At 62.9% G+C, this 54,242-nt stretch carries 62 protein-coding genes (1 of these 62 running past the window's edge); 32 read left to right on the top strand and 30 right to left on the bottom strand.

Going from position 1 to position 54,242, the window contains the following annotated elements; genetic code table 11:
• From mobF to LDB29_RS06025, 4 genes are all read right to left on the bottom strand, one after another.
• Positions 1-2,922, bottom strand: the 5' portion of a protein-coding gene (gene mobF / locus LDB29_RS06040) for a MobF family relaxase (RefSeq protein ID WP_044662185.1). Its footprint begins 24 nt before the window's first position; the window shows 2,922 of its 2,946 coding nt (coding positions 1-2,922); it begins with the start codon at positions 2,920-2,922; its stop codon lies off the left edge, out of view.
• Positions 2,919-4,925 carry a type IV secretion system DNA-binding domain-containing protein gene (locus LDB29_RS06035; protein ID WP_044662184.1) on the bottom strand — a complete coding sequence of 669 codons (2,007 nt, stop codon included), beginning with the start codon at positions 4,923-4,925 and terminating at the stop codon, positions 2,919-2,921. The genes mobF and LDB29_RS06035 overlap by 4 nt, the downstream gene beginning before the upstream one ends.
• Positions 4,922-5,224, bottom strand: a complete 303-nt coding sequence (locus LDB29_RS06030) for a hypothetical protein (protein ID WP_044662183.1) — start codon at positions 5,222-5,224, stop codon at positions 4,922-4,924. The genes LDB29_RS06035 and LDB29_RS06030 overlap by 4 nt, the downstream gene beginning before the upstream one ends.
• 423 nt (positions 5,225-5,647) lie before the next feature.
• On the bottom strand, positions 5,648-5,878 hold the full coding sequence (locus tag LDB29_RS06025) for a hypothetical protein (protein WP_044662182.1): 231 nt from the start codon (positions 5,876-5,878) through the stop codon (positions 5,648-5,650).
• Between the two features lie 382 nt (positions 5,879-6,260).
• On the opposite strand from LDB29_RS06025, the gene LDB29_RS06020 reads away from it, so the two are divergent.
• A complete protein-coding gene (locus tag LDB29_RS06020; protein WP_157009832.1) occupies positions 6,261-6,404 on the top strand; it encodes a hypothetical protein in 144 nt (47 codons plus the stop codon).
• Between the two features lie 155 nt (positions 6,405-6,559).
• Positions 6,560-7,771, top strand: coding sequence for an IS256 family transposase (locus LDB29_RS06015; protein WP_011950834.1), 1,212 nt, complete (start codon positions 6,560-6,562; stop codon positions 7,769-7,771).
• A 401-nt stretch (positions 7,772-8,172) separates the two neighbouring features.
• On the opposite strand, the gene LDB29_RS06010 is transcribed toward LDB29_RS06015, so the two are convergent.
• The 6 genes from LDB29_RS06010 to LDB29_RS05985 all read right to left on the bottom strand — a co-directional run bounded on the left by LDB29_RS06010 (position 8,173) and on the right by LDB29_RS05985 (position 13,142).
• Positions 8,173-9,111: a DUF2493 domain-containing protein gene (locus LDB29_RS06010; RefSeq protein WP_373886319.1), complete on the bottom strand. Its 939-nt coding sequence runs from the start codon at positions 9,109-9,111 to the stop codon at positions 8,173-8,175.
• A gap of 416 nt (positions 9,112-9,527) precedes the next feature.
• Positions 9,528-9,743 (bottom strand): DUF6117 family protein, encoded by a 216-nt coding sequence (locus tag LDB29_RS06005; RefSeq protein ID WP_037543859.1) that lies wholly within the window; start codon positions 9,741-9,743, stop codon positions 9,528-9,530.
• On the bottom strand, positions 9,715-10,767 hold the full coding sequence (locus tag LDB29_RS06000; RefSeq protein WP_044662181.1) for a DUF2493 domain-containing protein: 1,053 nt from the start codon (positions 10,765-10,767) through the stop codon (positions 9,715-9,717). The genes LDB29_RS06005 and LDB29_RS06000 overlap by 29 nt, the downstream gene beginning before the upstream one ends.
• A 95-nt stretch (positions 10,768-10,862) precedes the next feature.
• Positions 10,863-11,324, bottom strand: coding sequence for a DUF736 domain-containing protein (locus LDB29_RS05995; protein WP_037544061.1), 462 nt, complete (start codon positions 11,322-11,324; stop codon positions 10,863-10,865).
• 321 nt (positions 11,325-11,645) lie between these two features.
• The gene (locus tag LDB29_RS05990) at positions 11,646-11,858 is read right to left on the bottom strand and encodes a hypothetical protein (protein WP_044663138.1); all 213 of its coding nucleotides are present in this window, start codon (positions 11,856-11,858) and stop codon (positions 11,646-11,648) included.
• Positions 11,859-11,978: 120 nt separating this feature from the next.
• Complete coding sequence (locus tag LDB29_RS05985; protein WP_044662180.1) at positions 11,979-13,142, bottom strand: winged helix-turn-helix domain-containing protein; 1,164 nt, start codon at positions 13,140-13,142, stop codon at positions 11,979-11,981.
• 100 nt (positions 13,143-13,242) lie between these two features.
• Between LDB29_RS05985 and LDB29_RS05980 the strand changes: the two genes are divergently transcribed.
• From LDB29_RS05980 to LDB29_RS05970, 3 genes are all read left to right on the top strand, one after another.
• A complete protein-coding gene (locus LDB29_RS05980) occupies positions 13,243-13,650 on the top strand; it encodes an HIRAN domain-containing protein (protein ID WP_044662179.1) in 408 nt (135 codons plus the stop codon).
• Positions 13,651-13,741: 91 nt separating this feature from the next.
• Positions 13,742-14,017: an HU family DNA-binding protein gene (locus tag LDB29_RS05975; protein ID WP_044662178.1), complete on the top strand. Its 276-nt coding sequence runs from the start codon at positions 13,742-13,744 to the stop codon at positions 14,015-14,017.
• Positions 14,018-14,137: 120 nt separating this feature from the next.
• Positions 14,138-14,527 (top strand): DUF4186 domain-containing protein, encoded by a 390-nt coding sequence (locus tag LDB29_RS05970; protein ID WP_235600729.1) that lies wholly within the window; start codon positions 14,138-14,140, stop codon positions 14,525-14,527.
• Positions 14,528-14,701: 174 nt separating this feature from the next.
• On the opposite strand, the gene LDB29_RS05965 is transcribed toward LDB29_RS05970, so the two are convergent.
• The 7 genes from LDB29_RS05965 to LDB29_RS05935 all read right to left on the bottom strand — a co-directional run bounded on the left by LDB29_RS05965 (position 14,702) and on the right by LDB29_RS05935 (position 19,458).
• Complete coding sequence (locus LDB29_RS05965) at positions 14,702-15,013, bottom strand: type II toxin-antitoxin system RelE/ParE family toxin (RefSeq protein WP_044662177.1); 312 nt, start codon at positions 15,011-15,013, stop codon at positions 14,702-14,704.
• Entirely contained in the window at positions 15,010-15,264 is a 255-nt protein-coding gene (locus LDB29_RS05960; RefSeq protein WP_044662176.1) for an antitoxin, read from the bottom strand. The genes LDB29_RS05965 and LDB29_RS05960 overlap by 4 nt, the downstream gene beginning before the upstream one ends.
• Positions 15,265-15,324: 60 nt before the next feature.
• Positions 15,325-16,167, bottom strand: coding sequence for a hypothetical protein (locus LDB29_RS05955; RefSeq protein WP_044662175.1), 843 nt, complete (start codon positions 16,165-16,167; stop codon positions 15,325-15,327).
• 21 nt (positions 16,168-16,188) lie between these two features.
• Positions 16,189-16,491: a hypothetical protein gene (locus LDB29_RS05950; protein WP_235600727.1), complete on the bottom strand. Its 303-nt coding sequence runs from the start codon at positions 16,489-16,491 to the stop codon at positions 16,189-16,191.
• Between the two features lie 62 nt (positions 16,492-16,553).
• Positions 16,554-17,138 carry a hypothetical protein gene (locus tag LDB29_RS05945; RefSeq protein WP_044662174.1) on the bottom strand — a complete coding sequence of 195 codons (585 nt, stop codon included), beginning with the start codon at positions 17,136-17,138 and terminating at the stop codon, positions 16,554-16,556.
• 58 nt (positions 17,139-17,196) lie between these two features.
• The gene (locus LDB29_RS05940) at positions 17,197-18,387 is read right to left on the bottom strand and encodes a hypothetical protein (RefSeq protein ID WP_044662173.1); all 1,191 of its coding nucleotides are present in this window, start codon (positions 18,385-18,387) and stop codon (positions 17,197-17,199) included.
• A gap of 108 nt (positions 18,388-18,495) precedes the next feature.
• The gene (locus LDB29_RS05935) at positions 18,496-19,458 is read right to left on the bottom strand and encodes a hypothetical protein (RefSeq protein ID WP_052628231.1); all 963 of its coding nucleotides are present in this window, start codon (positions 19,456-19,458) and stop codon (positions 18,496-18,498) included.
• A 355-nt stretch (positions 19,459-19,813) separates the two neighbouring features.
• Here LDB29_RS05935 and LDB29_RS05930 point away from each other — a divergent pair, with 355 nt between their 5' ends.
• The gene (locus LDB29_RS05930) at positions 19,814-20,077 is read left to right on the top strand and encodes a hypothetical protein (protein ID WP_257556553.1); all 264 of its coding nucleotides are present in this window, start codon (positions 19,814-19,816) and stop codon (positions 20,075-20,077) included.
• Positions 20,078-20,278: 201 nt separating this feature from the next.
• Here the strand turns inward: LDB29_RS05930 and LDB29_RS05925 are convergent, their stop codons facing one another.
• Together LDB29_RS05925 and LDB29_RS05920 are read right to left on the bottom strand one after the other, a co-directional pair.
• A complete protein-coding gene (locus LDB29_RS05925) occupies positions 20,279-20,743 on the bottom strand; it encodes a hypothetical protein (protein ID WP_044662172.1) in 465 nt (154 codons plus the stop codon).
• Between the two features lie 64 nt (positions 20,744-20,807).
• On the bottom strand, positions 20,808-21,122 hold the full coding sequence (locus tag LDB29_RS05920) for a hypothetical protein (RefSeq protein ID WP_197565229.1): 315 nt from the start codon (positions 21,120-21,122) through the stop codon (positions 20,808-20,810).
• Between the two features lie 141 nt (positions 21,123-21,263).
• Here LDB29_RS05920 and istA point away from each other — a divergent pair, with 141 nt between their 5' ends.
• The gene (gene istA, locus LDB29_RS05915; RefSeq protein ID WP_257556547.1) at positions 21,264-22,787 is read left to right on the top strand and encodes an IS21 family transposase; all 1,524 of its coding nucleotides are present in this window, start codon (positions 21,264-21,266) and stop codon (positions 22,785-22,787) included.
• Positions 22,777-23,559 (top strand): IS21-like element helper ATPase IstB, encoded by a 783-nt coding sequence (gene istB / locus LDB29_RS05910; protein WP_257556545.1) that lies wholly within the window; start codon positions 22,777-22,779, stop codon positions 23,557-23,559. Before istA ends, istB begins: the two co-directional genes overlap by 11 nt.
• A 78-nt stretch (positions 23,560-23,637) precedes the next feature.
• On the opposite strand, the gene LDB29_RS05905 is transcribed toward istB, so the two are convergent.
• From LDB29_RS05905 to LDB29_RS05885, 5 genes are all read right to left on the bottom strand, one after another.
• Complete coding sequence (locus LDB29_RS05905; protein ID WP_257556543.1) at positions 23,638-23,901, bottom strand: hypothetical protein; 264 nt, start codon at positions 23,899-23,901, stop codon at positions 23,638-23,640.
• A 65-nt stretch (positions 23,902-23,966) separates the two neighbouring features.
• On the bottom strand, positions 23,967-24,101 hold the full coding sequence (locus LDB29_RS05900) for a benenodin family lasso peptide (protein WP_137709742.1): 135 nt from the start codon (positions 24,099-24,101) through the stop codon (positions 23,967-23,969).
• A 123-nt stretch (positions 24,102-24,224) separates the two neighbouring features.
• The gene (locus tag LDB29_RS05895; RefSeq protein ID WP_044662133.1) at positions 24,225-24,857 is read right to left on the bottom strand and encodes a GntR family transcriptional regulator; all 633 of its coding nucleotides are present in this window, start codon (positions 24,855-24,857) and stop codon (positions 24,225-24,227) included.
• 9 nt (positions 24,858-24,866) lie between these two features.
• Positions 24,867-25,286 (bottom strand): helix-turn-helix domain-containing protein, encoded by a 420-nt coding sequence (locus tag LDB29_RS05890; protein ID WP_044662132.1) that lies wholly within the window; start codon positions 25,284-25,286, stop codon positions 24,867-24,869.
• A gap of 237 nt (positions 25,287-25,523) precedes the next feature.
• Positions 25,524-25,943 (bottom strand): hypothetical protein, encoded by a 420-nt coding sequence (locus tag LDB29_RS05885; RefSeq protein ID WP_044662131.1) that lies wholly within the window; start codon positions 25,941-25,943, stop codon positions 25,524-25,526.
• A 588-nt stretch (positions 25,944-26,531) separates the two neighbouring features.
• Between LDB29_RS05885 and LDB29_RS05880 the strand changes: the two genes are divergently transcribed.
• The 11 genes from LDB29_RS05880 (at position 26,532) to LDB29_RS05830 (ending at position 35,382) form a co-directional block, all read left to right on the top strand.
• On the top strand, positions 26,532-27,314 hold the full coding sequence (locus LDB29_RS05880; RefSeq protein WP_044662129.1) for a DsbC family protein: 783 nt from the start codon (positions 26,532-26,534) through the stop codon (positions 27,312-27,314).
• Between the two features lie 227 nt (positions 27,315-27,541).
• Complete coding sequence (locus tag LDB29_RS05875) at positions 27,542-27,844, top strand: hypothetical protein (RefSeq protein ID WP_373886337.1); 303 nt, start codon at positions 27,542-27,544, stop codon at positions 27,842-27,844.
• Between the two features lie 126 nt (positions 27,845-27,970).
• The gene (locus LDB29_RS05870; RefSeq protein WP_044662127.1) at positions 27,971-28,237 is read left to right on the top strand and encodes a type IV conjugative transfer system protein TraL; all 267 of its coding nucleotides are present in this window, start codon (positions 27,971-27,973) and stop codon (positions 28,235-28,237) included.
• A gap of 8 nt (positions 28,238-28,245) precedes the next feature.
• Positions 28,246-28,881 (top strand): TraE/TraK family type IV conjugative transfer system protein, encoded by a 636-nt coding sequence (locus LDB29_RS05865; protein WP_044662126.1) that lies wholly within the window; start codon positions 28,246-28,248, stop codon positions 28,879-28,881.
• Positions 28,865-29,632, top strand: a complete 768-nt coding sequence (locus LDB29_RS05860) for a type-F conjugative transfer system secretin TraK (protein ID WP_044662125.1) — start codon at positions 28,865-28,867, stop codon at positions 29,630-29,632. The genes LDB29_RS05865 and LDB29_RS05860 overlap by 17 nt, the downstream gene beginning before the upstream one ends.
• A complete protein-coding gene (locus tag LDB29_RS05855) occupies positions 29,629-31,011 on the top strand; it encodes a TraB/VirB10 family protein (RefSeq protein ID WP_373886318.1) in 1,383 nt (460 codons plus the stop codon). The genes LDB29_RS05860 and LDB29_RS05855 overlap by 4 nt, the downstream gene beginning before the upstream one ends.
• Before the next feature lie 32 nt (positions 31,012-31,043).
• Complete coding sequence (locus LDB29_RS05850; protein ID WP_044662123.1) at positions 31,044-31,679, top strand: TraV family lipoprotein; 636 nt, start codon at positions 31,044-31,046, stop codon at positions 31,677-31,679.
• Positions 31,676-34,195, top strand: coding sequence for a TraC family protein (locus LDB29_RS05845; RefSeq protein WP_061934585.1), 2,520 nt, complete (start codon positions 31,676-31,678; stop codon positions 34,193-34,195). Before LDB29_RS05850 ends, LDB29_RS05845 begins: the two co-directional genes overlap by 4 nt.
• Positions 34,195-34,524: a hypothetical protein gene (locus LDB29_RS05840; protein WP_044662121.1), complete on the top strand. Its 330-nt coding sequence runs from the start codon at positions 34,195-34,197 to the stop codon at positions 34,522-34,524. Before LDB29_RS05845 ends, LDB29_RS05840 begins: the two co-directional genes overlap by 1 nt.
• Positions 34,521-34,757, top strand: a complete 237-nt coding sequence (locus tag LDB29_RS05835; protein ID WP_044662120.1) for a hypothetical protein — start codon at positions 34,521-34,523, stop codon at positions 34,755-34,757. Before LDB29_RS05840 ends, LDB29_RS05835 begins: the two co-directional genes overlap by 4 nt.
• Positions 34,747-35,382, top strand: coding sequence for a conjugal transfer protein TraW (locus LDB29_RS05830; protein ID WP_044662119.1), 636 nt, complete (start codon positions 34,747-34,749; stop codon positions 35,380-35,382). Before LDB29_RS05835 ends, LDB29_RS05830 begins: the two co-directional genes overlap by 11 nt.
• A gap of 29 nt (positions 35,383-35,411) precedes the next feature.
• On the opposite strand, the gene LDB29_RS05825 is transcribed toward LDB29_RS05830, so the two are convergent.
• Both LDB29_RS05825 and LDB29_RS05820 read right to left on the bottom strand, forming a co-directional pair.
• The gene (locus tag LDB29_RS05825) at positions 35,412-35,936 is read right to left on the bottom strand and encodes a GNAT family N-acetyltransferase (protein WP_257556535.1); all 525 of its coding nucleotides are present in this window, start codon (positions 35,934-35,936) and stop codon (positions 35,412-35,414) included.
• Between the two features lie 27 nt (positions 35,937-35,963).
• Positions 35,964-36,272 carry a DUF1778 domain-containing protein gene (locus LDB29_RS05820; protein ID WP_044663129.1) on the bottom strand — a complete coding sequence of 103 codons (309 nt, stop codon included), beginning with the start codon at positions 36,270-36,272 and terminating at the stop codon, positions 35,964-35,966.
• Positions 36,273-36,368: 96 nt separating this feature from the next.
• Here LDB29_RS05820 and LDB29_RS05815 point away from each other — a divergent pair, with 96 nt between their 5' ends.
• The 7 genes from LDB29_RS05815 (at position 36,369) to LDB29_RS05785 (ending at position 43,598) form a co-directional block, all read left to right on the top strand.
• Positions 36,369-37,376: a TraU family protein gene (locus tag LDB29_RS05815; protein WP_044663128.1), complete on the top strand. Its 1,008-nt coding sequence runs from the start codon at positions 36,369-36,371 to the stop codon at positions 37,374-37,376.
• A 367-nt stretch (positions 37,377-37,743) separates the two neighbouring features.
• The gene (locus LDB29_RS05810; RefSeq protein ID WP_044662117.1) at positions 37,744-39,675 is read left to right on the top strand and encodes a hypothetical protein; all 1,932 of its coding nucleotides are present in this window, start codon (positions 37,744-37,746) and stop codon (positions 39,673-39,675) included.
• A 59-nt stretch (positions 39,676-39,734) separates the two neighbouring features.
• A complete protein-coding gene (gene traN, locus LDB29_RS05805) occupies positions 39,735-40,769 on the top strand; it encodes a conjugal transfer protein TraN (RefSeq protein ID WP_044663127.1) in 1,035 nt (344 codons plus the stop codon).
• Positions 40,741-41,589, top strand: coding sequence for a type-F conjugative transfer system pilin assembly protein TrbC (locus LDB29_RS05800; RefSeq protein ID WP_235600723.1), 849 nt, complete (start codon positions 40,741-40,743; stop codon positions 41,587-41,589). Before traN ends, LDB29_RS05800 begins: the two co-directional genes overlap by 29 nt.
• Positions 41,561-42,160, top strand: a complete 600-nt coding sequence (locus LDB29_RS05795; protein WP_044662116.1) for a S26 family signal peptidase — start codon at positions 41,561-41,563, stop codon at positions 42,158-42,160. The genes LDB29_RS05800 and LDB29_RS05795 overlap by 29 nt, the downstream gene beginning before the upstream one ends.
• The gene (locus LDB29_RS05790) at positions 42,157-43,005 is read left to right on the top strand and encodes a conjugal transfer protein TraF (protein ID WP_044662115.1); all 849 of its coding nucleotides are present in this window, start codon (positions 42,157-42,159) and stop codon (positions 43,003-43,005) included. Before LDB29_RS05795 ends, LDB29_RS05790 begins: the two co-directional genes overlap by 4 nt.
• Complete coding sequence (locus LDB29_RS05785) at positions 43,002-43,598, top strand: hypothetical protein (RefSeq protein ID WP_044662114.1); 597 nt, start codon at positions 43,002-43,004, stop codon at positions 43,596-43,598. The genes LDB29_RS05790 and LDB29_RS05785 overlap by 4 nt, the downstream gene beginning before the upstream one ends.
• 32 nt (positions 43,599-43,630) lie before the next feature.
• Here the strand turns inward: LDB29_RS05785 and LDB29_RS05780 are convergent, their stop codons facing one another.
• Positions 43,631-44,797 carry an ATP-binding protein gene (locus LDB29_RS05780; protein WP_044662113.1) on the bottom strand — a complete coding sequence of 389 codons (1,167 nt, stop codon included), beginning with the start codon at positions 44,795-44,797 and terminating at the stop codon, positions 43,631-43,633.
• A 127-nt stretch (positions 44,798-44,924) separates the two neighbouring features.
• Here LDB29_RS05780 and LDB29_RS05775 point away from each other — a divergent pair, with 127 nt between their 5' ends.
• Both LDB29_RS05775 and LDB29_RS05770 read left to right on the top strand, forming a co-directional pair.
• Positions 44,925-46,346 (top strand): conjugal transfer protein TraH, encoded by a 1,422-nt coding sequence (locus tag LDB29_RS05775; RefSeq protein WP_044662112.1) that lies wholly within the window; start codon positions 44,925-44,927, stop codon positions 46,344-46,346.
• Positions 46,347-46,359: 13 nt separating this feature from the next.
• Complete coding sequence (locus LDB29_RS05770) at positions 46,360-50,088, top strand: conjugal transfer protein TraG N-terminal domain-containing protein (RefSeq protein WP_044663125.1); 3,729 nt, start codon at positions 46,360-46,362, stop codon at positions 50,086-50,088.
• Here LDB29_RS05770 and LDB29_RS05765 read toward each other — a convergent pair.
• Both LDB29_RS05765 and LDB29_RS05760 read right to left on the bottom strand, forming a co-directional pair.
• A complete protein-coding gene (locus tag LDB29_RS05765) occupies positions 50,072-50,512 on the bottom strand; it encodes a hypothetical protein (RefSeq protein WP_235600722.1) in 441 nt (146 codons plus the stop codon). The genes LDB29_RS05770 and LDB29_RS05765 overlap by 17 nt on opposite strands.
• Before the next feature lie 106 nt (positions 50,513-50,618).
• Entirely contained in the window at positions 50,619-50,795 is a 177-nt protein-coding gene (locus tag LDB29_RS05760; RefSeq protein ID WP_157009830.1) for a hypothetical protein, read from the bottom strand.
• Positions 50,796-50,806: 11 nt separating this feature from the next.
• Here LDB29_RS05760 and LDB29_RS05755 point away from each other — a divergent pair, with 11 nt between their 5' ends.
• From LDB29_RS05755 to LDB29_RS05740, 4 genes are all read left to right on the top strand, one after another.
• Positions 50,807-51,088: an AlpA family transcriptional regulator gene (locus LDB29_RS05755; protein WP_082718616.1), complete on the top strand. Its 282-nt coding sequence runs from the start codon at positions 50,807-50,809 to the stop codon at positions 51,086-51,088.
• Between the two features lie 174 nt (positions 51,089-51,262).
• Positions 51,263-51,571 carry a DUF1778 domain-containing protein gene (locus LDB29_RS05750; RefSeq protein ID WP_044662111.1) on the top strand — a complete coding sequence of 103 codons (309 nt, stop codon included), beginning with the start codon at positions 51,263-51,265 and terminating at the stop codon, positions 51,569-51,571.
• A gap of 177 nt (positions 51,572-51,748) precedes the next feature.
• The gene (locus tag LDB29_RS05745) at positions 51,749-52,054 is read left to right on the top strand and encodes a hypothetical protein (RefSeq protein ID WP_235600721.1); all 306 of its coding nucleotides are present in this window, start codon (positions 51,749-51,751) and stop codon (positions 52,052-52,054) included.
• A 4-nt stretch (positions 52,055-52,058) separates the two neighbouring features.
• Positions 52,059-52,763: a nucleotidyl transferase AbiEii/AbiGii toxin family protein gene (locus LDB29_RS05740; RefSeq protein WP_044662110.1), complete on the top strand. Its 705-nt coding sequence runs from the start codon at positions 52,059-52,061 to the stop codon at positions 52,761-52,763.
• A gap of 40 nt (positions 52,764-52,803) precedes the next feature.
• Here the strand turns inward: LDB29_RS05740 and LDB29_RS05735 are convergent, their stop codons facing one another.
• Positions 52,804-54,189 (bottom strand): integrase arm-type DNA-binding domain-containing protein, encoded by a 1,386-nt coding sequence (locus LDB29_RS05735; RefSeq protein WP_076605735.1) that lies wholly within the window; start codon positions 54,187-54,189, stop codon positions 52,804-52,806.
• Positions 54,190-54,242: the final 53 nt, after the last annotated feature.

The following is a 54,242-nucleotide window of genomic DNA, read 5'->3' as shown; positions in this document are numbered from 1 at the left end:
CTCCTGTCCCCGATCGCCTGCTCGCTGCTCGACCGCGTGGACGGCGTCGGCTCTTTCGCTCTCACGGCCTTTCAAAAAGGATTGCAGATGGCGGTCTAACGCCTCGAACGCCTTTTGCGCTCGATCGGCAAGGCGATCGGCCACACCCCTTTCCCTGAAGCCTTGGGCGCGAAGCTGCCGTTCAAGCTGGCGGTCAGCCCGCAAACGCCTTTCCTGTTCCTGGTCTTCCTTGAGCTGCTGGAGATGGCGCATATGACGAGCGGCTAGGCGATCACGATGGTCCCGTTCCAGGCGCCCGAGCCCTTCGAGGCTCGACGTCTTCTCTCCCGATCGCTGTTCAAGCTTCTCGACCAGTTTCTCGGGATTCTCGGTCCAGAGCTTCACGCCGTATTGGGCGCGGGTAATGGCCGTGTAAAAATTCTGCGCATTCACAAGCGGCGATCCGATCGGCGCAAGGACATAGACCCGGTCATAGGTCTTGGACTGTGCCGAATAGACGGTTTCGCTGTAGCCATGATCCCATGTCTTGTGCTTCGACAGATCGACCGTCTGCACCCGCTTGCCGCGATCCCAGCGGATCGTTGCCAAACTCCCCTCGATTTTCTCGACTGTCCCGCGCTCCGCATTTTTGAGCATGAGCTCTCTCGATGCGAGGCGCCACTGGATGCGGTCGCCTTCGCTCAGGTCCCTTTGCTCGTCCACGAACACATTGACCTGCGAGGATTTGGCCATGCGGGGATCCCAGAGATGGGTGCGTCCCCGCTCGTCCACCAGCCGGACGCGTTGCCGCCCCTGCGTGTCCCGCACCACCCCGACAACGCGATATTCGGCATCCCGCTCGAGGCCCGCCCCTGCCTGATCGCGGCTGAAGGTCACCACCTGGCCGCCCGAATAGAAGCGCGCCAGCCGCTTCTCCTGGTCGCTATGCCCGCCCGGCGTCAGGACCGAAAAACGGGTCTCCTCGGCCGCGACGACGCCTTCGCGCTGGAGAACCTCCCGGATCTTGCTGTTGACGATGAGGCGGGACGCATTGTCGAGAACGAGAATGTTGGTCGCGGCGCGGCTCCTGGGGCTGAGACGTGTCCACTCCGCGACCACGCCCTTGGCGAGGTCGGCGGCATCCTCGCCGCTCACCACCTTGTCGAGCCGACCGATCGAGGCGGCATAATTTTCTGCCCGAGCATGCGCGACAGCTTCCCGCATCGCCTCTGTTTGCTGCCTCCGCGACTCGGTAAGCTCGGCAGTCTGCATCCCTAATTTCTGCATGAGCCAGAAGGCCTTTCCCTGTTCGATCGCGCCCGTCTGCTTATTGTCACCCAGGAGAATGAGGCGCGCGCTGGTGGCCCGGCTGATCTCCAGCACTCGCAAGGCCTGGCGGTTTCCGAGCTGCCCTGCTTCATCGAGTACGAGCACATGGTTGCCGCTGATCCCATATCCACCGCCCGCCAGAAGGCTCGCCACGGTGCGGGACTCAACCTGCGCCTTCTCGCCCAATTCCGCCGCCGCGGAGGATGTCGGCGCCAGGGCGATGAAGGTGGTGCCCGGCAGCGCGGCGTCCTTCAGGGAGCGGATGAGCGTCGACTTGCCCGCTCCCGCGACGCCGTGAAGGCCCGTGACCCGGTCCCTCGATGTCGCCATGTCCACCAGCGCACGTTCCTGCTCCGGGGAAAGCCCCGCCTGTTCCAGCACGGGAAGCAGACGATCGGCGCTCGCCACAGGCCGACCATCCCCAACGGCAAGGGCAAGATGCATGGCAAGCGACTGCTCCAGACGCACCGTCCGGCGGCTCGTCCGGCCCCGCGTCAATATCTCGTCCCCTGTCTGTCCGCGGGTCGCGAGGAGCTTGCGCCTTTCCTCATGGGCCTCGATCAGAGGTCGGAGATCCTGAAACCGAACCTCCCCGACATGGGACGCCAGCCCAGTGGTAAAAAGTCGGCCAAGCGCGTTGACCGCCTCCTTTCCCTCAGACTGCTTGATCCCGAACAAGGCGGCACGCGCGGCATCGACCCGGTCGACCGGGACAGCATGTTCGCCCACTTGTTCGGCGCCTTGCCGCACGGCTTCGAGCGGCTTCTCATGGGGGCCCAGACGTCCACGCCATTGGATCAGCAGTTCGTCGATCCCGATCTTCACCTTCGCGCCGCGAGTGGCATAGAAAGACTGGCGGCGTGCCGCTTGCCCGGAAAGGCCATGCTGCTGGGCATGTTCGTTGATCTGTTGGGATCGCTGCGACATCTCCTCAATGAGGGTCTTGGGGACGCCCCTGATTTCGAAAAGACCCCGGCGCGGATCGAAGTCGATCTCATAGCCAAGCTCCCGCAGACCATGGGCGAGTTCATTGCGGTAGATCTGCCCGTTGGTCATCTGCACGGCATACATGGCCCGGGTCTCGAGGCTTGCCATCGGATCGCCCTCTTGCCCGTTCGTCATGTTGAGGACAACGACATGGGTGTGGAGATGGGGATCGAGTTCGCGGCTCGCATGCTCTGTAAACCGCGCCCAGAGCAGCCGGCCGGTCGTCTCATGGACGATCTTGCCCTCCTCCCGTTTCCTCAGCTGGGCATGCTCCTCAAGATAGGCGAGCGTCACATCGACCGCGCGTTCATGGAGCTGGACGATCCGCTCGTCGCCCATGGCCAGCGCCATCACCGAAACGGATTTGGGCGCGCTGATCGCGAAATCCCAGCCGGGATGATGCTCGATCCCCTCGGCCCGATGGCGGCCAAGCTGCTGGCCCGCGACCTTGCCGGCCAGCAGGGACCGAAAGGTTTCAGGATCGACATCGCCCGAAAGGTCGAGTTCGCCCGCCAGGTTGCCGCCCCAGGAGGAATGCTCGGCCTCGCCCTTCGTATAATAGTCCCCGATGGCATAATAGCGGGCGATATTGCCCGGCGAGCCCTTGAGGCGGCGCGGATGCATCATGCCGGCCTCGCATCGTTGCGGTCACCCGATGCGCGGCCATGCTGCCGGAGGCGAAAGCCGCTCGCCCGTCCCAGCAGCTTGGGAAGTCCACTGTCCACGTTTCCAGCGTCACCCTCCACAGGATCGGAAGATGGACCTTGCGGGCCGACCTCGTCCTGCGCGGGCGAGCCACTATCGTCCACTTCAAGAGGGAGTTCGGGCGCTTCCATTTTCTTCGGTCGGCGTCGCTTGGATGGCGATTCAGAAGGCTTGGACGCGGCCTCCCCTTCAGTTTCCGGGTCCAATCGAACGGGCGGCGCAAGCCGCTCGACGAACGCAGCCTGCGGACTGGGCAGAGCGTTGTAGCGATCGGTGAACCGCACCACGGGGAGGTTCCGTCCGAACCGTAGGTAGCCCGCAAGATTGGGAAGATTGGTGACCTCGGTATGCATCACCAGCGGACGGGTCACCTGCATTCGGGAGAGATTGACCCCATCCCGCATGTCGTTGACGCCATAGGACATGCCCTCATTGGCTTCGACCTGCTCGACCTGTCCGAGATTTTCCGAGACATGCTTGGCCGTGGGGGTGTCATTGGCCCTGAGCGCCACCCATGTCGAGCAATAGCCGGTGATCGCAGCGGCATCCTGAATGCCATAGGTTGCCTCGAGTTGCGGGTAGGACTGGAACCCCAAAATTCCACAGCCGCCATATTTGCGCGCGCGGGCGAGGAAGTCGCTCAAAGACGGCAGTTTCTGAAGGGTCGGGAGTTCGTCGATGACGCAATAGAGACGCCGCTTGCGGTCGGGCGGCAGGCTCATGATGGCGCTGATCGCAATGTCGAGCCAGACGGTAACAAGGGGCCGGAGGGAGGGAAGCTGGTCCGCCTTCACGGTGATGAAGAGCCAGCTGTCATCCTCCTCATTGGCGACCCAGTCCCGGATCGAAAAGCCGTCAGCGGTATCATCGAGATAGGAGAAGCTGCGCATGACTGAGGCCAGTTCAGCCCGAATCCCGGCCGACGTCCGGTCGCCTTCCATCGAAATGAAGGCGGCGGCGTCCGTCCCCTCGGCAAAGCTCGCCAGTGTCTTCAAGGGGCTGCGCAACACCGTTTCGAGCAACGCCGACACGAGCGTCCTTTCATACCGGGCAAGCTTGCGCAGGACCGCGACCAGCGTTCCACGCGCGGCTTTCGCCCAGAAGGGATCGCCGCCCTTTTCGGGGATCGTCGATTCCGCGATCTGGTCATAATGATAGTCGCGCGGGACATCGACCCAGGGCGACCAGCAGTCGGCGCGCTCGTCCAGCGGATTGAGCAGAATGTCGTGACCCGGCCGGTAGAATTTCTCGACAAAGGTGCCGGCCGTATCATAGACGATCGCCCGCTTGCCCTGCTTGCGCATGCCATCCAGCATCTTGACGATGATGTTGGTCTTGCCGGTTCCGGGGGCACCGCAGATCAGGATATGTTCGGGCTCGAAGGCATCGGGAACGGGCACGCCGCCGATCGCAAAGCTTCCCTTCCGGCTCCGCCATAACAGCCTCTGTAACTGCCGGGCCGTGCCGAAACGGGCGCCACGGAGGAACTGGTTAGAACCGAGGCCCTTCCCCGTCCGGGTGAAATAGAACCAGGCCCAGGCGAGCATCAGCAGGGCGAAGGCGCCCGCCAGAGCGGCGCCGTAAACCAGATGATGCTCCATCGCCTGCAGGGTCTTCTTGGCGATGCGGGAGCCAAGCAAAGCATCGGACGTCGTCCAATATTGCCGACCCGACGGCGTCCGAAACAGGACCGGCGCACCGCCGGGTACGTCGCTTTTGAGCGTCGCCTCGACGATCTTGACCGCCACAAACCGCTGATAGTCGGTGGACTTCTCCAGCACATACCAGATGGTTCCGCCGACCCAGATGGCGATGCCCGCCAGCAAGGTCTGGAAGAAAACCTGCGTCGTCATGCGGACATTGTGGACGATGGCCTGCCCGCCCCTCGTCCATGAACCGAGCGTGTCGTTCCGGAAGATGCTCATGATTGCATCTCCTCGGGATCGAGAAGGCCCCGTTCCAGGAGCAGGGCGCGGGCATCTTCCATCCCCTTCTCGAGGATATCGGGCCGACGCGCGCCGACGGATGCGGCGAGGATCGCGAAGACCTGGATGAGGGTCGCCTGCACCTCGTCGAAGCGGCCATGATAGCCCGCCGCGTCCATGCCTTCATAGCGGTTGAGGATGTCCCGGACATAGTCGGGGATGGTCGAGCCGGCCGCCTGAGCGCCGAAGACAAGGCGCCCGAAGAGCGCGTCCTTGAACCTTATGGTAATCCTGGGCAAGCGCCAAACTCCTGTTCGTCGCCTGGCCAATCGTGATGAAGCACGGCCCTTATATTCGAATTTCAGCCTGTTCTCAATTGATTACATGTAAGCAGGGCGGCAGCCACACGGTGCCATGGAAGATCAAGCACTTAGCCGAGCGCCCACGCCAAACGGCAGCCAAAGCGCGCCGGGCGGCGTCAATCAGTGCCATCAGGCGACGACGCGTATTCGCCCGGAAAACCGCGCAAATGCTGGCGATTCGCGCCCGCAGCACCCGTGCGTACGGTGCATTACAAAACGGCCTAGTGCCGTGCGTCCTGCCTTCGCTGCGGCTTGCCGCTGCGCCAGCCTCGACCGGGTACGGGCGTGGCTTCCCCGCAAGGGGATTTTCTACCCGGCCGCAAAAGCCGCGACCAGGAAAAAAAAGGGGGGCAAGCCCCCTCAGAACGGTGTCCAGCTCTCGCGTTCGACCAAGGTCTCGAGGCGGTTCTCGAGTTCCCACAGTTCCGTATGTATCTCGAAGCTATACTCCCATCGGTCCCATTCCCGTTCCTGCAGCGTCATCGCGCTCCAGTCGATCATCTCGGCATACATGTCGCGTCTGGCGAGGATCATTTCGAGATGCGAGCAGCGGCGCTCCATTTCCTGGATGGTCATATCGACGATGTTCATCTTGCGGCTCCTTCTTGCAATGAAGGCGCGCGCGGGTGGGCGAAGCAGAGAGGGTCAAGGATCGCGCAGCGACCGCGCAGCGGGCGACGGGGGTGCCGATTTTGTCGACGCCCAAGCGCAGCGCCGGGATCGGCAAAATTGGGGGAACCGTCGATCCTTGAGGCTCTCTGCTTCGTCCGCCATGCTGGGACTCATAAGAGAGAGTTTCCATATCGCGGCAGCAGCCTTCGGGCGCCCTCGATGGGCGCCAGGAGGCTTCCTATGACCGTGCCCCCAAGCGCTGCGCTACGAGATAGAAGCGATCATGGCCCTTGCCTTCCCAGCGTCTTTCGTCGATCATCCTGCCTGGCGGGCAGACCTTCCGAATAGTGAAGGATGACGCATGCCCAAAATGAATGAGCGTGAACGCCTTGCCGATCTCGAAGCAAGGGAACGCAAACTCGCGCAAGAAGTTCTGGATGCCCGCCGCGCTCTGCGCGGCAGATATGCCTCGATGATCGAAGATGTCCCCGTCGAGCAGCGTTAGCGTCCGCGCTCGTGGTGTAATTTCTGGTGTAGATTGAGATGATCGCATGGGGTGGGGCATGCCCCACCCCATGCGATTTCGATCTCGGTGGCCACCGGGCTCATCGGTAAGGTGGAGTTACCACACTTCACACGCCCACCGAGGAGTTGATCCCGATGACCGACGACAGACTACCGCTTGCCGAGCTGATGGCGAAGACTGGAGATGGAGATTTCCTGCGCACGATCGCCGAGAGCGTATTACAGATCATCATGGAGGCCGACGTCGATGGCCTGGTCGGCGCTAGCCGACACGAGCGCTCCGGCGACCGGACGACCTGGCGGAACGGCTACCGCGACCGCAGCCTCGATACCCGGCTCGGCACGCTCAACCTGAGGATTCCCAAGCTACGGACCGGCGCCTACTTCCCTGGCTTCCTGGAACCCAGGAAGACCGTCGAGAAGGCGCTGGTCGCGGTGATCCAGGAGGCGTGGATCGCCGGCGTCAGCACCCGGCGTGTCGACGAGCTGGTGCAGGCCATGGGCATGACCGGCATCTCCAAATCCTCGGTGTCCAAGCTGTGCAAGGATATCGACGAACGTGTCCATGCCTTCCTTAAGCGGCCGCTCACCGGCGACTGGCCCTACCTCTGGCTCGATGCTACCTACCTCAAGGTGCGCGAGGGCGGGCGGATCGTCAGTGTCGCCGCGATAATAGCCGTTGCCGTCAACACCGAGGGCAAGCGCGAAATCGTTGGCCTTCACATTGGACCCTCCGAAGCCGAGCCATTCTGGTCGAGCTTCCTCAAGGACCTCGCACGCCGCGGACTGACCGGCGTGAAGCTGGTCATCTCCGATGCCCACGAGGGCCTCAAGGCAGCGATCACTCGCGTGCTCAGCGCCACCTGGCAGCGGTGCCGCGTCCACTTCATGCGCAATGCCCTGGCCTACGTGCCCAAGGGCCAGAACACCGTCGTCGCCGCTGCCATCCGCCAGGTCTTCCTCCAGCCCGACCATGCCGCCGCGACACAGGTCTGGCGCCAGGTCGCCGACCAGTTGCGTACCCGCTGGCCAAAGCTCGGCGCCTGCATGGACGATGCCGAGCACGACGTGCTGGCCTACATGACCTTCCCCGAGCAGCACCGCGTCAAATTACATTCCACCAATCCACTGGAACGCCTGAACAAGGAAGTGAAGCGCCGCGCCGATGTCGTCGGCATCTTCCCGAACGAGGATAGCATCATCCGCCTCGTCGGCGCCGTCCTGCTGGAGCAGAATGACGAATACCAGCTCCAGCACCGCTACATGCAGATCGAGGGCATGGCCGCCCTTGCTACACCAATGATCGAGGAGGCACAGCCGCTACAGATTACACCCAAGGCCGCCTGAAAATGCAGCCCGCTGGCCACACCCAATTCTACACCACATTGACGGACGCGACCCGAGCAGCTGAGCGAGCGCGCCTTTCGCGATATTTTAGGTCACGCGATTCGCATCGGCGGCGACCGTGCGATGGAAGCCTTGCGCGCGATCGATGCGACCGAACCCGGCAATAAACCCACCGTAAAACCAACCCAAAGGGTTGTCCCGGCAGCGAGCACGGCGGAGCCGCGCGCAGCTGGCCAGGGTCAGCCTGGCTGACCCTGCATCGTTGCGCGACGGGCGCGGACGGAGGTCGCTTGCGGCCTTCGTCCGGGTCCCTGAGCGCGACGACCTTTCCCCCACTCGACAAAAAAAGAGGCGGCGGAGTCGCGCGCTCCACCGCCTCTTTTTCCTTTGCGCGACCTCTCCTATCGGGTTGCGCGATTTTGGTGCTGATCTGCGAGGGCGAAGAAATGCGCCGGAACCCCGAGCCTGCGCACCTCGCGTGCAAGATGGCTCTGCAGCCCCGACCCCTGGCACACTACCGCCTCTACCGGACGGAGCCGGAGCAGCTGTTCGTTCCGCGCGAACCCCGCCCGATTTCCGAGTTTCCGGTCGAGGCTGAAGGGGATGAGATGACACGCGTTACGCGCCGCCCAAGCCGCCGCGATCGCGTCGCACCCCTTATCCTGCCCTGTTGTCGCGAGAACCATCGTTGGCACCCGCTCCTTGATGCTATCGAGCGCCGCATATAGAAGCCGGTGATCCTCCCAGACCTGTCCGCCGGAGAAGATCACGACCGGCCCCTTGGGCGCGCGCGCATCAATGTGCCGCTTGCGTCGCGCCGCCAGGAAGTCGGTCGCCGCCAGCACCGATGCCGTCCGCTTGGAGGAGACCAGCGAAGCGCGCGGGGCTGACCAGGGCCGTCCGGTCTCGGCATGATAGGTCGCGGCGGCATAATCCCGCATGCACGCCAGCGCGTCCTGGGTCTCGTCGAGTGACTGGCAGAGCATCTGTGCCTCTTCCAGCTCGACGCTGCCAATCTCGCTCCCGTCATTCTGTTCGATGAGCCGACGGACGACCATCGCCGCCTTGTCCGCTTCCCCCTCGATCTGGCCAGCGACCTTGTGAAAGCTGTGCACGATCCCCCACGCGATCCGGTCCGCCATGGCTTCCAGCCGGGTATCGCGCAGGACGTCGAACAGGGTCGTGACCAGCAACTCGGTGGCGCGGGCGACCAGTTCGGCGTCGGGCATCGGCGCGCTCGTCACATCGTCCCCGGGCGTGATGCGGTAACCGTCGGTCGTTTCGATAAAGGTGTCGGCGAAGCGATCCAGCGCAGCGTCGCGGTCGGTCATGTCAGTCATCGGAACCTCCTTCATTCGCTCTTCAAGAGGTTTCCTCTTCGACACGGGCTCGCCTCGGCGGGGTCAAGGATCGTGGCGCAGCCACGACCGCGAAGCGGCGATGGGGGTCACGATTTTTTCTTGCGCGCGAGAAGGTGGCACGGGCGTACCGACGCCCGCCCGCGAGAAAAAATGGTGGGGCCCCGTCGTCCTTGAGGCCGCCGGGGTTTCCCGTGTAAACTCATCCCGCTTGTTGAGAGAAGAAGAGAGGCAGCCTCCATGGGGGCTCGATGCCCCCATGGAGGCTGGGTCCAGGCGCAGCATTCGCCCAACAGACCCGTAGCGGGCGGGATGCCCTCTCCCATTGGATAAAAAAAGGGACCGACAGTTGGGGTGCTGCCGATCCCCTGGAGGATATTCGTTTCGACCCGGCCGCGTCAGATCGGCGGGACATAGGCGTCATAAGGATCGCCTTCGGCCAGATGACCGAAGGGGGTCATCACATACTCGGGACCATCCCGGCCGACGGCACAGATAACGAAACGCGGTTCACCCGTTTGCGCATCCTGACATTCCATGAGGGCGAGATTGCCGTCCCCCGCCGCGCGCAGGAGGGTCTGGAAATTAGTGCGCAGATAGTCGGGAATAGCCATGTGCCGCCTCCCCTCGATTGCTCGCCTGACCGCGTTGCCGCGCCAGCACGGGGGTGTCGACAGCTTGGTCCGCGCGGTGGAAGGCGTGGATCGGAACATCAGCCTCCCGCAGCAACTGGTAGAGGTTCGCCTGCACGCCCGATCCTTCGCAAAGCAGCGCCTCGACGGGATTCAGTTCGAGAATTTTCCGGTTCCGTTTGAAAGCCGTTTTCCGCCCCGAGCCATACAGGCCGTAGACCACGACCGGGACGCCTATTTCCGTTCGCGCTGCCCAGGCTGCCGCGATCTGGTCGACACCCCGCCTTTGCCCGGTGGTGATGAGGGTCATGTGCGGGATGCGCGCCTTGATGAGGTCGAGCCGGTCCCAGATGAGTTTCCAGTCGTGCCAGTCGGCAGGGCCGGTCACGACGACGATCGGTCCCTGCGGCATATGCTTCTCGCGCGTGGCGAGGGTCCGTGCACGCAGGAAATCGAGCGCCGCGATCTGGCTCGCGCTTGATGCGGTCGACGCCCTGGTGCCGCGCGCGGGCGACCATGGCCATCCCGACAGGGCACGATACATTTCGGCGGCATAGTCGCGCATGCACTCGATCGCATGGCGCTGTTCCGCGACGGACTGGCAGAGAAGTTGCTTTTCCTCCAGAGAGGTCGTGTACACCTCGCTGACGTCCGGCTGACGGGCCAGGTCACCCACCTCCTCGGCAAGCCGGTCCTCCTGCCGTTCGAGCTTCCCGGCGACGAAGTGGAAGCTGTTGACGATGCCCCAGGCAATTTCCGGGGCAAGCGTCTCGAGCCGGGTATCGCAGAACAGGTCGAAGATGGCGGCGACAATCCCGCCGCATTCGGCCTGCACGGCGATGGGTTCGGGCATCTCATATTCGGCCGGTTCTTCACCCGGCGAGACAATCGAGAGACCAAGCGGGTCGCCAAAGGCTGCCTGGAATTCAGGGGTCGCGGTCATCTGGGCATAGAGGGTCGGCAGATCGGCAAAGCGATCGATGCTGCTGCGCGGGGCACTGGCCATGGCGCTGTCCTTTCACGGTTGAGAGACGGAAACTGGACGCAAAAAAGGCCGGGAAAGCGGATGCTCTCCCGGCCCATATTGGCTTCGCTGGATTCTCAGTAGGGAACCTCGTCGTCGAGATCATTCCTACCCATGAGCGAGCCATCGGCGCCGGCGGTGCTGTCGCCAAAGCCGCCGGACATCCCGCCGCCACTCATTTCGCGACGCGGGCTGCGCTGGCTGCCACCGAAGTCGTCGCGGTTCTCCCGCCGGCGCCAGGCGACCCGATAGCCTTCCTGATCCGAACCGAACAGGGCGATCGGCAGCGGTTCGGGGAGGCTCGGATCGTCCAGCGAACCCTGGAGGAAGCTCTCCCCGCTCACATTGGCGGTCGCTTCCCAAAGGGCGCCGATCTGGACCCAGCGCCCGCCCACATTGCGCGCGACGACTTCGAAGACGGGCGCACGCTCATTGGTGCTCTGGACGGGACGCAATCCCAACTTCGGCAAGTCCAGCAGACGGGTCGCGATATGTCCTTCCAGGCGGCCGTTCACGGGCTTGATTTCACCGATATTCATGACTTCAACTCCTTGGATAATGCCGCTCTCGACCATTCGAAAGCGACACCCTCCAAAATCCTCCTCCCCTCTGGTCCCTGCCTGCGCCCCAAGCCCTGCCCTCGCATGAGGGCACGACCTCACCGACGCCGCTCCCTCCCTCACCCCGCGCCTGTACGTGAGGGACGCGCGCCAGGGGCAAACATTTATGAAAGATCTGGAGCAGAAGGCGCGACGCCATGTGGCGCAAAGGCCAACGATTACCGGCGCCGCGTTTTTCAAAGCGCAAGCCAGTCATGGACCGAGCCAGGCGACATCAGCCCGGCAGAGGATATGCGTCCGTCAGTCCGGTCTACCGGTAAGGGCAATATGCGCAGAGCGCATATAGTGATGGAGTTCGACGCCGCCGGGCATCAGGTCGTCCGCCAGAGCCTTCATGTCGGAAAGATCCGACTCGGCCTTGAACGGTCCGTCCTCCTGGCTCTCGATCGTGAGAATACCGATGCACAGGGCCTTCTTGACCAGGTGCAGGTCGCGTCCTTGAAATTCGGCCATCGAGCGCTCCTCTGCCTCAACCGCACCCCACCTCATAAGGCTTTTCACGCCAACTTTCGACGATTTTCAGGCAGCCGCGAACCATCAGTGTGGAGCCGAAAACACGCCTGAAATGCGGGGTCAGATTTCCGGCAAGACGGGCTCCAGTTTGAGCCACTGCGCGAGAAACCGAAGTTCCGCGGCCAGTTCCTCATGCGTCTCTGCCGGGGCACCCAGTTCGAGATGGACGGACTGCACGAGCAGCCTTCCCGTCTTCCTGTCCGCCTTGAGATCGGTCCGCGCCACGATCCGGTCACCGAGCAGAAAAGCGAGATCATAATAGCCATGGGACCGCTTGTGCGCGGGGGTGTAGATGCCGATCCGATAATGGAAATCGAACAGTTTCTCAGTTCGGGATCGCTCCCAGATCAGGGGATCGAAGGGCGAGAGGAGCGCCCGCGCAGCTATCCGGCGTGGTGCCTGGGCATCGCGATGCAGGAACACCGCCTGCGAGATACCGTCCACCAACACAGGAATGAGCGTTCCTTCGTCCTTCAGATCCTGGATGGCATCGCGGGCCTCATCGGGCTTCAGCCGGAAATAGTCCCGCAGGTCGCCGGCGGTGGCGATACCGAGCGCGCGGGCGGATCGCTCGATGAGCGCCCGCTGGGCGTCGCGAGGCTCCGGTGTCGGGATGCCTAGGATGTCTGGCGGAATGACCCGCTCGGTCAGATCATAGACGCGCTCGAAGCTGCCGCGGCGGGTCGCCGTGGTGATGTGTCCGGCCCAGAAGAGCCATTCGAGCATCTGCTTGGCTTCGCCCCATTCCCACCATCCCGATCGATTGCGCGAACCCTCAAAGTCGGAAGCTGCCAGTGGACCGTCGCTCCAGAACCGGGCGAGCAGCGCTTCGGCTTCAATCCGACGTTCGCCGGCAAACAGGCGCAGGCCCTTCCATCCCGTCTCCCCCCGATCGGCGCGCGTCATCCGCCAGCGAAGCAAGGGGTGATAGTCCATCGGGAGAAGCGAAGCTTCATGCGCCCAATATTCAAACAGCCGACGGTCGCGGGCTTTCCCCCAGGCGGCCTGGTCAAGCCAGCCTGGATCATAACCGCCCAGGCGCGAATAGGCCGGCATATAGTGGGCCCGCGCCAAAACATTGACGCTGTCGATCTGGTGGAGCCCAAGGCGTTCGGTCGTCCGCCGCAAATGCGCCTTACCGACGTTCGTGGGCCGGGATCGGCCGAAACCCTGGGCGGCAAGGGCAATGCGCCGGGCCTCGCGAAGCGAAATGCTGTTCGTCATGTTGTCCGTTGCTAAACCAACGATGGAGACAATGACATCAGCGATCGGCAAGGTTGGACAGTGCTTGGCGGGAGGAGATCATCGACCTATCGAAGCTCGCATGAGTCGTCCCGACATGAGCCTCGCCGTCGTCGGCGCCATCCATGAGAATAAGGACCGCAGCAACCGGCTGTTCGAGATCAGGCTCTGTGTGCCGGGCGAAGCTGTCGATCTCGTACCCGAGCCAAAGAACCCGTTCGATCCGTCAGCCATCGCGGTCTGGAGCATGCGCGGCGTTCAGATTGGCTATCTGTCGGCCGAGCGCTGCGGCTGGATTGGGTCGCGCATGGCCCAGGGCGAGGAGATTCGCGCTATCTTCCAGGAAGCGACCAAAGGCGGCGCCATCATCCGCATCAGCTTCTCAGGGATTGATCCGGTCCTGCCCCCTGCGCGCCCGCGCGAACCAGAGCCGTGTCCCCATGATGATGAGACCGGCTTCTACCCAGACTATATCCCGCCTGACGATTAGCGCGCTGGCTGCAGGAATAACCATGAAAATGGTTGTTCCAGCGCTTTTTCCGCCGCTATTGCGGGCGCCTCACTTCTGAGAGGGATATCCAATGAACAATAGCGATCTGGCTGAAGCACTGGCCGCCGAGCATGACGTCACCAAGGCCGATGCCCGCAAGCTGGTCGACGCGGTCTTCGCGAATATCGCCGGCGCAGCAGCGAAGGGCGAAGAGATTTCACTGAACGGTTTCGGCAAGTTCAAAGTCAAGGATCAGCCCGCCCGCGAAGGCCGCAATCCCTCGACCGGCGCAACGATCCAGATTGCGGCGTCGAAGAAGCTTGCCTTCACGCCCGCCAAGGCGGTCAAGGATCAGTTGAACGGCTGATCGATCCGGCGCTCCGCGCGTGAAGCGCGGGGCGCCTCCTCGACGAGAGCGCCTTCGCCACCGCCAACGGCACCATGTCCAGTGCCAGCAAGAAATAGCAGCCCACTGCAGCGAGGAGCGATGCAAGATCGTGGCGGCGCCCTATATGCCATCGGCATGGACGACCTCACTCCGCTCTTCGCTCGCCTTGGCCGATCGGCATTCCGATCGCGTTTCCGGTTGAACGCGAAGGAACAGGCCTATCTAGCCGAGCGGGGCCTCGATACGATCCTCACCCATGCGGAAGAGTTCATCGCCCAGCGGCTGGCTCCCGAGCTACCGCTCAATGACGGCAAACAGACACCGATGCGCGGGCATCCGGTATTCGTCGCCCAGCATGCAACGGCGACCTGCTGCCGAACCTGCCTCTCCAAATGGCATGGTATCGCTGCCGACCAGAGGCTTAGTGCCCAGGACCAGCGCTATATCGTGGCGGTTATCAGGCACTGGCTGAGCGATCGCTATCAGTGACAGAAAAATGGCCCGATCATCGCTGGGATGATCGGGCCAGAAAGAAGCCTCGGTGGCCAGAGCCACGAGCCTTCGGGTCGCAGACATACGATAGGCTCAGGCGCAATCGCTGTCATACCCTGTTGGGGTGATCGCATTGGCAGACCGTCGCGGGAACTCCGCCTCGCAAGCCGCCTAAACCAGCCTGTTTTCCAGCTGCACCATCAAATCCATGCGCTCATGGAAAATGGCGACGATGAGCGCCGGCTCATCTCCCCGGGGCAAGCAGAAGACATAATGATGTTCGCAATGGGACATGCGAAGACCCGGATGGAGATCGCTCATATCCCTGGACGCGCCCTGGCCCGTTGCAAGACGCACGATACCGCGTTCCAGCTTGGTCATATAGGAGCGCACCTGTCCGTCGCCCCATTGCTTTTTTGTGTAACGGACGATCGCGCGCAAATCGTCCGCCGCGGCCGCGGTCAGGACATAGGGAGCGGTCAAGCGTGGCTGGCCTTGCCGAGTTCCTCGTCAACAATCGAACCGAAATCCTTGTCGGATATGCCGCCCGCCAGCCCTTGCGCGATTCGCTCGCCCAGGAGCGCCTTGAGCGCTTGCCAGGGTTCTTCATCACCTGCATCGACAGGGAAGAGGCGCTCGATCGCATATTGCTTGATCGTTTTGCCCTGCAACGCCGCCAGCGCCTTCAGGCTCTGATGCTGCTGCTCGGTAATATCTATCGTCAGGCGACTCATGGGGACCTCGCAATTTTCACCACAAACCCAGATTAGCACAAATGTGGGTTTGTGGTTACCTCACTCTCCGAGATTGGTCAGGCGCACCATATAATGCGGCGAGGGTCCCTGGCCGGGACCGAGGTACGACCGGCAAGCATCGACGATCCGTTCCCAGATGGGCGCGGGCATGTCCGAGTCGCTCCCTTCCCCGCTGAGGCTCGGATCGACCATGACGATCACATCCGACCATTCATCCGGCTCGCCGCCGCGATACCATGTGAATTTGGGCTGGGAGTTGCCGAGCCAGTCCTTGAACGCCGGGTCGCGGAAATATTCCGGCGCATTGATAAGCAGGCTCCGGCCGACCAGCGGCCGATCCGCTGGATCGGCCGCAGGCAGAGCTGCCGGCAAACCTGTCCTGCCGATCGGGCGCTCCAGCGCCACCTTTAAGGCCTCGCCGGTGGACTGGATATCGATCCTGTCGACAAAGATGACGCAGCGGCCGCCGCCGAATTCACCCGGCCGCGCCTGCGAGCAGGTGACCGCCCATTCAAAGCAGATCGGCGCCTTCGCGAGCGAGACCGGGCAGCATCGCCGGACAAGCTCGGCGATGGGCCAGGGCTGGAAATCGACCGTTCCCGATATCATGGGGGTCGAGACGGTCGGCTCCTCGAAACTATTTCCTCCGGTGAGCTCAGCCCCCAGGATCGGAAATTTCGGATCGTCGAATATGCCGAGGAGGCCGCTCCATGGGTCACTGCTCTGCGTCGACGGGAAGGCTTCGAGAAATTCCTTGCTCGGCGCGGGCGGCTCCAGTTCACAGTTCAGATCTTCGGCCGCGTTGAAAGCCTCCTCCAGCAACGCCATTTCGGCGTTGGTGCAGCAGAAGGTGAAGCAGGCGGAAAAATAGGTCTCAGCCATGGCATCTGCCTTTCTTGAGGGTCAGAAATGGGAAGGAGCGGCCGCAGCGCCGATCAAATAGCGCAGCTTCGCCCATGCGGCCTCCTCGCCTGCCCGGACGCCCCGGTTGAGGCCGCGGGCATAGAGGCGGAAGGCGATGGCGGCCATTTCAGGCGACGCCTCGGCCGGGATGAATTCGAGAAAATTCTCCGCGTCATCCCGAAGCTCCAGCATGCCGGTGTGTCCAGCGATGCGCGTGAGGGCCACGCGAGCGGAGGAATTGAGCTGCACGAGCCGCGCATTGAAGCGTTCGACGAGCGGATCGTCGGGAATGGTGATGGTCATGGGATCGCTCCTCATGAAAGTGGGAACGGGCATTGTCCAAGATGGCCAGTCGACCGGCGACATTATCGCGGAGCGCTGTGGTCGGAGGACAGCCATGCGACGGCTGCATCCTCGACCGAATGGGTCAGGAACAGCCCGAAGCAAAATTGCTGGAAGGTCCCATCGCTTCGCAATTCGGGCGTATCGAGTTTGGCGGCGAGGTCGATTTCGAACTGCTCGGGCGGCGTGACCTGTTCGGCTGGAACCCAGGTCGCGAGGTCGTCGCTCTCGGCGCCACAGAGATCGCAGGTGGTGCAATCAAAGATGCTCGTCACCTCCCATTGCTGGCTTTCGATTTCCCAGCGGACCGCGGCGTCCCGAACGATCGAATCCGATCCGCAGTGGGCGCAGACCGGCTTCAGCCGGCCCGCGCGCGGCGCCGGGTCGGGATCGTCCGGGTCGGGCGCGATATATTCGACGGTGAAGCTGAGCTCGGGAATCCGCACATCATGATAGGTGCTGGCCTGCGCGGCGGCATGGACCACAGCCGAGACATCGGCGCCGTCGGGCACTTCGACGTCGATGGTCTCGGTGGCATAGCATTCACCGGCGCTGAAATATTGGATGCGCACCGCAAAAAGGCGCGCGGAAACGGGCGTGGTCGCCATGATCATTCTCCGGAAAAAAATGTGAAAGGGTCCGGCACGGACGTCCGGCCAGACGAGGTCAGCAGGCGCGTTCCATCAGCTTGCGCGCCTTGGATTCGAGGTCGAGGCGGCCATCCTGATGCGGACGGCTGCGGGCGACCGCCGTGATGCCCTGCACAAAATCATAGACGGAAGCCGGAGGATGCCCCTCTTCGGCAAGGACGGTCGCGATGATCTTCCCGGTTTCGGCCTTCGAGAAACCCTCCTTGCGCAGGAAGGTCTCACGGTCCTCATCCTTGCGGGCGACGATCTTCGTGCGAGCGGCCGCGATGCCGTCGATGAAGGAGCGGGGCGAACTCTGGGCGAAATGTTCGAGCGCCGGGGCTGCTTCATGCGCGAAGCGATTGGCCGCGAATTTGGAGTGGCGGATGTTGATTTCCTGGAAATTTTCCACGCCCCAGAGGTTTCGATTCTGACACACGGCGCGAAGATAGAAAGTCGCTATTCCCAATGACTTGGAGCCAACTTCCGAGTTCCAGGTGTAAAATCCGCGAAAGTAGAGATCGGACTCTCCATTGGGCAATCGACCCGCTTCGATGGGGTGGAGATCGTCGACGAGAAAGAGGAAGACGTCACGATCCGATGCGTAGAGGGTCGTCGTGTCATGGGTGATGTCGACCATGGGGTTATAGGTCATCGCGCTCCAATCGAGGACGCCGGGTACCTTCCAGCGCGTGTCGCCCGTGCCGTTGCCCGCGATCTTCATCACCGCCGCGACGAGTTCGTGATCCCAGATCCGACCATAGTCGGGGCCGGTTACCGCGCGCAGTTCGCTGCGGCCATCGCTGGTCTGGAGCAGCTTCACATGTTCGCCCGAATGCGAGATCAGGCCATGCTGCAAATTGATGCCGGCGAGCGCGGCCGGGAGTTGGCGGAGATAGGCTGCCGGCGCGCCGACGAGGCTGCAAAGTTGGCCAAAGGACCAGTTGGTTGGCGCGATGGGCGCGTCATCGCCCGGCATCATCAGCGACAGGCGCTCGGGTTCATCGCTGCGCGCTTCGACCCGGACATTGCGGCTTTCCACGATGCGGGTGGTGGCGCGGTCGGCTCGGGTCCGAACGCTGTGGTACAGATCGCCGAGCGAGAGATAGCGCTCGTCCTGCGGGCGGCTGAACCATTCGGATGAGACGCGGGAGACATTCGTTCCGCGCGAGATATCCACCCGATACGGGCGCACACCCGCACGATCGGTTGCGGTGATGGCAGTCATGGGAACCTCCAGGGCTGGGGGGATGGGCAACACGCGCCGAGCTTCTGCCCTCGCCTATCGCCACTCCTCCCTTCCCCCTTCCCTCCTGACCGCCGTACGAAGCGCGGATCAGCGTTCGTTCGTTTCCACGGCGGGAATGTCGCTGATTTCGATCCTGGTCGGGTCAGCGCCCAGATATATGGTGATCATCCTGCCCTGCGGCACCAGCCACCGCAGATGTTTGGAGACAACCGTGCCGCAGCGGGTGATCAGCGCTTCATCCGCGTCGAGGAGCTGCTCGATGGCCAGTTGCCGCGCGTCGAGCAGAAATTGATCGTGTTGGGTGTCCCAGCTGTCGGCGTCGCCATCCCGATGGGCCTCGAAGCAGATGGCTTCCAGCAGGTCGGTCAGGACATCGACATCGATCGTGCAAGCCCGCATCAGAAAAATCGCGGCGTCCTCGATCTCGAAGTCGAGGCAGCTGTCATAGGAGATGAACAGATCGGCGGCCAAGCGGACGGTCTTTTTCGCGTCATCAGCGGTCGTGATATGCAACAGCGCCGTAATGCTATCCGCGCGTCCAGATTTGAGATCAGGCCGATCATCGGTCTCGTCGAACAGATGCTCCTTGCCATCCTGAACGATCAGGAATTCGCAATCTTCGATTTTTGGCAGGGCGTCATACCAGGCATAGCCTGCGAACCCCGGTTCCGGTTCAACGAGCGGCGTGGAAAATTCGGGGTTGGCTTCAAGCGCGCGCGACAGACACTGGGCAAAGTTGGGACTATGGCAGGGCGTGACGAGCGCGCCCTTCGCGTCAATCAGTCGGGCGGTCCCGGACCGCGTACATTCGCCGGTCATCGGAGACCATTGCCGAAGCCGAGGCCGGGCTTCGGGCAATAGGACGCCGCGCTCCTTCGCCTGCAACCAGTCCTTATGCGAAAGGCAATGGCCGTCGCGTTTCGAGATGGCCTTGAAGATCGCCGTCATGGCGGCGGAGCGCAATGCCTCCAGCCCTGCATTCTCGATGATTTCCTTGCGGGCCGGGAGCACCAGCTGGAGCTGCGGGGCATCAATGATGTCGATCCCCACCGACCATTGGTCCTCGCGCTGACATTCGATCAGGCTGGGCAGCCGGCAGGGGACAGTGACCCCATGGAAGTTGATCCGAGGGACTTGGTCGGAAGCTGTCCTTCCGCGGAACACGCCGATGCGGCACCCAAGGGCAGTTTCGATATGCTCGGCCTCCGCCAGCCAGTCCGTCCGATCGATGGCCTGGCCGGTAATGGCGGGCGGCAGCGGCGACCGAATAGGACAAGGCCTTTTCCCAGGCGGGGCATAGCTCGACGCGTATCTCGGTCCCCGAAGCGATGGCACTGGTGCCCACGGCAATCGGCGCGCTGGCTTCCCAGTCATCGGGGCCGATCACCATCGTCCAGCCGGTGGCATGGCGCGGCGACCAGGATCGGATCTCGACATATCGGCCCGCCAGGCTGAACATGCCCATGCCGGCGGGGTCTTCCCGGCGGGCGACATCGTCGTCCCAGCCGGACTGGCCCAGCGTGATCAAATGGGCCGGATCATCGATTCCGGTGCCGTCATCGGCAACGCACAGGAGCGTCCGGCCGCCCTCCGTCATGGTGCTGATGGAAATCTGCGTGGCCGCTCCGCGTCGTCCGTTCTGGAACAGCTCGTTCAGAACATCGAGTAGCGTCCCATTGAATAGCCTGGTGATCCTGGTGATCGCACCCTGCGAAACGGAAGTGGAAACGGTGGTTGAAAGGGTCATGATGGGTCTCCCAAAGAGCACAGCGATCCATGGCTGCGCTCATCCCCTTCCCCCTCCTCTTCCTGTCACCCGATCACGGTCCCGGCAGGAGCGGTCCGGCGGGCGGCCGTGATATCCATTCCATCACCCCTTCTCGGCGGGAGGCGTGGGATCGATGGTCAGCGGCGGCACGATTCGGTTGGCAAAGACATAATGCGCTTCGATCGCGTCGAGCGATCCCAGCCGCTGAATCTCCTCCATTGAGAAGAGGATCTCGTTATCGTCCGTCGCGAGGAAATGTCTCGGTTCGCTCGTGCCGTCGTAAACGACCCGCTCCGGTCCAAAACTGCTTCGGCAGCTGCCAGACCAGCGGGCGAATGGCAGACCATGAACCCGGCAGAATGTTTCGAGCGCATCGAACATGCCCCAGGCGATTTCATGCCCGCAAAGGAAGAGCACCTCGCCCCCGACGATGTCCTCATCGAGAAACGGGCCGCTGTCCCAGTCGCGGCCCGCTCCGTCGTGCCTGATCGCGGCGAACAATTCGCCGATGAGAAAGGATGGAAGGACGCCACCGATCGATATCGTGACGCTGGCTCGGTCAGCCATGGCAAAGCTCCTGTTGCAAAGGAATGGAAGAGGCCCCGACTGACGCGAGATCACTGCACGATCATCAGGCGGCGGCTGCCCCGATCAGGAACCGTAGCTTCGCCCAGGCAGCGTCTGCGCCAGCTTGGACGCCGGAGGTCACACCCCGGCCGTAGAGGCAATAGGCCAGGGCCACCATCTCGGACGAAACCGCGAGAGGCAGCTCGGTGATGAAACGCCCCTCGTCGGCGATCAGGGCCAGGATTTGCGGGCATCCCCCCTCGCTCGCGACCTTGGCGTCTTCAAGAGCAAAGAGGGCGACATGCGCCGTGCATCCCCGTTCGGCGAGGTCGCGGTTGAACTGGGCGATGGTCGTTTCATCGTTCAGGGGGTCGGTCATGAGGCATCTTTCAAAAAGGCGCCGATGATTGTTGATTACCGTTGAGAAGTGACCCGGGAAGGGCCCAAATTTCCACTGAGAAGTGACCCATGTTGAACTCACCCCTGGCTTTGACGAGCGAGGGGTCATGGAGTGTTGGACATGGCGTTATTGAGCGTTATCCGGCGCTGGCATTTCCGCGATCATCTTTCGATCCGCGAGATTGCGCGGCGTACCGGGCTGTCACGTAATACGATCCGTAAATATCTACGTTCGGACACGATCGAGCCGCGGTTCAAGGTGCCCGATCGGCCGAGCAAACTGGACCCGTTCGCGGAGCGGCTGTCAGCCTGGCTGAGACGGGAGATGGGTCGGACCCGCAAGCAGAAGCGGACGATGAAGCAGTTGCATGCTGATCTGGTCAGCCTGGGCTATGATGGCTCCTACAATCGGGTGGCGGCCTTTGCCCGGGACTGGCGCGATGATTATCGTCGTGAGCAACAGATGAGCGGGCGCGGGACATTCGTGCCGCTGTCCTTCGCACCGGGGGAAGCATTCCAGTTCGATTGGAGCGAGGATTGGGCGATCATCGGCGGCGTGCGCACCAAGCTGCAGGTCGCCCACTTCAAGCTCAGCTACAGCCGCGCCTTTCTCGTGCGGGCCTATTTGCTCCAGACCCACGAGATGCTGTTCGATGCCCATAATCATGCGTTCCGCGTGCTGGGTGGTGTTCCGCGCCGGGGCATCTATGACAATATGCGCACCGCCGTCGATAAGGTCGGGCGCGGCAAGGAGCGCAACGTCAACAACCGCTTCCTCACCATGGTCAGTCATTATCTGTTCGAGGCCGAGTTCTGTAATCCGGCAGCAGGCTGGGAAAAGGGCCAGATCGAGAAGAACGTCCAGGATGCCCGGCATCGGCTATGGCAACCCACGCCGCAGGCGGAAAGCCTGGATGCTCTCAACCTATGGCTGGAGGAGCGCTGCAAGGAGCTGTGGCAGGGTATCCCGCACGGGATTGAACCGGGTTCGGTCGCCGATGCCTGGGCCGATGAAGTGGAAAGCCTGATGCCGGTGGGCAGACCGTTCGATGGCTTTGTCGAATATGGGAAGCGGGTCTCGCCAACCTGCCTGATCCACCTGGAACGCAACCGTTACAGCGTGCCGGCGTCGTTCGCCAATCGGCCCGTCAGCCTGCGGGTCTATCCCGATCGCTTCCTGGTCGTCGCCGAAGGACAGGTGATATGCGAGCATCAGCGCATCATCGACCGATCCCATGATGGGCCGGGGCACACCGTCTATGACTGGCGTCATTATCTGGCGGTGGTTCAGCGAAAGCCCGGCGCCCTGCGCAACGGCGCGCCGTTCCTCGAACTGCCCGAGGCCTTCCAGCGGCTGCAACGGCATCTGCTGCGCAATCCCGGCGGCGACAGGGAAATGGTCGAGATCCTCGCCCTGGTTTTGCACCATGACGAAGAGGCGGTGCTGACCGCTGTCGCCCTGGCGCTGGACGCGGGCGTGCCAACCAAGACCCATATCCTCAACCTGTTGCACAGGCTGCTCGATGGAAAACCGCTCTCGACGCCGCCGGTAACGGCGCCACAGGCGCTGAGGCTGGTCAGCGAGCCAATGGCCAATGTCGAGCGCTACGATGCCCTGCGCCGGGAGAACCGTCATGCGTCATGATCCCGCCACCGGCGCCCTCGTCGTGATGCTGCGCGGCCTGAAAATGCCCGGCATGGCTCAGGCCGTGACCGATCTCATGCAGCAGGGATCGCCCGCCTTCGAGGCGGCCGTGCCGATCCTCTCCCAGTTGCTGAAAGCCGAGACGGCCGAACGCGAGGTGCGATCCGTTGCCTATCAGCTCAAGGTTGCGCGGTTCCCCGCCTATCGCGATCTCGCCGGCTTCGACTTTGCCAGCAGCGAGGTCAACGAAGCGCTGGTGCGCCAGTTGCACCGCTGCGACTTCATCGATGTGGCCGACAATGTGGTACTCGTTGGAGGTCCGGGCACCGGGAAGACCCATCTCGCAACGGCGCTGGGCGTTCAGGCGATCGAGCATCATCGAAAGCGGGTCCGCTTCTTCTCTACGGTCGAACTGGTCAATGCCCTGGAACAGGAAAAGGCCCAGGGGCGCGCCGGGCAGATCGCCAACCGGCTCGTCCACTCAGACCTCGTCGTGTTGGACGAACTGGGTTATCTGCCGTTCAGTGCCTCCGGCGGCGCGCTGCTGTTCCACCTGCTGAGCAAATTATACGAGCGCACCAGCGTCATCATCACCACCAACCTGAGCTTCAGCGAGTGGGCCACCGTGTTCGGCGACGCGAAGATGACCACAGCGCTCCTCGATCGGCTCACCCATCACTGCCACATCCTGGAGACCGGCAACGACAGCTTCCGGTTCAAGAACAGCTCAGCCCAGCAAGCCAGACCCAGAAAGGAGAAACCCGCACCTTGACCCGCATATGACATCCGAAACATAACCATCAGGCGGGTCACTTCTCGGTGGAAATCCCGGGTCACTTCTCAACGGTAATCAACAATCAAGCGGCACTTCGCGCGACGCGCAGGGAATGGAAACCGGCTGCGGCGGCCAGTCGATTTCCTCGTCTTCAACGAGAATGGCAGAAGCGACCAGATGGCCGAGGTCGGACCCCGGCGCCTCGCCCATGACAAGCCGCCGGAACGCCAGATCCCATTGCGGCTGCAGGCCAAAATAGCGGTCGGCCGCGACATCGAGGAAGATCGCGCGCTGCCCTGTCACGCAGAAGGACAGGCCATTTCTCAACCTGTATCCCATTTCGGCTCTCCGACGCTTGCGGCCATCATGAAAAAGACGCGCGCCCTCCGGCGCGCGCCCCTTGGTCAGTCGTCGGCGATACCGAGCTGGCGGACCTGGCCGCCGATATTGTCGGAATCGTCGAGCGCTGCGCCCTTCGTTTCGACCGATGCGACGCCGAGATCGACGACGCTGTCTTCATGCTCGTTGATGTTGTTCATCTTCATCTCCATCAGTTCACCGCAGTCTTGCGGCAGGACTGATGCTATTGAAGGAAAGCCATATATCCGATCTTATAAGGTGCCATTTTGACAGCTTATAAGCTTGCAAATGGATGGAGAATTTCAGTCCGCAATTGACGCCAGAAGCACAGCGCTCACGATTTGGTCTACACGCGCCAGGCGACGTTTATGATAGTGGGAGATTGCATTTCGGATCGCGCGTCTGTTTCCTTCGCAGACGATGGTCCATAATTCCCGCAATTCCTGAGCCTGCCTGTTCACCACGCTTTCGCACAGCCTCAATGTGTGAAGACGTTCGCCAACGATGCTGACCGCATCAAGATGTTCGTCATTGGGCGAACAGGCGCATATCTGCGTGAAAAGATCGGCGCTGGCAGCGGCAATGCGTACGGGATCGGCTATCTCATCGTCAAGAAAGGCTGGCGGCTGTTCGATTCGTTCGAATTTCACCATGACCTTGAGCGCCGCTTCGACAATGTCTCGGTGCCAACTGTAGAGATTATAGGCTCGCTGCCGGGTCAGGGGCGGCATGGCGAAGCCGCCTCCGCCCTGCATCGCGACCAGTCGCTCACCGACGAGACGATGGAGCGCGTCGCGAACCGGCGCGATGCTGGTCCCGAAGCGCTCCGCGAGGGCCAGCACCACAAGCGGCGCTGCCGGTGGCTGGTCACCGCGCAGAATCAGCAGCTTGAGTTCGCGATAGACGCGATCGGCGATGACGGTTTCCGGCGCCATGCGGACTGCCTATGCCGATGAGCCGGTGCCGGTCGGACCGCGCCCGCCGTCGGCCGGCTTGAGGAAAGTCCGCAGGTTCAGACCGGAGATGAATTCGATACAGAGCTGTTCGAGGTCGCGCATGTCATCGAGAAAGAAATGGCGGGGAAAGTGCATGTGATGCTCCAGAAACATCATGGGGATGAGGAGATGCGCCGCCGACAGTCCGAGGGCATGGGCGCAGGCGATATGGTCATCGAAACGGGACTTCGGGTTGCCCGATTCGATTTCCCTGAGCCACCGCACACCGATCCCGACATCGGCGGCAAGTTGCTCTTGCGTAATGCGATGGCGCCTGCGCCGTTCTTCAATGCGGCGACCTGAGATCGACTTGACCTCGGCCAGTATCGACGCCCCTTCTTCAAAGGCGCCGCTTTGAGATGAGGTCATCAGGTCCTCCCTGATCGCGTCTCAAAGCATCCATGCACATTCCGATGACCCAAGATTTGGGTGAAATATGCCGTCGGTCAAATTTTATCGGTACCATTTTGACAGTTGGCGAGCCGCTTGGGTCCGCAGACAGACGGTCAAATTACCCGAATTGAAGAAGAGATGCCGCGTCGCCACCCTAACTCATGGTGGAGGCCCGCCCTACAAAAGCGGCCTGACGCGCTGTTCGACGCCCGGTCAGCCTTGCCGAAAAGTGTCGGGAAGCCGTCGAAAGGCCCGCGCCAGAGCCCGATCCTCGCTCGCCGCCATGATCGCAATGGCGGCGACATGGAGTTTCGCGACCGTCGGGCGCGCATCGATATGGTCCGAGGCGGCGACGCGTTCGAGAATGGCGCCGGCAAAGGGCTTCAGCTGCGCCGATGCCCCGACATAATGTTCTTCATTCCCCACCAACTTCTTGAGCGAGGGCATGGTAAGTTCCGCGACGAGCTCGTCCGTATCCACGGACCCCATCAGCAGAAGCGCGACCGATAGCGTCGCGCCATAGGGAATGAAGCTCCTGGCGATCCGCGCCAATCGATAGTGGCACGCGAGGAACAGGTCGGTGCCCTCGCTCGACAGGTACAATCTGTAGGTCCTCGATCGGTTGCCGACCATGGCTCAACCCCTTTTGTGATTCGCGCGACCACCCCCATGCTACTGACGGGCATCCGCGAATTTGAAGGCGTTTCCTGATCAAAAAATCGGCACTGAAATGCCGAAATCGGCATTGAGATGCCGATTCCGGTACTTCAGTGCCGGTTTCGGCATCTCAGTGCCCTGCCCATTGCGGATGCCCGCAAGGTTGGCGCACCACCGGCTCATCCCGACATGGGGCGACGAGGCACAGATCCGATTTCCAGTTTGAGCGTCCACCGCCAACCCATGGAGACCCACACGAGGCGCAATGCTTCGTCATGCATTGGAGACGATGATGATGTCGGCCAATCAACCGGCGATCGTGGCTGGACTGTTCCTGTCCGGCCTGATCGCGAACCCATGCGGAGCGGCGCACCCAAGCGCCGGAACTGCGGCAGCGCTCCCGTTGGGGCATCTCGACATAGCGCAGGCGAACGGAGATTTCTTCATTCGCGCAGACGCCACTTCCCCAGTCGAACCGCGTCGTTCGTTGCAGCTGGGCTCCAGGGTCAGGATTGATGCGGACCTGCTGAACTCCCCCGCTTTGCCCCTGAAGGAGATAGCCCGATGAAGAGGCCTTCCCGCAATCTTTCCGCAGTCCTCACCTGCGCCACCTTCCTCCTTCCCGGTGCTGCGATGGCACAGCCGCAACCGGGCGAACCGGCGGACCTTGCCGCGGCAGCCCGCGCCGCCGAACAGAGCCTTCATCAGAGCTTTGCCAATCTTCAGTTCGAGGATTTCGGGCCGGCGCCGGTCAAGGGCCCGCTGTTCCAGGCGAGCGCCGGCGGCCGCATCCTCTATTATGCGCCGCAGAGCGACCATCTGCTGTTCGCCACCATTTACGACAAGAACGGCGTCAATCTGACCGCCCTCGCCCAGGATGCGAGCGCGCAAAAAAAGTTGGGCGCGCTCGAGCCTTCCCAGGCGCTCACCATCGGACCGCCGGGCGCGCCGACCGTCATCGAGTTCACTGATCCCGACTGCCCCTATTGCCGCGCGCTCGATCGCTTCTGGGCGGCGAAGGCCGCCGAAGGAAAGCCGGTACGTCGGCAAATCTATTTCGTGAGCGGCATCCACCCGCAAGCCGCGTCCAAGGCCGAGCATATCCTCTGCTCGAAGGATCAGGCTGGCGCCTTCCGCGCCACTTATGCCGGAGAGGCGCCAAAACCGCTCGCCACCTGCAAGGAGGGCGCGGCACGCGTCGCCGCCAATGCGCAGGCCGTCAAAGCCATGGGCATATCGGGGACGCCGACCCTCATCCTTGATGGCCGCGCCATCTCCGGCTTCCAGCAGGCCGAGATCGAGGCCTGGCTCGATGAGAAGCGGGCGCCAAAAAAGCCACCCAGCTGATTTCCCCCAAATTTGGCGGGCTCACGGCGACGGACGAACAAGCGCCCGTTCCCTGAGCAACAGATGCCGGCGACAGGGCCCCGTTTCCAAGGAGCCACCCATCCCTTCGCTGGCCGTCAACGATTCTCATGTCGGTGCCGGCAGGCATTTTCATGGGGAGGCTCCTTATTGCCTGGAGAAAAGCCATGCTCAAACTTGCCTCACTGCCTGCCCAATCCCGGAACCGGATGCGCAGCCTCTCGTTTGCGTTGGCCGATGCCGTGGGAACCCTGCTTATCGCGATGACCCTGGCATCGGCCGCCCACGCCTTCCAGGCGCCGGCCGCCGGCGACCTTGGCTACGATATCTACGACATCGTGGTGAACCAGGGGGTGAAAGGGCCGCTCGGCTTCGTGGGCGGGGTGGCCGCCTTTCTGTTCGGGGTCAGCCGTCTCTTTTCCAACATCATGATCGGCATCCCGACGATCGTCGCCGCCGTCTGCCTGATCCGGGCGGATTCCATCCTCCAGACCTTCGGCATGATGGTCTGAGAGCCGCCTGAAACAGGGACTGGCGTGGATCTCATGTTCCGGGTCCACGCCGGATACGGGGAGCGGATGGTCGCTCCTTGTAACAATCACGCCTGGTCGAGGCGTGATGAAGCAAGGGAGAAGGACGTGGACGAGAGACTTCCCCAATTTCTGCACAAGCCGGTCCAGATACTCTGGTTCGACGCGCAGGAGTTCATCGTCGTGGTGTCCACCATCTTCGTCGCCGTCATCGTCGGCGGATATGTGGGCTGGTCGCTCCTCGGCGTCCTTCTCCTCTTCATTCCCTGGAAGCGGACCAAGCCGCGCGGCTTCATGCCCCATCTCGCCTGGCGCTGGGGGCTGCTCAAGCTCCCCCGCTACCCCGGCCCGACCCAGACCCGCTTTTGCGAGTGAGGTATCCCATGTTCGGCAGATCATCCGCCCGAGAGCCCAGCGACCCCTTGCTGGATAAGCCCTCCAGCTTCGGCATCCATCGCTATCTCCAGGGCTCATCCAACCTCTTCGAGGAGAACCGCCTCCTCAAATTCTCGATCGCGGGCCTGTTCGGCATCACCGCGGTCCTGGGGATCGCCCTCTATACGACGAGCCAGAACCAGCGCACGATCGTGGTCCCCTTCGGCGCCGGCGGCGATCTCTATGTGACGGGTGGCAAGCCCTCGCCCGCCTATCTACGCACCATGACGCGCAATATCGTGGCGCTTTCGGGCACCTATTCCGCGCTGTCGGCCGACCGGCAATTTCAGGAACTGCTCAGTATCGTCCACCCCACCGCCTATAATGGCATCCGCGACAGCCTGAACGCGATCCTCGACGAGCTCGCCAACAATCCGACGCTCTCGATCGCGACCTATATCCGGCCCGACCAGCCTGTCACCTGGACCGACCGCCAGATCCTGGTGCCGGTCGAAAAGGTGCGCGTCATCGGCGGCGTCATCCGCAAGTTCCGGGGCAATCTGCGCATCCGTTACACAATCGATGCCGGCCGATTCTGGCTCCTGTCTCTAGCCGAGGAAAATTTCGATGCCGAACTTCGGTAAGCGCCTTTGCGCGCCCGCGGCGCTCATCACCGCCTGTCTTCCTGTCCCGACATTCGCGCAAACCATCATGGCTCTGCCCGACCAGACCAGCAGCATCCGCCTCTCCAACCGGGACATCAATCATCTCGTCTGCCAGGGCGGCGAGATTGAGGACGTCAAATTCTCCGCCGAAAAAGCGATCGCGGTCGAGAAGGCCGGGGCCGACGCCTGGGTCAAATTCCTCGTCAAGGAAAGCGATGATGCGGGCCAGGTGACCCGCAGCTATGTGACGGCCCCTTCGGAATTCTTCGTGACCTGCAACGGCGCGAGCTATCCGCTCTATGCCGAGCCCTCGGACATTCCTGCCCAGACCGTGACGCTTGCGCCCGGCGCCAGCCAGCGCGCCCGCGCCAATGGCGAATTGCTGGGGCCGCTGGTCGAGGAAGAGCGCGCCGTCTCCATCACCCTCTCGATGCTCCAGGACCAAGTGCCGGCCAGCTTCACCGAGGTTGCCGTTTCGCCAAGGCTGCTTGCGCTCAGCGCCGCGCCCGCGATCCGCATTACCGAGCGCCGCCGCATCGCAATCGAGGGCACGGGGCTTTCGGCTTCGGAATATTGGATCGAGGCGAGCGCCGATACCGAGATTGACGAGCGGCTGTTCCTTGGCACTGCGATGGGCGCACGCATCTTCAGCGTCACCCTCGATCGCCTGTCTCTCCGCGCCGGCGAGAGCGCACGGCTCATCCTGCTGCGCCGGGGAGAAGCGCTGTGAGTGGCGCCGACGACAAAACCCCCGGCAACACAGGTGCCGGTAGCGGTGATCCCGCTTCGCCTGCGCCCCCCCAGCGGAGACATGCCGGGATGCAGGGCTATTCCCGCCCGCCCAAGAAGGAAGGCCTTGGTGACAACGCAAAGGACGGCGGCGCGCAGAATGGAGGTCGCGGCCCCGCGCTCCTCGACCTGAAAGCCCGCTGGGCGAGTCTGAGCGCCAAGCAGCAGCTGCGCGCCCGGCAGGCCGGCGTCGGCGTGGTGATCGCGATGTTCGGCTACGGCCTCTACACGGCCTCGACGGGATCGAAGGACGAAGCGCCGACAGCACCAGCCGCCTCCCGTCTCGACATGGGCGCGGGCCTTCGCGGTGACAGCCTCGAGACCAAGGTGCGGGGCGATCTCAAGAAAATCCTCGATGGCCAGGCGCTGCTGGGCGACCGGGTCACCGCGATCGAGGAGGGCAAGATCGCCCCGGGCGCGCGCTCCTCGACGGACGCGGCGGAAGGCGACCTGCCGAGCGCCATGCCCGGCGACATCCCGGCCTTCCCGCCAAGCCCCAGCGCGCATGAGCTGGAAAGCGCCGACGGCAGCCTGCCACCGCCACCCGTGCCGTCTGCCCGTCCCGCGCCGCCCGCCCCGCCGGTCGAGCGCCAGGTCGGCTCGATCGGAACGGCAACCGCCGCGCTCACCGCCGACGCGGGCGACAAGGGGGCAACAAGCGTTAAAAAAAAGACCCGGACGATCTATTTGCCGCCTGGTTTCATGAAGGCGCGGCTGCTGACCGGGATCGACGCGCTGGCGAGCCGGGACGCGACCTCGAACCCGGAACCGCTGATCGCCCGTGTCCAGGCGCCCGCCGTGCTGCCCAATGATGTCAAGGCGAACCTTTCTGGCTGCTTCGTCATCGGCAATGCGACCGGCAGCCTCGCCAAGGAGCGGGTCGAGGTCCAGCTCGTCTCCCTCTCCTGCGTCGATTTCGACGAACGCTCGGTGGTCGATCAGCCGATCAAGGGCTTCTTCGTCGACACCGACGGGAAGAAGGGGCTGTCGGGCCGGGTCGTCACCCGCGCCGGGGCCGCGCTCGCCCGCAGCTTCATTGCCGGCACGATCTCAGGCATGAGCCAGAGCGTCGAAAACACCTTTGGCGATACCTCGGTCTCCGCGCTCGGCACCGTCCGGTCGCTCGACGCCAGCGATGCGGCCAAGTCCGGCATCGCCGGCGGCCTTTCCAAGTCCTCCGACAAGCTCACCGACTTCTATCTCGATCTCGCGCGCCAGGCCGGTCCCATCGTCGAGGTGGGCGCCGCCAAGGATGTGGTCGTGGTGATCCAGGAAGGCGTCGCCCTCGAGATCAAACCGACAGCGGGGAGCAAATTCTGATGCGCCCGCGCCTCACACAAGGAGACACGCCCATGCCGCTACTCTCTTTCTCGTCAGCTTCACCCCTGCGCCGCGCCGGCGCCCCGCTGCTGATCCTTGCATCCCTGCCGGCCTGCACCGCCATCGGATCGGTCATGTCGCCCTACCCGGAAAAATTCAGCTGCAAGAATAGCGACCATGGCCAGTGCATCCACCCCGAGCGCGCCTATGAGGATGCGGTCGCCGGCGCGGTGTCGCGGTCCGATCCCAATGTCACGAACGACAAGAAGATCCTGAAAGGCAGCGCTGCTGCCGCGTCCCACGGATCGACGGGACGCGCCCGGGGCAAGGCCGCCACGCCCTATCTTGGCTATCGCGACAGCGTCTATCGCGAGCTTCAGGGCCTGGTCGAGGCGCCGGTGACGCCGATGCTGCGCCCCGGCCGCACGATCCGCACGCTCATCCTCCCCTATGCCGACCGGGAGCGGCCCGACCGTCTCTATATGCCGCGCTATGTCTATTCGATCCTCGACAAGCCCCAATGGGTGGTCGGCGATTATCTGGTGACCCCCGTCAATCCCGCGGCCCGCGTACCCGTTCTCGAACAGGTGAAAGCCAAGCCCGCGCCCATGGAGACGAGCGACCTTCCCGCGTCGCCACAGGAACAGCCACAGGAGTCGGGCCGATGAGGGCGCCCGGCACCCGCCATGGCGGCGGCATGACCTTCGAGCGGCTGCGCCAGAGCGTCTCGCGCGATGCCTATTCCGACTTTCTGCCGATGGTCGCCTGGGTCGAGGAAGAAGAGGCATTTCTCTGCATCGACGATGGCTGGGGCCAGGCCTGGGAACTCATCCCGTCGGCCTATCTTTTCGCCCATGTCCATCAGGCGCTGCTCGGCCTCCTCAATATCCACTTCGCGCCGGGCACCGTCGTCCAGCTTCACTGTTTTGCCGATCCGCTGATCGACGACGCGCTCGACGCCTTCCTGGATCTCAAATCCCGGCCCGATCCGTTGATCCAGGCCTCGGCGCGCCGGACCCGCGATTATCTCCGCGAAGGGACGCAGGGGCTTGATGCCCTCCACGGCATTCCGCTGCGCAATTTCCGCCTGCTCCTCTCGATCAAGACGAGGAAGCCGCTCGGGGCCGACCTGCGCCGTCAAATCGAAGAGCAGCTCTCCAAGCTCGGCATCGCCCGCCTCGCGCCCGAAGCGCTGGTCACCTTCTATCGCCGCATCTTCAACGGCGTGTTCTCGGCGGCTCCGGGTGTTTTCGCCCGCGGCAGCGAGGATATGCCCGCGCGCCCGGTGCGCAAACAACTGATCGATGCCGGCCCCGATCTCGTCTTCGATGGCCCCGAACTGTTCCTCGGCGACCAGGTCGCGCGCTGCCTGACACCCAAGTCGCCGGCCCGGCGCGTCACCGCCGAGCGCTGCAACCGCCTCCTGGGCGGAATGCGTGGCGCATCCGAGGACAGTGACCAGATAGGCGGCCCCTTCCTCTACACACTCAACATCCTCTTCGATCATTCGAGCTTCGAGATCCACAAGCGCGCGCAGATCCTCTCCGCGCAAAAGGCCGCCGGCAGTTTCGCGGTCGAGGTGGGCAAGCAGATCGAGGAAATTGGCTGGGTACTCGACGAGGCGGGCAACAGCCGCTTCGTCTCGGTGATCCCGGTCATCTGGGTCTTCGGTCGGGACAGCGCGCAGGCCCGCGAGATGGCGGCGCGCGCCAAGCGCCTCTGGGAAAGCGAACCGCTCCCCTGGATGATGCAGGAGGAGAGCTATCTCAATCCCGTGCTGCTGCCGATGGCCCTGCCCTTCGGCTTCTATCCCGACCGGCGCACGGTCAAGATGCTGGAGCGCGATCTGCCCATGCCCGCCAAGGCGGCGACGCTGCTGGCTCCGGTGCAGACCGACTTTCGCGGCGGGGGCCGCCCCGCCCTCCTCTATGCCGGGCGCAAGGGCCAGCTTATCACGCTCGATCTCTTCGACCCGCGCATCAACAATTATAATTTCATCGTCTCGGCCGAGAGCGGCGCAGGGAAGAGCTTCCTGCTCAATAACCTCTGCCAGCAATATTATGCGCAAGGCGCGCTCATCCGCATCATCGATATCGGCGGAAGCTACGCCAAGCTCTGCACCCTTTGCTCCGGGCGATATATCGACATTGGCGAGGAGCATCTCGTCCTCAATCCCTTCGACATGGGATTCGCGCTCGACGGCGACGATCGCCAGTCGGCCATCTCCATGGCGGTCGCGATCGTCGCGGAAATGGCCAATGCCGCAACTCGCAAGGGCGTCAGCACGTCGGAATGGAACCTGCTCAAGTCCGCGGTCCAGTGGACGATCGACAGCGGACGGGCCGAGGCTGGCATCGATGCGGTCCGTGACTGGCTGGGCGCCTATCCCGCTTATGCAACAAGCGATCTCGACAAAGTCGATCACCTCATCCCTACCGCCCGCGAACTCGCCTTCAACCTGCGCGATTTTGCCAGTTCGGGCGCCTATGGCCATTATTTCAACGGCCCCTCGACCTTCGACATTTCCGCCGACGAGTTCGTCGTGCTTGAGCTTGAGCGCCTCAAGGCCATGCCCGATCTCTTCAACGTGATCGTGATGGTGGTGGTGAACGCGGTCACCCAGGAGCTTTATCTTTCCGCACGCGACCGGCCCCGCTTTGTCCTGTGCGATGAAGCTGCCCAGTTCATGACCCGCACCGACGGGCAGGATCTTTCCCGCCTCGCCGAGGTCTTCGGTCAGGGCTACAGGCGCGCGCGCAAATATCAGGGGAGTTTTGGCGTCGTCCTCCAGTCGATGAACGACCTGCTGCTGTTCGGCGGCACGGGACAGGTGATCCTCGAAAATGCCGCCACCCGCTTCCTCCTCCAGGGGTCGACCTATGACCGGGCCGTCGAGAACAAGATCCTCGATTATTCGGGCTTCGTCCTCGATCTCCTGAAATCGGTCCGCAACAACAAGCCCAATTACTCCGAAGTCTTCATCGACTCGCCGCTGGGTCTGGGCATCGCCCGGCTCGTGGTCGATCCCTTCTCCTATTGGATCAACACCAGCGCGCCGCAGGAGGTGGCGGCGTTCGAGGCGCGGCTGCGTAGCGGAAGATCGCCGCTCGAAGCGATTTGCGACCTGGCAGGCGTCGAAGCGACCGAGATCCTTGGGTCTACCCTCAACGGGGAGGCGCTGTGATGAGCAAGCCCTCCACCGACAGGAGCCATCCCCGGTTCGAGTTTGAACCCGATCCGGCGCTCGAAGCTTTCATCGAGCGGCGCGCCGCCGCCAAGGCCGAAGCGCAGGCGCTCTACTGGCGCTTCCGCCTGATCACGATCGAGACGATGATGCTGGGGCTGCTCGTCGGCGCCGCGGGTCTCGCGCTCCATCAGCCGCCCCTCCTCGTCTTTCGCGCCGCCGTCATGGTCGCCGCCGGCTGCTTTGCGAGCGGCATCCTTCTCATTGGCCTCACCGGCGCGATCGACAAGGGGATCATGCGCTTGCGTGCCTGGTGGCGGGCAAGATGAGAGGCATCCTTGACCCCGCACCTGCGCCCGGACCGATCCGCCTGCTGGTGGGAACGCAGCTCATGCTGCTCGTCCAGACGATGCTGGTGTTCGACGCGGCGGACGGCCTTCCGGCCAGCCTCAAGGCCTATCTGCTCGCGTGCGGCGTCCTTGGCGCCACCGCCCTCATCTGCGCCATCCGCGGCGAGAACGGACAAGGCGAACCCTGGTGGAGGCGGCGCCATGGACATTGAGCCGCGCTATCCCCATCGCGCCCGCCATGCGCTGATCGGCGCGCTGATGCTCGCCCTTGCCTGCCATGAGCCGGCGATGGCCGCGACCTCCACGATCGGCCGAACCTGGCCGATCGCCGAGCCCGACGCCATGGCGGAGATCGAGGCCCGCGCTGCCAGGGCGCCTAGCCTTGCTTCCCGGCTCGGCCCACGCTCGAACTGGTCGGCGCTCCAGGCGGCGCCATTGAGGCAGGCCAGGGTCGACCGCGTCCGCAGCCTCGTCCCTTTCTATACTGTGGAGGAGGATATCCGCCTGCCCGATGGCCGATTGCTTTACCCCAAGGGCTTCACCTTCAACCCGCTCGACTATGTGTCGTTGCCCCAGCGCCTCGTCATCGTCCATCCCCGTGATCTCGGCTGGGCGCTGAAGCAGGCGCGCTTTACCGATTTCATCCTGCTTACCGCGGGCGATGCGCTCGACCTGTCCGAGCGCAGCGGGCGGCCGCTCTTCATTTTGGAGGAACGGGTCAAGGAACGGCTCGGCCTTACTGTCGCGCCGGTGATCGTCGCCCAGCAGGGCAAAAAGCTCGTGCTTTCCGAATATGCTCTCAACAGCCGCCTCGCGCCTGAAGGAGCGGCGAGATGACCCCCATGAACGAAGCGCTCAGCGATAGGCTACGGGATGTCCAACAAGGCGTGAATTCTCGCGACAGGAAGGTGAAGCCGCAGCGGAATGTCGGGCAAGGGCTGGAACCCGTACCGCATGTAGAGTTGCTTGCGCTTCTCGACCTTCGCCGGGTCACCACAGTCAAGAATATCAAGCAGCACGACCGCGATGCCGACGTCCCTGGAGGCACGGCCAATTCTTTTGAGTGCATCGGCGAGGAGAAGGCTTCCAAAGCCCTTTCCCTGATGCCGGGCGTCGATAGCGATCATCGATATGAAAGCTGCCGGTATCTGACCATGGCCCGGCCTGCTGCGCGTGAAGGATGCGGGCAGATGCCCATAATCGACGCTGTGTGCATTGAGGGTGTAGAAGCCGATCAGTTCCCCGTCCGGCGACAACAGCACAAAGGCCCGGACATTATCCGCCCGGGCCAGTTTGCCAGCCGTCTTGCGCAGATAATTGTCGACCTGTTCGATGCCGGACGCAAAAATAGCGCGATCATGCCGCGCAGGATCGAGCGGCTCGATCACCATTCCCTTTTCAATCACGAAAGTGCGCTCTTACCGGCTTTCGATCATCTGGTCGTGACGCGCGAAGGCATCCCGCAAAGCCTCCGAGGGCGGGACAGGATTTTCAAGCGCGTTGAGGATCGCATCATAATCCTTTCGGCTCACGATCGTCCGCTCATGGGTCTGGATGGTTTCCAGCGCCGCCTTATAGGCCGCGTTCATCACGAAGGCGGAGTCATCCACGCCGCACCAGGCGGCGGCCTGCTGGATCGCCTGCTTGATATGAGGCTTGGTCCGAAAATTCATGCGGACCGTGCTGCGTTCGTTGACCGCAGCCGCCACGTCCTCAAACGCTTGCATCGCCAAAACCTCGTCATTCCTGTCTATCGCAATATGTACGCCTTTAAGGCGCACATTTCAAGTTTGATCAAAGGACTTTCTCGACGCCGGGCGAGGCTGATCCTCTTCACGCGCATCGCTCCGCTCGCACTGGCGCTGGCCGCCGGCGGCACCTCCGCGCCCGCCCACGCCTCCAAATGCGAAGCCGGCACCATCTTCAATCCGATCACCAAGGTACGGTGGAACTGTATCTTCCCGATCACCATCGGCGGCGTGCGGGTGGGCAGTTTCGACAAGCTCGACAAGGAGCTAGATGCCCAGTCCGCGTCCAAGCCGCTTTGCGCCTGCCGCAAGGGCGCGACCTTCTGGTTCGGCGTGAAGGTGAGCTTCTGGTCGCCCAACCGGATGATCGACGTCGTGACCGAGCCGGGATGCATGATGGCGATCGGCGCCGATCTCCTCCCCACCGGCGGCAGGCTTCAGGGCAGCCAGTCCTCGATCGCCGACGGCACCAACAGCCAGAAGATGTTCGCGCAGATGCACTATTACATCTCGCCGGTCTGGAAGATGCTCGACATGTTCACCGACCTCCCCTGTATCGAGGATGACGGGTTCGACGTCGCCATGATCACCGAAGTGCTGCCGACCTGGCAATCGGGAACGCTGGGCGCGATCATCCAGCCCGAAGGCATTCTCTTCGGCAATCCCGCCGCGGGTCTTGCCTGCATGGCCGACAGCGCCGCGGCCGCCGCGGGAAAGGTCATCGACCCGCTCTCCTGGTGCATGGGGAGCTGGGGCGCCACCTATCCGGTCGCGGGCGACATCCATTTTGGCGACAGCGTCGAGGCCTGGGCGGGTCTTGCTGCCAGAGGCACGTTCATGATGGGGCGCCTGGGTGCGCTCACCATCAGTTCTGCCGACGGCTGCTCCTTCAAGGCCCAGCCGATCTGGACCAAGAGCCGCTACAAGCTCCAGATCATGGAACCGGTCAAGGGCGGCAAGTGCGTCAATATCGGACGTCCCGGCGCGCTCTGGTCCTCGGCCAAACATGCGCCAGGTAAGGACAATGCCCAGTTCATGTCCTTTGAAAAGGTGATCTGCTGCGCGGGGGTGTCCACCCCATGAGCCAGACCCTTCCCCCCTGTCCCACAGCGGCCCGCCTTCCTGCCCGGTCTGCCCGCCAAGGCCATGTTGGCCCGGTCGGCCGCTACGTGGGCGGAGCGGCACCGTCGCCATCCGGCGCCGCTCCATCATCCGATTCTTCCCGTGCGGCTTTGGAAACGCACGGGGAGAAGGTCAGCACGGCCAGATGTACCCCCGGCGAGCGAGGATACCCCCCTCTGCCTGAATCCTCGCCCGCTTTGGCCGTGCTGACCATCAACGACGGAAAGGCCGCCTTCCAATGCCTGTCGGCACCACCCGACATGGTCGGGCTTTGCCCCCTTTTCCGGCTCCGCGCCGTGAATCGCTCTCGCCCACGTGAGGAAGAAGCATGAGGTGGCCCTTCTCCCCCTCGCTCGCGATACTGGCAGCGCTGAGCGTCCAATCGGCCTTCGCGCAGGACATGGACGCGAGAGCGCGGGCAGCGGCGGCGGCCTCGCGGGCCAAATCCGGCGACAGCGATGCGATCAGCAACAATTATCTGACGCCAGGTCTCGCCAATCAACCTGTCAGCACGGTCGACAATAGCCGCAGTTTCACACCCAATCTCGCCTGTCAGCAGAGCGCCACCATGCTTGAAATGCTGGTTCAGCCCGGCACCACCGGCGACATCACCCATCTCTCCATTTCCCGCGACAAGGATCTCGACGGCGCGTTCGACCAGGTCCTGACCCTCCCGGTCCCAGTGTCGGGAATCTGCGCCAACGGCGTCATCTCCTGTTCGCCCGGAAGCTGGAACCAGTGCCAGAGTTTCAAATGGGATGTCGGCGGTAGCGGCGACCTCAAGCTCAGCCAGGTCGACATGCCCGATCTGTCGGGTTGCTATTGCATCAATGCAAGCTGCGGCGCGAACCTGGTCGCAGGCAATCTCCCCTCGGTCCTGAAGGATCTGGGTGGCGGGGTCATCGGGGCGCTGACGACCGCCGATCCCCGGATCGCGGTGGCGCAGGCCAGTATCGACGGCCCGGCCATCCGCTATGTCGGCGCGCAGACGACCGCCTGCACCTCTTCGCCTGCGGTGTCCGCGACGAGCTATCGCGCCAATCCAACCGCGATCAGCGGCGACGCCTATGCCGCCTCGCAGGCAAATTCGGTCTTCACCGCACTGGCGGCCTCGCCGGCGGGGAACGGCAAGGCGGAGGAAACGCGGTCCTGCACGATCGAGCGCGAGATCAACGTCAAGGCCTGGGATTTCACCGACATCGTCTCGGCCAGTGGCTCGATCACCTCGACCAGCAGTTGCGGCACGGGATGCCTCCGCTTCCAGATCCGGGGTGCGGGGAGCTGCGGCAGCAATCCGCCCGTCTATACCGTCACCTTTAGTCCGTTGCTGCCCAGCCGGATCGTCTCGGCGCGGATCATCGAGATGGGCGCGGACGACTGGGTTCAGGGCCGGATCAATGGTCAGGTCGTGGGCTCGGCGGGCAAGCGCCTCTGGACGGGCGATGGCCTGCCGTCTGGCGACTGCCGGATCAGCGATGATCCCTGGTATAATCGCACGCCCATCGATTTTACCGACAGGCTCAAGTCCGGCGCGACGTCCGTCAGCGCGCGGGTGCGCGGCGGGGGTGGCGGCAATTGGGGCTACGTCACCGTCGAGATCCAGGTCGACACGAGCTGCGAGGTGAGCGAGCGGCTGGTGGATCTCTGCGCGGGCTATGCCAGCGATCCCGCCTGCCGCCTGACCCAGGAAGATATCGACGGCGTGCAAACGGTCCGCAATGGCGTCGTCACGGGCCTTAAACCCCTGCCCCTCACCCGGTTATTCGGCACCGGCAGCTGCACCTTTCAATATGGCCGCGACTTCTTCCTGCGCACGCGCCGCTATGCCTGCGTCGTCGACACAACGGGAACAGCGCAGCCCGATCTCAGCCGGGCAACCTATATCATCGACCATTCGACCGAGACGATGCTCGCCGACCAGACCCGGAGCAGCGATGGCGCCCTCGTCCAGTCGACCCGCGCGTTCGCGCTCCCCGACCGTCCGGCGGTCGCGGCCTGCGAGTCCATCTGCAAGACCCGCGCGGCCAGCGCCAATAGCGGCGTCGCCCCGGCGGGGCTCGTGGCGGAAAAGCAGAATCTGCCCGTTGGCTGGGACAGCCTTTATCATGTCTGTTCGGCCGACAATGTCTGCCCGCTGGGCGACGGCGAAGAGATCGTCTCACCCTGCGGCTGCCTCGATGATTTTCCCGAGGCGGTGGTGATGATGCAGACGGTCCGGCTAGCAGGCTCGGACCTTGCCTGCACGGCGGTGGCGCGATGACCCGCCGGCTCGCCTTCAGCCTGGCGCTCGCTTGCGCGCTGGCGCCGTTTGGCACTGCCATGAGCCCGCCTGCCCAGGCAGCACAGATTTGCGCCGCCGACCTCAATGGCAATGGCGATGCCGCCGATGAGGGAGAGATGGCGCAGTGCCTCACGACTGCGGACGGTGGATCGCTTTGCCCCATCGGCAAGGTCGACTGCGTGGCCGACGTGCAGGGCGGCTATGCCTGTCCGCTGGGGGCAAGCTATGCCTGCAAGACTCCGACGGCAGGGGGCGTGCCGGCCTGCTCGCCCAACAGCTGCATCGATACCGCTGCCACGCCGATCGAGAATGAAGCGGTCGTCGATGATCCGGGCGCGCCGGGTGACGGCCCGGTCGATGCCGACGGCAATTGCCTTGGCACCATCGAGATATTTGGCGGACGGGCGCTGCGCTGCCGGCCGCCTGGCGCCAGCGTCACCTTCCAGAATTGCTGCAAGGACAAGGGCAAGATCGTGAAAGACGGGATGGGCGGCTCGCTGAGCTCCATCACGACCAAGATCGCGATCGCCAAGGGCGTCTTTACCGGCATGAAAGCGGCCTATACCGCGTTCAAGGCGGGCGCGACCGCGAGCGAGGCGGCCTCGGCCGGCGCCCATGCGATCATCGTCGGCATCGATCCCACCTCGATCGCGATCAGCCTTGCCATCAATTACATGATTGAGGTGCTGCTCCAGAGCTGCGACCAACAGGATATGGAGACCGGCATGCTGCGCGGTTCGGGCATGTGCCATGAGGTCGGCACCTATTGCTCGTCCAGTATCTTGGGAATCTGCATCCAGAAGGCGCGGGGCCATTGCTGCTTCAACACCAAGTTGGGTCGCATCATCCAGGAGCAGGGCCGGCCGCAACTCGCCGCCTTCAACAGTCTTGGCTGGGGCACGCCCGAGCATCCCTATTGCCGCGGCTTTTCCGCCGAAGAGTTCCAGGCGCTCGATTTCAGCCGGATGGATCTCAGCGAATATTATTCGGACATCGAGGCCCGCGCCCAATCCGACATCCAGATCGACATGAAGGAGAAGATCGATGCGACGCTCAGCATCATCCATCCCTGACCTTTTGCTGCGCGCCGGCGCCATGGTCGCGCTCTGCGCCGCCGCCCCCGCGCTGGCGCAAGGCGGGCAGACCGTGGGAGAGCCCCAGCCGGCCGAACCAGACAAGCCCGCCCCAGGCAAGCCCGCTATATCTGGCCCGACCGGCATTCCCGAACCATCGCAGGCGATGCGCCGCCGGGCGTTCGAGGCGATGCGACAGAAGGGGCGCTTTCCCGACATCGAAGCGCGGGCGCGCAAGGATCGAGAGGACGCCGCGCAGCGCATGGCGGCCGAGCATGACGCCCTGCAAAGGCGCCTTTACGAGGCCCTGGGGCTGGCTGCGCCGATCGATTCTGCGAAGCCAAAGGACGTGCGCGGAGCGGCTTCAGCAAAGAGCTGGGTGCCGATGCTGTTCGCCTCCTCCTCCATGCCGCTCCAGACCCTGCGCAATTACGCCGCACAGCTTGAGTCCGTGGGCGGGGTTATCGCCTTTCGTGGCGTTCCCGGGGGCATGAGCAAAATCGGCCCTTTGGCGAAACTGACGGCGCAGATTCTGCGCGTCGATCCTGGCTGCGGAGGTCCGGCCTGCACGATGCGCAACGTCCAGCTCATCGTCGACCCGATCCTCTTCCGCCAGCATGGCGTCAATCAGGTCCCTGCCTTCGCCATGGTGCCGGGCGATCCCACCCTTCCCTATTGCGAGCGCGACGACGAGGTCGGCCCAAGCGCCAGCCATATCGTCTATGGCGACGCCGCGCTGTCGGGGCTTCTCGAAGAATATGCCCGCCTTGGCGGCAAACAGGAGGTCCGCGATGCTGCGTCTCGCCTGTCTCGCCGCTAGACGGCTCTGGCCCGCCCTCGAGGCCCTGCCCGCGCAGGCGGCCCGCGCGCTCGGCGGTGCGGTCGGTGACCAGCCTGCCGACAACAGGCGATTGGCCCTGAACCTCGCCGTCATCCTGCCCGTCGCGACCCTCACCTGGCTTGGATTGCCGGGCATCACCCTGGTCATGAGCCCGTCGATCGATGCCTGGGCCGTACGGCGCGCGCCGGGTCTGATCCAAAAGGGCGATCTCGTCGAGTTCATGCTCTTCCACCCCATCGCCGGCCCGAAGCCGGTGAGCGTCACGAAGCGGGCGCTCTGCCTTCCGGGCGAGCGCCTCCGCGAAATCGAGCGGCTCTCGGTCGATGGCCGCGAGGGCACCCGCAGCTGGTATTATTGCGACCGCACCTTCCTTGGCGCGAGCCGGCCCTTCGGCCGTGACGGTCGGCCCCTTCCCCATCTGCGCTGGGGTGATCGACCGATCCCGCAGGGCTTTGTCTATGTCGGCTCCGATCATGCCGGGGGCTTTGACAGCCGCTATTTCGGGCCGGTCCGGCTCGACCGCCTCACCCGCATGGAGCGCATCCTGTGAGGCGCGCGCTTGCCCTGCTGGCAGTGGCTGGCCTGCTGCTCCCGGCGGCAGCCCAAGGAGAGGACACGATCCGCCAAGGTTACTGGTGGTATCGCGCCAAGCCCGATCCCACCGAGACGCCGCACGATGATGTGCCACCAGCCCCGGTCATCCCGCCCATGGCCGAACTCGCGCGATGGAGCCCGCCCAGGATCGCCAAGCTGATCGCAGACCAGCGTGATTATGCGGCGACCGTTCTTACCGTCGAAGCCGTATCCGATTTCTGGCGGCTGGAGGATTTTGCGCGGCGCAAGGCCCGCGCCTTTGCGGGCGTCACACAGCTGGCGATGCTCACCCATCCCGAACTCAGCGCCAAGTCGGCCAATCCGATGATCGGCGATGCGCGCGACGCGCTGGGCGCGCAGAAGGATGCGGTGCGCCGCGCCTATCTGCGCTCTCGCGGCCCAGAATTCGCGCTCGTCATGTTCTCGCGCACCTCCTGCGGCTATTGCCGGGTGCAATGGCCGATCCTCCAGCGCTTTCAGGAGGAAACGGGCTGGCAGATCATCCGCGAGGACCTTGACCGGCGGCCCGAGCTTAGCGCCCGCTTCGGCGTCGAGGTGACGCCCACCACCATGGTCATTCGCCGCAACTCCGCGCAGCGCATGGTTATCGCCAATGGCGTCGAGACATTCCCGACGCTCATCCAGACCGCCTATCAGGCGGTGAAATTGCTATCAGGCGACATCAGGCCCGAACAATTCCTGACGGGCGCGGGCGAAGAGAATGGATTTTTCGACGCGCTCGCCAATGGTCCGGTTGCGGCCGCCGATCCGATGGCAAACCCAGGCGGTGTCCGCCCATGAGAGCCCTCCACCTTCGAGCATCGATCGCGCTGCTGGGCGCGCTGCCGCTCCCGGTTCAGGCGCAGGCGGAACGACGCGCGCCTGACCGAACCCAGGCGGCCCGCGCCGCGATCCATCCGGTGTCCACCGCCAGCGAAATGCAGAGCTGGCTCGCCCGCGTTCCTCGAACGGTCGATTATCCGCCGGATTTCGAGGCGGCTTTGAAGGGCCAGGGACCCGCGTTCGTCATTGAGATGAGCACGGCGCCCGGTTGCCTCCCCTGTGGCGATCTCTGGACCAAGCTCCTCGCCCTCAAGACACGTTATGGCCTGGCGGTCCGCCCGATCGGCAGGGAGGAGGCGATGCTCCGCTCGGGACGGCTTGGCCTCCCCTGGATCGGCCATCCCGTTGCCTGGCTCCGCCCCGCCTCCGACGAGGCGCGCATCCTGCCGATCGCGATCGGGACGGATCATCCAGCCAATCTCGCCCGCAACATCTATCTCGGACTCAAGATGCAGACCGGCGTGCGGGCCGCGGTCGGCGTGCGCGCCATGGCGAAGTTCACCGGCATTGTCGCAGCCGGTACCGCCTCAAAAGAGCGGAATCGGAACTGATCATGCAGGGAGCCTCAATCATCGACATTCCGTCAATGCAGAGACAGGAGCCATCGGCCCGCCTCGGCTATCGCGCAAACCTCGATATTCTCGGCGAGCTTGTAGGTCTCTTCTCCAGGATAGATGACGATCCGGCGCACCGGATCGAGATCAGCGCAGGCGTGGTGGAAGCCCCGCTCGACCTTGGGCGAAAGACTGCGCTTGATCTCGAACGCCCACAGACCGTGGCCGGGGATGGTGAGAAGAAGATCGATCTCGGCGCCAGCCGATGTTCTGTAGAAATTTGCCTGCGTGCCCTCAGGCGCTGCCGAGATCAGCGTTTCGATCGCAAACCCCTCCCAGCTCGCACCAGCGACGGGATGTCCCAGCACATCTTCGCGGGAGCCCAGACCCAGCAATGTGTGAACGATGCCGCTATCGCGCACATAGACTCGCGGGGATTTGACGAGCCGCTTGCCGCTATTGCTGTGCCAGGGTTCCAAACGGCGGACGAGAAGCAGGTCGACCAGAAGATCGAGATAGGAGGCGATGGTCTTGGAATCGACGCCAAGACTGCGCCCCAGTTCCGAGGCATTCAACAGGCCCGATTGATGGTGGGCGAGCATCGTCCAGAAACGCCTCAGCGTTTCGGCAGGAATACGCGGACCCAGCATGGGAATGTCACGTTCGAGATAGGTTCGGATGAAGTCCTGCCTCCAACGCCGGCTCGCGGCATCGCTGGTGGCGAGATAGCTGTCGGGAAAGCCGCCGCGAATCCAAAGCCGATCAACATCACCGTCGCCCACCTCCAGGGCGTCGAGCGGACGCATTTCCAGATAGGCGATGCGCCCGGCAAGACTTTCGCCCGATTGAGCCAGCAAGTCGATCGAAGCCGAGCCCAGCAGCAAAAATCGGCCCGTCCGCAATCCCTTCCGACGACCCCGATCGATCAGGCCCCGCAAAAGCTGGAACAGGTCCGGCAGCCGATGAACCTCATCGAGTATGACCAGCTTGTCTTCATGGTTTTCGAGATAGAGTTCGGGATCCGTAAGCTTTGCTCGATCCCGATCCGATTCAAGATCGAGGTAGATGGATGGCCGCTCATCGGCCATCTCATGCGCGAGTGTCGTCTTGCCGACCTGGCGTGGCCCGAGCAAGGCGACTGCGGGGCTTTCATCCAGTCGGGCGACAAGTTCGCTTTTGATACGGCGTTCAATCATCCTTGCATATTTGGATCGATATTACGAATTTGCAAGGTTAATTGTCTAGAGATTTTGCAAGCAATACCAAAGGGCGCGCATATGGCGGGTGGGCCCTTTCCTTACTCCTCAAGACAAGGAAGCCGCCATGCCCCATCTCAAATATAGCGCGACCCTAGCTGTTCTGGCTCTGCTTGCAACCTGCGGAACAGCTATGCCCGCGCACGCCCAGAGCTGGGCCGAACATTGGTTCGACAATGTGACCTATACCAGCCCCGGCAGCTTCGAGGACCAGACTCGCGGCTATGTAACGGCGGGCGGCATGTCGGGCCGGATCGATGTCCATAGCGATTATCTCATGTCGCTCACCATGCCCAAGGTGAAGGCGGGCTGCGGCGGCATCGACATGTTTCTGGGCGGTATGTCCTTCCTTGACCCGGACTATCTCGTCCAGAAGCTCGAGAGCATCCTCCAGGCCGCGCCCGCCGTCGCTTTCCAATATCTGCTCGAAACCCTCGACGAGAAGATGGGGAACATCATTTCAAAGATGGAGGCGGCCACCAATTTCCTCAACTCCATCCAGGTGAATGACTGCCGCCTTGCTAACCGGATGGTCCAGATCGCCAAGGGCGATGATAACATGTCGGGGATCATTGAGGAGATGACCGGCTACAAGTCGGTGAAGGAAGGTTACGCCAAAAGCTATCAGCAAAGCCGAGAGAAAATCCAGGCAAACGGGAATAGCCCCACCGAGGATCTGAAGGACGCGCTCGCCAATTGCCCGGCCGAGGTCACCGACATCTTCCGCACCGGCTCGCTGCTGGCTCATGCGGCGGCCCGCGTCGGCGCCGCCGATTGGGCGGGCGTCATGCGCGCCCGGGTGGGCGACGTCTATATGCGCTGGGACGCCAACGACAAGGTGCCGCTCTTCTCGGCCATCCCCGCCTGCGCTGGGCAGGATACCGAGTCGTCCGATGATTTCCTGAGCGGCCGGGTCATGCGCCGCGCGCTCAACATGCCCGCCACCGCCGCCGATTGCACGCAGGACGGGACCAAGGGCGCGCTGGCGCTCACCCGTGAGCGCATGACCTCGATCGCCGAGAAGATCAGGACGCGCGCAGCGCTGACGGCCGAGGAGCGTCAGTTCGTCGCCAATGTGCGGACCCTGCCGGTCTACCGGATGCTTGAATGGGGCGTGCGACAGGATGTGGTCGACTCGGTGATTGGCGATACCGACGAGCTGGTCGCCCTGACGCTCGCCTATCAGATGTTGAACGACCTCACCCGCAGCATCGATTTTGCCATCTCCAATGCCGAGCGCGGGACCAGCGCGGCGGGCGCCGCCGATAGAACCAGCGCCAATATCTGCCAGACCCGCATCCTCACCAAGGGCATCGAACAGCTGCGCGACCTGCGCGAAGAGGTGCTGCGCCAGCGCGCGCAGATGCGGCAATCCTATATGGCGGCGCTCTCCCAGGCGAACCTCTCGACGGGCTATGCCGGCCTCATCCGCCAGCGCGATCGGGACGCGCGCGACGCCGCCGGCACCGCCGCCAGCCGCAACCGCTGAAGGATCGGACACCATGCGCCTCATCTCCCGCTTGCCCGCGCTGCTGTGCGGTCTCGCCAGCCTGTTCATCGCCTCCCCTGCCCTCGCTCTGGAGACGAGCTTTCACACCTATGACGGCTTTGCCGAGACGGTGGATGCGTTCCGGCTCGTCTCGATGATCTTCGCCGATCCGCGTTACGAAACGCTGGTGCTGATCGTCGCGGTCGTCGGGATGGCGCTCGGCGCCGTGCTCGCCATGATCCGCGGCACCGGCATGGGCCTTGTCGCCTTCGGTCTTCAGATGCTGGTCGGCATCGGCCTGTTCGTCGGCCTTGTCGCAACGACCGGCACCGTCCATGTCTATGATCGGGTCAGGAACGCATATCAGCCGGTCGGCGACGTCCCCAATCTCATCGTTCTGGTGGCGGGCGTCACCAACATGATGGAGCGGGCGCTGGCCGAAACGATCGACGACAATACACTCGACCCGCATGCCAAGCTCGAATTCGGTGCGGGCGGCCATGCCTTCGACCTGTTCCTCAATGCCGTCAGTCCGCGAGGGCCGATGACCGATGCCTTTCTCGACGCGACGATCAAGGATTATGTCCGCCAATGCTATCCGGTCGCCCGCGTCTCGCCGGCCTATGGGATCGACGACGACCAGCTCTTTCGCACCAGCACCGACCTTCCTGCGTCCTTCGCCGCCATGGCGGGGCCTTCGACCTTCAGCACCATCTTCACAGCCTCGGACAAGGGCGGCACGACGGTCAGCTGCAACGAGGCCTGGACCCATATCGCGGATCGGCTCTCCGACCCGGCGATCTTCGAGGATTATTCCTCCCAGGTCTGCCAGCGCACCGGCTATGACATCGCCAAGGCCGACCAGCTCGCGCGCTGCCGCAGCAATCTCTCCGAAATGAGCGACATGATGCTGGGAACGCCGCTCACCGCCCAGGCCTTCTTCACCAACATCCTGCTTGGAAACAGCGTGGGCGATGTTCTCTTCGAAGACAGCCCGGCGACAGCCGCCCGCGTCATGGCCAATCGCGCGGTGGTGGCGGGAGGCCTTGCCACCATGTCGACCGCCAATGAATGGATGCCGACGATCCGGGCGACAGTGTTCGGGATCATGCTGTTCATGATGCCGATTGCGCTGCTGTTCATCCTCACGCCGATCAACCTGCGGGTCGCGAGCTTCGCGCTGGGGCTCTTCGTCTTCGTGGCGCTGTGGGGCGTGATCGACGCCGGCATCTATCAGTTGACCCTTGGCCGCGCGATGGCGGTGCTGGCCGAGATGCGCTCCAATCATGTGGCCGCCACGACCTGGATGCTTGCCCCCTCCTCGGCGATGAAGGCGCTCGCCATCTTCGGCAGTTTCCGCACAGCAGCGGCGGGCCTAGCTGGAGCGTTCGTGTTCACGGTGTTCCGCTTCTCGGGCAACGTCTTCTCATCCTTCACCGGCGGTTCGCTTGGCGTCCAGGCCCAGGGATCGGCCGCGGCTGCCGGGGTCTCGACCTCCGAAGGCTTTGCTACGGCCCTTGAAGCGCAGGCCTCGGCCATGGGCACGGGCTCACGCCGGTCGGCCGCTTCCGGCTTCGGTGACTTCGGGGAGCGCTCAACCTTCGGCACCAACCGGAGTTTCGGTGCAGCAGGCGCTGTTGGTGCGGCCCATGGCGGCGGGGCGCCCGGCAGCGCGGCCATGGCCCTCGGAAGCACGGACGCCGCACGAGAACTGGGCGGCCTTGCGCCTGCACTCCACGGCCGAGACCTCAATGATCCGGCGACGGCGAGCGCTGTGCGCGCGGCGGCGGCAACCGGCGCGATCCACAACTTTGCCGAAAAGGACGCACTGCGAAGCCTTGGCACCAGCTATTTCGGGTCGGGCGAAGCGGGCGAGAAGGCATTCGGGGCCTTCACCCAAGGCTTGGTCCAATGGCGGGCGTTCGGCGACACTCGCGCTTATGGCATGATGATGCAGGCGGCGACGCGGCATTTTGAGCGCGGGGGTTATTCACCGCAGGACGCGGCGCTGAAGGCGAGCGGGGTCATCGCCGAGGCGAGCGCCGATCCGACCTTCGCCAAGCTCATCGCCAACAGCTACGCGCAGGAGGAAATGCTGCGCAACGATCTGACCTCCGCCCAGGTGCAGGTCGGCACCATGGAGGGACGCCGGGATTACGCCGGTGACCGGGTGTCTCAGGTGGAACGAGGCAATGTTGCGACCGAGCAGGCCTATCGCACCGGCGGGAACCAGGGCCACCGCAACGCCGCCACCATGCTCGGCCTCCCCGTTGATGAGATGAGCCGCCGCATCGCCTTCATCAATGCCCTCTCCGGTGAAGCGCGCTCCTCCGCCATCACGCAACTCTCCCGCGCCACTGGCCGGAATGAGGCCCAGGTAACCAAGGCTCTCGAAACCTATCGGGCGGCGACCGATCTTGGGACGGCGGACGGGGCGACAGCCGAAGCGGCGCGCGAAGGAACCAGCGTCTATGGCCGGACCCGCGAAGCTGCCGGTTACGACTTCGCCGAGCGGTCGGGGAAACTCGACGCGCAGAAGGAGGTCGGACACGATGGAACACGCAGCGCCGCCCGGATCGGTGAGCAACGCCGACAGTCGGATAATTTTGGTTTTGCGCAAGGCGCCGAGGCCGCCAGCATGTCCACGCGCGAGGCAGCTCGTCTCGACAGCTTCATTCGGACGCTGGCGGATGCGAGTGGCAACCAGCTCGACATGTCGGAAGGCGGTGCCGACCGCATCGCTGATCGGGCGCGAAACGCGCGGATGACCAGTATCGTAGAGCGCGAGCGTCTGTCCCGCATGCAGGGGCTGCTGCGGGCCAACGGCATCGAGATGAGCAAGCGCCAGATCGCCATGGACCAGAATGGCGATTTCAGGATGAACCTCACCCCGGCGACGGCCGCCCAGATGTGGCAGGCTGGCCTCCTTAACGAGAGCCAGCTCGGTGCGGTCGCCAATGGCGGCCATGCCCGCTTCAGCCTCGCTCATAATGACCTGCTCGTCTCTAGTAGCGCAGGGTTCGAGAAATCGGCGCGCAATGACACCAGCACGCGGTTCGAGGCCGGCAAGCAGGCCGGTCCCGACACGATCGAGCATTTCATGGGCGGCGGTGCCGAAGGTCGCGCCGCCATGGCCAACTGGCTCAAGGGCGGATTCGAAATGGACCGAAAGGGCAATTGGCGTCTCAAGCCGCAGATCGCTGACACGCTCCAACGGGATGTGCAGGCGATCATGGCTCAGACCGGTTGGGAACGGTCGATTACGAGAGCAGCGCAAGACCAGTCTGCCTTTAGCACTTCTGTCCAAGCGGAGATCAGTGGTGGATCAACGAGTCGTGGAAGCAAAGGCAGCCGCGCAGGAGCGGCGGCTGGGTTTGGTCAGTTTGCCGGGTCACTCGGTGCGTCCTCGCAGGAAAGCGGAACAACCAGCGAAGCGGCCAATGCCCAGCTCAACATAGTCAATTTCGAAGTACGCCAGGCAATCGCAAACTCTGAGCGTGCGGCGTCCAAATCGCTCAATCCGGCATCTTCATTCGCCAACCACCTTTCGGCTGAAATTCTTGGACGCGATGGACTGCGAAATCGATATCTCGAAGATGCCGATAGTGGCCGAGGTACAGTCGATGTAAATGCTCCGGTGACATCCTGGGAGCAGTCATCCCTGCTAAGCGGGGGGCGCTTCTCCACAGATCTTGCCAATGGACCATTTGATGGCGATCCTCATTTCAAGAAACGCGATTGATATTGCTGGGATTGAGCGGGTTTAAAGGATTGCCAATCCAGAATGCGCCAGATCGCGGATCTAGAGGATCAAACTGCCACGGCATCCCCGATGGGCCGTATTTCCTGCGATCCCTAAAATAGTCCTCATCAAACTCACCGTCTGTCGCAGCTGGCAATGATCCCAACCAGCGTCGAATGAATCCGAAAGAGAGAACTAGCGCCACAATGGGCGGAAAGAAGAAGATATTCAGATATCCACCGGCAGCCGAATGATAAACTTCTGTCAAAGCATCCAGCTTGAGGGCAGCAAGCATGCCCAGCCAATAGACTGGCACGCCACTCCACCAGAGCTTCGCGTACCAGGGTCGCGAAAGCCAATCCCTGAGACGAAGTTCGTCGGGGTTCCGATCCGCGTCATTGGGTTCAATGGTTGCAGCCATCATCAATTCCTCTTCGCCGAACCTACCATCTTGGAGCCGCGCGGAAAATAGCTAACCCTCCGAAATCAGGAAGTTTCGTCCTCCTGTCACCTGGTTTACCAAGATCCGATCACTCCAGCCCCCTGCTACCCATCGCGCCCTCCCCCTTCCCTTCGTCGATGCCCCCATTTCGGGTCCAGTTTTCGCTCTCACAAAATGCCGTCGCCACCAGATAAATCGAGCAAATCCATTGATTTTCCTGCGATTCGGCGGCATCATTTTGTTTGGCCGGGCAGACCTCATTCATGAGGTTGATTGATGCCTAAAAATGTTTCGGCGCCGCCGGATGCGGCAAAGCAGTTCGTCATACCTGCTGCGAAGGATCGTCGTACCGACTCCTTGTGGCGCATTGCCATGGTTGCTCAGCGGACGGGTCTCTCCCGCGCGACCATCTACAGGCTTGAGGCTGCGGGCCACTTCCCCAACCGACAGCAGATCAGCCCACGATGCGTTGGATGGTACGGAAGCGACATTGAGGATTTCATCGCAAATCCAAAGGCCTTCATTCAGACGGTGAAAAGGCGATCCGCGCGGCGATAAGGTCAGGCGGGGGCCCAACAATCTACCGTCTTAAGCCAGACGAACCAGTGCGGCACCCCGACGGTTTTCGCCAGCGGCCCCTTCTGAGCACCGCGCATCGACCGCCACCAAAAATATATTGGCATCGTCATTAGAAGAAAGGCATGCCGGGAATCTAAGGGAAGGCTCGCAAAAATGGCGCGGACGGTACAACCGAATTCGAACCGGCGCTCATCAGCGCCCAAGGATGATGTCATCCAGATTAGGGCATCGGCAAGCATGAAGGCCGTCCTCACCCGTGCAGCCGCTTTGCGCGGCCAGAAACTCTCCGAGTTCATGCTCGATTGCGCGCGCCGTGAAGCCGAGGATGCCATTCTCGACCAACGCACCTTCTTGCTCGACGCTGAGCAGCATGAGCGGTTCCTGGCAATGCTCGATTCTCCGCCCGCACCTTCAGAGCCGTTGCAGGAGCTATTTCGGCGCAAACCGGCTTGGGAATGCTGAAGTCCGGTCGACTGCAGACCGATGCCGAATTGGGCGAACTGATTATGCTGCTACCTATCGAAGCCGCCATGTCGCTCCTGAATGACGGAATGGTCGATCAGGCCAATTTTTCGCATAGATGTTTGAAAGTTAATGGTAATTTCTGCCATTCTTGTTTTGATAACATAAGATCGATATATGGTAGTGATCGATCCGACGGAGATCGTTCGAGGTAGTTCGATGAGTAGCGTAACGGTACAGGTTCTGACGACAGTGAACGCTCCCTACGGGGCGGACCTTTCTGCGCATCAACTGGCCGAGCTTCTCACCGATCTGGAAAGTGCGGTCACCTTCAACGCTATGGCCTTTTCTTTCTTCTCCGAGGTTCCTGCTGACATTCAACAGGATTTTCTCAAGGAGATGGGCGTGAGTGCCGCAGCGGCCAGCAAGGTAGCATGCCAGTTTTCGGAGCTTTCCGGCTACGCGTTGCCTCTGGCGGCTTAAACGGGTGCCGAACAACCAAGCGAGCCAGTGGCCAATCCTGTTCGATCTGGCGGGCAACATCTTCGATCATTTTCAGTCGACCAACGGCTTCATTCCAGATTGGACCTTCGGCGGCGGCACGGCACTCATGCTGCAAATCGATCATCGCGAAAGCCATGACATCGATCTGTTTTTGGATGATCCGCAAATCATACCCTATCTCAATCCTGAAACACAGGGAATTTCTCTCAACAGACGGCCTGATAGCTACGTCGCGGACGGAAATGGGGTTTTGAAGCTTGCCTATAAGGATATAGGCGAGATCGATTTTATTTGCTGCGAAAGCATAACCGATGACCCTACTCAGAGAGCTGTCATCAGGAATCGCGATGTTAATCTTGAAACTCCTGCCGAGATCATCGCGAAGAAGGTGTATTACCGTGGATGGAATTTCCAGCCGCGTGACATGTTTGATCTCGCAGCCGTGGGCGATCAGCACGGTATCGATTACGTCGTCTCGGCACTGCGACAATGTGGCCTGGGCCACTGCGAAAAGGCGCTGGAAATCATCAAGAACGCCAAGCCAGAATTCGTTCGGTCGATCATTGGCCAATTGATGTTCAGGCCAGGGACGGCCTATCTCGTTGATACGGCGCAGGCTATGAGCCGCGAATATCTCACCGAAACGATTTCAAGTCTGCGTGCCGCTAGCGCGGCACGCAATCCCTGAACCCAGCGCCCTTCGATCTCGCAAGATCAAACTGGCTGGCCTAACGCCTGGCCGGCCTGAACTGGATGACGTTCGGACCCGTCGGCGCGCTTTCCCAGCGTGAAAGCAGCCTGCCCTTGGCCATCCGAACATTCACCAGAGCGAACGGGCTTTCGAGCCCGTCCCCGATCAGATCAGCCCAGGCCTGCAGCATCTCCCGCCGCGGCTTGAAGTAGCGCGCGCGGTTATAGGCCCATTCCGACGCCGATATGCCTTTGGGCACATGCGACAGAACAAGATCGATGATCATGCGATCGCCGTCACGCTCGAGTTCCGCAGCCCGCTCGTTCATCACCGTAGAGAATGCCGAACGCCAGCCGTGCGGCACCATCTTCCCCTTATAGGCACCATCCCCGATCCGCTTGTACAAGGTGCTGACAGCCGCGTCGCTCATCGGCAAACGCCAGGACCGGCTACTCGGGAAGACGAGGCTGAACTTTCCGGTGAGTACCCGTATGGCGCGCAGCGTTTCGACAGCCTGCCAGGAAAGCGGGACGTCGTGGCCGAAAGCGGCATTGCTCTTGTCCTCGACGGCCAGCTTCATCCGCCCGGCGGGTATCCGCCAGATCGCCCCCGGCGCAGGCTTGTCGGGATCTTCCCAGTCGATGCCCTCAAACTCGTCCCACAACGCGGTTCGAAGGACGCCAACGCGGACGGCGGTCAGAGCGAGCAGCCGGGAGGCCAGCTTGCTCAACGGGCCACCGGTAGAGAGATCGACGCGTCTCTGAAATTCGATAAGCTGGGACACGCGCGTGAGCGCTGGTTGCTTGATCCCCGGAGGCGAGCGTTTCAGCGCATCCGCGACGATCTCGACGCTGACGATCGTTTCAGTGGTCACCAGCCCTTCGCCGCGAGCGCGCTTGAGAACACCCAGGATGTAGCCGCGGACCCGCTTCGCAGTCTCGATCGCGCCTCTCCGTTCGATCTTGCGAAGGGCGATGAGGACCATTTCGCTGGTGACCTGACTGACCGGGAGCTTCCCGAACTCAGGATAGATGTCCTTCTCGATCCTCGATCGAACCCTGAAGGCGTTGGCGGCAGACCACCAAGGCTCGTTTTCCGTAAGCCATTCTTCGGCTTTGGTACGAAAACTGGCGTCCGCCTGAACTACGGCCTGCGCCTTCCGTCGGACAAACTCCACCGCAGGGTCGATGCCCTGCCGGAGCAGTTCGCGCGCCTCTTTTTGCCTTTCCCGCGCTTCGGCAAGCCCGACCTCGGGGAACAGCCCGAAAGTGACAAGCTTCTCGCGCTCGGCAAAATGATATCTGAACCGCCACGACTTCGCGCCGGCCTTTGTGACATAGAGATAGAGACCGGCAGAATCGGTCATCTTGTAATTCCGCCCGGTGGCGGCGGCGTTTTTCGCTTCAGCGTATGTAAGAGTCATCGATACCCCAAAAATTGGTTTCGATACCCCCACCGATACCCCACGATTCGTGA

Source organism: Sphingobium sp. CFD-2, from assembly GCF_024611135.1.
Lineage (GTDB): Bacteria > Pseudomonadota > Alphaproteobacteria > Sphingomonadales > Sphingomonadaceae > Sphingobium > Sphingobium fuliginis.
Note: the sequence above shows the minus strand (reverse complement) of the source record. Positions and strands in the feature narration are given on the sequence as shown.

Excerpts from the sequence above, each read along its gene's own strand:
- LDB29_RS05950 (WP_235600727.1), bottom strand. The coding sequence starts at position 16,491 with ATGACCATCACCATTCCCGACGATCCGCTCGTCGAACGCTTCAATGCG.
- LDB29_RS06035 (WP_044662184.1), bottom strand. The coding sequence starts at position 4,925 with ATGAGCATCTTCCGGAACGACACGCTCGGTTCATGGACGAGGGGCGGG.
- LDB29_RS05985 (WP_044662180.1), bottom strand. The coding sequence starts at position 13,142 with ATGACGAACAGCATTTCGCTTCGCGAGGCCCGGCGCATTGCCCTTGCC.
- LDB29_RS05750 (WP_044662111.1), top strand. The coding sequence starts at position 51,263 with ATGGCGCGGACGGTACAACCGAATTCGAACCGGCGCTCATCAGCGCCC.
- LDB29_RS05780 (WP_044662113.1), bottom strand. The coding sequence starts at position 44,797 with ATGATTGAACGCCGTATCAAAAGCGAACTTGTCGCCCGACTGGATGAA.
- LDB29_RS05795 (WP_044662116.1), top strand. The coding sequence starts at position 41,561 with ATGCTGCGTCTCGCCTGTCTCGCCGCTAGACGGCTCTGGCCCGCCCTC.
- LDB29_RS05945 (WP_044662174.1), bottom strand. The coding sequence starts at position 17,138 with ATGGCGACCACGCCCGTTTCCGCGCGCCTTTTTGCGGTGCGCATCCAA.
- LDB29_RS05865 (WP_044662126.1), top strand. The coding sequence starts at position 28,246 with ATGTTCGGCAGATCATCCGCCCGAGAGCCCAGCGACCCCTTGCTGGAT.
- LDB29_RS05925 (WP_044662172.1), bottom strand. The coding sequence starts at position 20,743 with ATGGCTGACCGAGCCAGCGTCACGATATCGATCGGTGGCGTCCTTCCA.
- LDB29_RS05860 (WP_044662125.1), top strand. The coding sequence starts at position 28,865 with ATGCCGAACTTCGGTAAGCGCCTTTGCGCGCCCGCGGCGCTCATCACC.
- LDB29_RS05770 (WP_044663125.1), top strand. The coding sequence starts at position 46,360 with ATGCGCCTCATCTCCCGCTTGCCCGCGCTGCTGTGCGGTCTCGCCAGC.
- LDB29_RS05875 (WP_373886337.1), top strand. The coding sequence starts at position 27,542 with ATGCGCAGCCTCTCGTTTGCGTTGGCCGATGCCGTGGGAACCCTGCTT.
- LDB29_RS05755 (WP_082718616.1), top strand. The coding sequence starts at position 50,807 with ATGCCTAAAAATGTTTCGGCGCCGCCGGATGCGGCAAAGCAGTTCGTC.
- LDB29_RS05760 (WP_157009830.1), bottom strand. The coding sequence starts at position 50,795 with ATGAATGAGGTCTGCCCGGCCAAACAAAATGATGCCGCCGAATCGCAG.
- LDB29_RS06020 (WP_157009832.1), top strand. The coding sequence starts at position 6,261 with ATGCCCAAAATGAATGAGCGTGAACGCCTTGCCGATCTCGAAGCAAGG.
- traN (WP_044663127.1), top strand. The coding sequence starts at position 39,735 with ATGAGCCCGCCTGCCCAGGCAGCACAGATTTGCGCCGCCGACCTCAAT.
- LDB29_RS05975 (WP_044662178.1), top strand. The coding sequence starts at position 13,742 with ATGAACAATAGCGATCTGGCTGAAGCACTGGCCGCCGAGCATGACGTC.
- LDB29_RS05835 (WP_044662120.1), top strand. The coding sequence starts at position 34,521 with ATGAGAGGCATCCTTGACCCCGCACCTGCGCCCGGACCGATCCGCCTG.
- LDB29_RS05765 (WP_235600722.1), bottom strand. The coding sequence starts at position 50,512 with ATGATGGCTGCAACCATTGAACCCAATGACGCGGATCGGAACCCCGAC.
- LDB29_RS05850 (WP_044662123.1), top strand. The coding sequence starts at position 31,044 with ATGCCGCTACTCTCTTTCTCGTCAGCTTCACCCCTGCGCCGCGCCGGC.
- LDB29_RS05825 (WP_257556535.1), bottom strand. The coding sequence starts at position 35,936 with ATGGTGATCGAGCCGCTCGATCCTGCGCGGCATGATCGCGCTATTTTT.
- LDB29_RS05845 (WP_061934585.1), top strand. The coding sequence starts at position 31,676 with ATGAGGGCGCCCGGCACCCGCCATGGCGGCGGCATGACCTTCGAGCGG.
- LDB29_RS05960 (WP_044662176.1), bottom strand. The coding sequence starts at position 15,264 with ATGAGTCGCCTGACGATAGATATTACCGAGCAGCAGCATCAGAGCCTG.
- LDB29_RS05885 (WP_044662131.1), bottom strand. The coding sequence starts at position 25,943 with ATGGTCGGCAACCGATCGAGGACCTACAGATTGTACCTGTCGAGCGAG.
- LDB29_RS05890 (WP_044662132.1), bottom strand. The coding sequence starts at position 25,286 with ATGACCTCATCTCAAAGCGGCGCCTTTGAAGAAGGGGCGTCGATACTG.
- LDB29_RS05940 (WP_044662173.1), bottom strand. The coding sequence starts at position 18,387 with ATGACTGCCATCACCGCAACCGATCGTGCGGGTGTGCGCCCGTATCGG.
- LDB29_RS05995 (WP_037544061.1), bottom strand. The coding sequence starts at position 11,324 with ATGAATATCGGTGAAATCAAGCCCGTGAACGGCCGCCTGGAAGGACAT.
- LDB29_RS06015 (WP_011950834.1), top strand. The coding sequence starts at position 6,560 with ATGACCGACGACAGACTACCGCTTGCCGAGCTGATGGCGAAGACTGGA.
- LDB29_RS05775 (WP_044662112.1), top strand. The coding sequence starts at position 44,925 with ATGCCCCATCTCAAATATAGCGCGACCCTAGCTGTTCTGGCTCTGCTT.
- LDB29_RS05895 (WP_044662133.1), bottom strand. The coding sequence starts at position 24,857 with ATGGCGCCGGAAACCGTCATCGCCGATCGCGTCTATCGCGAACTCAAG.
- LDB29_RS06005 (WP_037543859.1), bottom strand. The coding sequence starts at position 9,743 with ATGGCTATTCCCGACTATCTGCGCACTAATTTCCAGACCCTCCTGCGC.
- LDB29_RS05810 (WP_044662117.1), top strand. The coding sequence starts at position 37,744 with ATGAGGTGGCCCTTCTCCCCCTCGCTCGCGATACTGGCAGCGCTGAGC.
- LDB29_RS05900 (WP_137709742.1), bottom strand. The coding sequence starts at position 24,101 with ATGAACAACATCAACGAGCATGAAGACAGCGTCGTCGATCTCGGCGTC.
- LDB29_RS05840 (WP_044662121.1), top strand. The coding sequence starts at position 34,195 with ATGAGCAAGCCCTCCACCGACAGGAGCCATCCCCGGTTCGAGTTTGAA.
- LDB29_RS05920 (WP_197565229.1), bottom strand. The coding sequence starts at position 21,122 with ATGACCGACCCCCTGAACGATGAAACGACCATCGCCCAGTTCAACCGC.
- LDB29_RS05785 (WP_044662114.1), top strand. The coding sequence starts at position 43,002 with ATGAGAGCCCTCCACCTTCGAGCATCGATCGCGCTGCTGGGCGCGCTG.
- LDB29_RS05930 (WP_257556553.1), top strand. The coding sequence starts at position 19,814 with ATGGCGCGGCGACCAGGATCGGATCTCGACATATCGGCCCGCCAGGCT.
- istA (WP_257556547.1), top strand. The coding sequence starts at position 21,264 with ATGGCGTTATTGAGCGTTATCCGGCGCTGGCATTTCCGCGATCATCTT.
- istB (WP_257556545.1), top strand. The coding sequence starts at position 22,777 with ATGCGTCATGATCCCGCCACCGGCGCCCTCGTCGTGATGCTGCGCGGC.
- LDB29_RS05905 (WP_257556543.1), bottom strand. The coding sequence starts at position 23,901 with ATGGGATACAGGTTGAGAAATGGCCTGTCCTTCTGCGTGACAGGGCAG.
- LDB29_RS05820 (WP_044663129.1), bottom strand. The coding sequence starts at position 36,272 with ATGCAAGCGTTTGAGGACGTGGCGGCTGCGGTCAACGAACGCAGCACG.
- LDB29_RS05880 (WP_044662129.1), top strand. The coding sequence starts at position 26,532 with ATGAAGAGGCCTTCCCGCAATCTTTCCGCAGTCCTCACCTGCGCCACC.
- LDB29_RS05745 (WP_235600721.1), top strand. The coding sequence starts at position 51,749 with ATGGTAGTGATCGATCCGACGGAGATCGTTCGAGGTAGTTCGATGAGT.
- LDB29_RS06010 (WP_373886319.1), bottom strand. The coding sequence starts at position 9,111 with ATGACTGACATGACCGACCGCGACGCTGCGCTGGATCGCTTCGCCGAC.
- LDB29_RS05970 (WP_235600729.1), top strand. The coding sequence starts at position 14,138 with ATGCAAGATCGTGGCGGCGCCCTATATGCCATCGGCATGGACGACCTC.
- LDB29_RS05800 (WP_235600723.1), top strand. The coding sequence starts at position 40,741 with ATGCGACGCTCAGCATCATCCATCCCTGACCTTTTGCTGCGCGCCGGC.
- LDB29_RS05990 (WP_044663138.1), bottom strand. The coding sequence starts at position 11,858 with ATGGCCGAATTTCAAGGACGCGACCTGCACCTGGTCAAGAAGGCCCTG.
- LDB29_RS06025 (WP_044662182.1), bottom strand. The coding sequence starts at position 5,878 with ATGAACATCGTCGATATGACCATCCAGGAAATGGAGCGCCGCTGCTCG.
- LDB29_RS05735 (WP_076605735.1), bottom strand. The coding sequence starts at position 54,189 with ATGACTCTTACATACGCTGAAGCGAAAAACGCCGCCGCCACCGGGCGG.
- LDB29_RS05830 (WP_044662119.1), top strand. The coding sequence starts at position 34,747 with ATGGACATTGAGCCGCGCTATCCCCATCGCGCCCGCCATGCGCTGATC.
- LDB29_RS05980 (WP_044662179.1), top strand. The coding sequence starts at position 13,243 with ATGAGTCGTCCCGACATGAGCCTCGCCGTCGTCGGCGCCATCCATGAG.
- LDB29_RS05955 (WP_044662175.1), bottom strand. The coding sequence starts at position 16,167 with ATGGCTGAGACCTATTTTTCCGCCTGCTTCACCTTCTGCTGCACCAAC.
- LDB29_RS06000 (WP_044662181.1), bottom strand. The coding sequence starts at position 10,767 with ATGGCCAGTGCCCCGCGCAGCAGCATCGATCGCTTTGCCGATCTGCCG.